Here is a 56404-nt window from a genome sequence, read left to right on the forward strand (position 1 = left end):
GAAAATGCATAGAAGAAGGGGATTGCATGAGAATTTACGAATACGGCGAGCCGAATGCGAAAAACGTGCTGCTGCAGCCGGTTGGGGATCACGACCTGCCAGCCATCGAGAACGAAGTTCGTGAGATCAAGCGGCTGACTGCACAGCCGTTCCGTTTGATTGCCGTCAAGGTTGAAAGCTGGAACGATGACCTGTCTCCGTGGTGCGCACCGGCGGTTTTCGGTCATGAGGACTTCGGAGACGGTGCTGCGGCACTGCTCCGCGAAATGCTGCCGCTGTGTGAGGACGCAGACAGACGATACATCATCGGCGGGTACTCGATGGCAGGGCTGTTTGCCCTGTGGAGTGCATACCGGACCGACCGTTTTTCCGGCATTGCGGCAGCCTCGCCGTCTCTGTGGTTCCCGGAATTTCTGGAGTACATGCAGGCGCATGATCTGCACAGCGCTGCCGTCTATCTCAGCCTGGGCAACCGCGAGGAAAAAACGCGCAATCCGGTGATGTCCACCGTCGGCGACCGCATGCGGGCGGCGTATGCGCTCCTGCAGGAGAAAAACGTAAGCTGCACACTGGAATGGAACAGCGGCGGACACTTTCAGCAGCCGGACCGCCGCACGGCAAAGGCGTTTGCGTGGGTGCTGGAACACTTATTTTATTAAGGGCAATACCGCATAATTGGGCAAGAGCGATTTGCGAGTAGATTTTGCGTACTGACGAGGCGCGGTTTGGCGGTAATACTTGACGTATTACCGTGAAATCTCGGCAGCGCGGACGGAACTCGCGCAAGGAACCGAAGCCAAAGTCAGGGCACAAAATTTCCGCAAAGCGCCGCGGCAGCGCGACCGGAGCCTGCGCAAGGAGCCGCAGCTTTAATTGTGCGGTGTTGCCTAAGGTATAACTTGTACTTGAGAAGTTTGTCGGATTCCTGTATAATATAAATAAATGTTACCGGTTGACTACAACCGGTAACGGAAGTACTTTGGAAAGGGAATAGAAATTATGTTGGAAACGATCAACTCCGTTATCGCAGCAATATCGGGCGTGCTGTATCAGCCATGGTTTGTGCCGTTGTTTCTGGTAGTCAGCGGCATTTACTTCACGTTCCGATGCAAGTTCATCCAGATTCGTCTGTTCAGGGATGCGTGCAGGGTCATCATGGAGAAGCCGGAAAGCGAGGGGAGTATTTCCTCGTTCGGCGCACTCATGATCTCTACCGCGTCGCGTGTCGGCACGGGCAACATCATCGGTGTATCCACGGCAATCTGCCTCGGCGGACCGGGCGCCATCTTCTGGATGTGGGTAACCGCACTGCTCGGCGGTGCAACCGCCTTCATCGAGTCTACGCTCGCGCAGATTTACAAAAAGCGTGCACCGGACGGCAGCTGCTACGGCGGTCCTGCGTACTACATGCGCGATGCACTCGGCAAGCGCTGGTTGGGTGTCATCTTCTCGGTGCTCATCATCCTGATCTACGCAGTCGGCTATAACATGCTGGCGGCGTACAATCTGCAGTCTACGTTCTCTACCATCCGGTTATCACACCGGCGTTCATCGGTGTCATTCTGGCGTTCCTGTTCGGCGTAATGGTACTCGGCGGCGCAAAGCGTCTGGCAAGCATCACCGAAATCCTTGTTCCGTTCATGGGTATCCTGTATGTACTGGTTTCGCTGCTCATTATCTTCCTGAACATCAGGAATGTACCGGGCATGTTTGCGTCCATCTTCCACAACGCATTTGACCTCCAGTCTGTGATGGGCGGCTTCTCCGGCAGCTGCATCATGTACGGCGTAAAGCGCGGTCTGTACTCGAACGAAGCAGGTATGGGTTCTGCGCCGAATGCAGCCGCAACCGCATCTGTTTCTCATCCGGCCAAGCAGGGTCTGGTGCAGATGCTGTCCGTATTCATCGACACGCTGCTCATCTGTACGGCAACGGCGTTCATGTGTCTGTCCACCAACGTTGTTCCGACCGAGGAAATCGCCGGTGCGGTTTATGTGCAGAACGCTATCGCATCCACGCTCGGCGCGGCAGGTCCGGTGTTCCTGGCAGTGGCGATGATGCTGTTCGCGTTCACCACGCTGCTCGGCAACTACTCGTACTGCGAGGGCTGTCTGGAGTTCATCCTGCATCGCAGCATCAAAAAGCATGAGCTGCTCTTCTTCCGCCTGTTTGCTACGGTCATCGTGTTCATCGGTGCGATCGCAAACGCCGGTCTGGTATGGGATACTGCGGATATGCTGCAGGGTATGATCGTCGTAGTCAACGTGCCGACCATCCTGATTCTTGGCGGCACGGCCATCAGGTGCCTGAACGATTACGTCGCAAGCCGCAAGCGCGGTGAGAATCCGGTATTTCATGCGAAGAACATCGGCATCAAGGAAGAAACTGATTTCTGGAAATAAGCGCATAAGCAAAGGACTGCTGCACAAGGATAAAACCTGTGCAGCAGTCCCTTTTTGTTATGCGCTTGTGTCCTCCTGCGGCGGATTTGCCGTTAAATCATGGAAATGCTGCAGGCGTGCCGTCCACAGCGCGGTATCCTGCGTTTCATCCGGTGAGAGCGAGAGATTGTTCTTCGTCCAGTCCGCGAGAAACGCACTGAATTTCTCCGCACCGACACAGTTGTAATGCAGTGAGTCGTAGAAGTCGCTTTCCGGATCTGCGGCAATCTGCGCGGTGTAGTCGCTGCAGTTCAGTGTCGATACACCCTCGCGTCCGTCAAACTGCGCGGTCAGCCTGTTCCAGTCGGCATCGTGCAGACGCTTTGTCGGGGCACGGTACAGCACCAGCTGAATATTGTTCCTGCGGCAGAGCGCGTAAATGTCCTCGAGGGCGTCCATATTGCGCGCCCAGTCCTCCGGGGCAATATCAACCGTTTCGCAGTCGTCCGGACCCTTGTCCGTGCCGCCGGACAGAAAGGTGTAGCCGGCCAGCATATCCTCGGTGTACGGCTGCACGTCCTCACTCTTGAGGGTCGTCCAGCGGTCGTGATAGAAGTACAGCGGAAACAGCAGTCCCTTGCGGACCTCGGGTTCGGCATTAAAAAAGGTCGCGTGCAGACGATTGATGCCCCACGGCATCTGACCGATGTTGGTCTTGGTGAAGCCCATGTATTTATGGAACGCTATACCGGTGCACTCCACGAAAACCGCCTTGGGTGACTGTGTACGCAGGCTTTCCTTTAAGTAATCCAGTGTCAGCGGAAGCGGCTGCTCGGGTCCGGCCTGCACAAAGGCGGTCAGACCGGAATTTTCCCAGTATACGGCAGGTACTACATCGCAGTAGGCGACGGACGAGCCGAAAAACAGCACGTCGATCGAATCCGTCTGCTCCTGCTCGTACATGCCCCAGACCGAGCCGTAATCATGCTGCTGCGGTGTGAGATAATGGGTCGCACCGGCGAGGATACCGCCGAGCACTGCCACAGCGGCAAGGAAGGCCGCCGGTTCTCTCTTGAAAATGTGTTTCACGGCGATTCCTCCTTAAAACTGGAAATAGACGAATTCCTGCGGGTTGAATCCGGTGCCGTACGCGCCGCACACGGCCGTCACCGCCAGCAGGATAACCCAGACCGCATACCGGAGCCAGACCGTCTCCAGCAGCTTTTCCCGCAGCGGGAACCGGTCACCGATGATGTCGGTCAGCACCAGTCCGATGAGGCTCACGGCAAGCACATGCAGTGCACGCTCGGTCAGACCGAGATGCGTCAGGTTAAGCGGGAAGCATGCGCCTGCCGCCGTCACAATGCGTTTGATGATAGCACACGCCTGCAAAGCGGAATCCGCGCGGAAGAATATCCACGCAAACGTGGAAAGACCGAAGGTGATAATCACGCGGATGATCTGCAGCCAGCCTGCGTCCCACGGAATGTGCAGTGCGGCGCACAGGCGCTGCTTTGCCGGTGTCAGCAGGCCGCCGATAACCTGAAAAACGCCGAACAGCAGTCCCCAGAGCACATATTTCATGGCGGCACCGTGCCACAGGCCGCTCAGTGCGAACACGATCAGCACGTTGATGTAGGTGCGCGCTTTGCCCTTGCGGCTGCCGCCGAGCGGGAAATATAAGTAGTCGCGGAACCAGGTGGACAAGGAAATGTGCCATCTGTGCCAGAATTCCTTGGAGCTTTGCGCCATGTACGGTGCGTGGAAGTTTTCCATCAGCGTAATGCCGAACAGCCGCGCGGAGCCGATCGCCATGTCGGAGTAGGCGGAAAAGTCGCAGTAGATCTGCAGGGCATACGCCACCGCGGCAAACGCCAGCTCCAGACCGGAAAACTGCGCCGGATCAGCGTATGCGGTGTTGACCAGAACCGCCAGATTATCCGCAAGCAGCACCTTCTTGACCGTGCCTTCGATCAGCCGTTCGGCGGCAAAGCGCACATCGTCCGCGTTTGCACGGCGCGGCTGCTTGAACTGCGGGAGCAGGCTCTTCGAGCGCTCGATCGGGCCGGACAGGATCGCCGGGAAAAAGGTGGTAAACAGCGCAAAATCGAGGAAATTGCGCTCGGCTTCACGACCGCGGTACACGTCGATCATATAGCCGCAGATGACGAACGTGTAGAACGAAATGCCGATCGGCAGAGCCAGCTGAGGCAGACTGAGCTGCACACCGGTGCAGCCGAGCAGCTCTCCGAAAAAGCCGAGGTATTTGAATAACCCGAGTGCGCCGAGGTTGAGCACAAGCACCAGCGTGAGCAGACCGCGCTTACGCTCGGTGCGTTCCAGCTTTTGCGCCGCAAAGAAGTTGAAGGCAACGGTCAGCGCCAGCAACGGCAGAAATTTTACACCGCCGATGGCGTAAAAACAGATGCTCAGCAGCAGAAGAAACGGTTTCTTGGCCTTCTGTGACAGTGGGTGGTAAATGAGTGCGCCTATCACCAGAAAGACGATATAAGCGAATGAATTTGGTGTCACGTTTATTTCTCTCCGTCCCCAAAATTATTTGTTGTAGCCGGTCACGCCGTTTTTATTCATCCAGGTCAGCTTGACCTGCAGCAAACGGGCGATCGCCGGATTTTCCTGACCGTGCCGGGCTGCATACAGCCGCTGCAGCTCAAGCAGGTCGTTGTAGGTCAAATACGGATAATCCTGACCGGAACAGGTGCCGTCCGGCTTGTAGGAGTAGTTCAGATCACCGTCCGGCTTGTACCACAGCAGTTCGCTCTGCTCAATGCCGCGCACCATGCGGTCAGCGAGAACGGCGTAGCTGTCCTCATTAACTGCGTCTGCCATCCGGTACAGGAATTCGGCTTCGGCGGCATGATGGTTGAGCGAAGCGTGTGTCGGCGAGGACTCTCCGTTCGGGTGCCAGTAATCCTGCACGAGCCATCCCTCGTCATCGCCGGCCCCGAAGGTGAAATGATGCTGCTCGGCAAAGCTGACGAGAAAATCCGCATACTTGCGGGTCTTGTCCAGCCAGCCGGTCACACCGAAGTTTTCGGCTGCGTTGATGTTCGCCAGCCAGAAATCCGTGTTGAAGCGGGTGTCGTAGTAGCCGGGTTCGATGCCGTAATCCGTCTTGAGCCATGTGCTGCCCGCCTGAGAGGGGATAAAGCCGTACTCGTTCTGCTGCTCGCGCATCAGGTCGATCATCGCCAGACCGATCGCGCGGGAGGCCGGCTGATCGGTGTCGTTTGCCATCTTGCCGGCAATATGCGCCGCCGGAAGCGAGTAGAAGTAGTTCTCGTCGAACGGATAGTAGGTCGAAGGTGCGGTATAGTAGTAGCCGTTGTAGCACCAGCGGTTGGTGCCGATCAGGCTGTAGTTCGCCCAGCGGCTGAGCATGGACGGGTCGCTCCAGTCGATGAGCGTCTGCTGAGAAGTCAGCAGCAGATAGTCGCTGTAGGTGCCCTGCGTAAGAGCCGCAACCTGCACGGAGAACCGAAAGCCGGAAGGCGTCCGCTCGATCTTCAGCGAGCCGTTTTTGCCCGGAAAATACTCGATCATGCCGTTGTCTCGCGCGGCATAGGTCATCGGCGTGACGAGAATGCTGTCCACGCCGTCCACCCGCAGGAAGTACATGCCGCTCGGCAGCGTGCCCGCAGTGAGCGGCTGCTGTTTCCACGAGGACGCTGCGGTGTCGTACCAGCGAACGGTGCCGGACGTGCCCTTCATCTCAAACTGCGCGGCTGTGTGCGCGGGTGCGTCCAGTACGGCGGCAGAGTGTCCCATCTCGACCGAGCAGCCCTGACCGTCCGTGTAGCGGCGGGTCGCTCGATGGACTTCGGTCAGGTCCTGTTCGGCCTCGCTGCGCGTCACGTCGCCCAGTTTGGTGGTGAAGGCCGTGTAGGAATGGGTCTGCGGCGGCTTCGGCGCATCGGTTTCCCGCTGCTGGTAGGAGACCATCGGTGCAAAACGCTGCAAAATAGTCGCCAGCTGTGCGCGGGAGACTGTGCGCTGCGGAGACAGTGTGGTCGCGGTCGTGCCGGTGATCAGTCCCTCGGCGTTGGCCCACTGCATGGCGGCCTGCGCATACGGATGAATCGAAGAAGCATCCGTGTAGCCGGAGAGCGCGTTTTGTGCCGTCACATCCAGCTTTTTGTATTCGGCAAAGCGGTACAGCATAACGGCGAACTGCTCGCGCGTAAGTGAGGTGCCGGGGCGAAATACCGTGTCGCTGTAGCCGGTGATGATGCCGTTGGACACACCCCACCGAACCGCGGTCAGGAAGGACGCGTCCTCCGCGACATCCTGAAAGGTAAGCACTGTGTCAGCTGCAGGTGCATGCTCCATACGGTACAGCGCCTGCACCAGACAGGCGCGGGTCGCAGGTGCATCTGCGGCAAAGGTGTATTCCGAAATGCCGTCCATCAGATTGGACTGTACGGCGAATTCCATGGCCTGCTCGGCCCAGTGCGGCTTTAGATCGGAATAATCGGCGGCAGCGGTGCCGGTCAGCATCGAAAGACTGAGCATTACGGCCGCCGCGGTATAGCGATGTTTTTTCAAAAGAGTAAACCTCCGTGATTGTTTTCGCGCAGAAAATCATGCGCGTGGTTTATACACTTTCACAATTTATCATTATAACACCGCGACAGGGCAGGCCGCAATAGCAATTCTTTGCAATATCAGCAGAGAATCACTGCAGATTCTCGATGAGTTTACGGCAGGTATCGGCGGACAGGCTGCTGTACAGGTGATAGACGATGTCATCTTGCGTCCAGAGGAGCGTGACTGTGCCGTTTTTCTCAATCATCGTAACCGGACTGCCATGCAGAGTAAATTCGGTAACAGATGCGTTTTCCGTGTCCACAAACTTGTGTGCCTCTGAAGTATCTGTAATCCGGGTGCAGGTCAGGTCAAGAAAATCGGTAGTGCTTTCGTAGGTGACGGTATAGCCGTTGGGCGTGCTGCGCTCGTCGGTTTTGTGCATGGCATCCGGCAGGCCGGACAGAACCGGCGGCGTGAACGCCTTGTTGCCGGTTTCGGACGGCAGGGCAGACGAAAAACGATAGTCGGTCAGGTCGTTAAACACGCGCACGACAGTATTGATTAGCGATACGCGGTATGCTTCTACGCTCATCGCGCAGCCGAACGAAACCGCAGCGGAAAGCAGCAGAACAGCGGCCGTGCGGCGCGCAAGACGAAGGCTCTGGTTGAACGCCGCAGAGTGCTTTTGCGCACGCATCAGACGGCGCATTTCGCGCCGGAATTTCCGGGAGAAACGGTGCTCAGGCAGCGCATCCGGCGTACAGGCTTGCAGCCACAGCTCGCGCGCTTCGGCGGCCTGCGCGGACAGCATATCGTCAGTGATCTTCATTTACGGTTCCTCCATTCCACTCAGCGCTGCGCTGAGTTTTTCCTTGGCACGCTGGATGAGCTTGCGCACGTTCGGCTCGGTTGTATCCAGAATATTCGCGATCTCCGCGTTGGAATAGCCGCAGTCGTACCGCAGAAGCAGTACCGAGCGGTAACGCGGCGGCAGTGCAGCGATAGCGACCGCCAGAGTGTCGCGCTCGGCGAGACGCTCAATCTCAGCAGCAGGCGCGGCTTCGATATATTCCTCGGCAAGCGGCAGGACATTGCGGCGCTGCTTTTCGCGGTACAGGTCGATCGCTTTGTGCTCGGTAATAGTGACGAGCAGCGCGCGCGTTTTGTGACACCTCGGTGAAGAAATGGTGTCCAGAATTTCGATGACTTTGAGAAAAGCCTGATGCACCACGTCCTCTGCATCTCTGCTGTTGCGCAGAATGCGGTTTGCGGTGTAGTACATCAGATTTTTGTATTCGCTGTAAAGAATCTCGAACTTGGACTTGTCTGCGTCCGAGTCGATCATTGCCAGATAGAGAAACATTTTTACGCCTTCCTGCCTGTTATTTTAGCAGATTATAGCATATTGTGCCTGATTATGCAATCTGAAGAACGGATTTACAGGCGGTTCTTCTCGTGTCGAAAAAATTCAAAAATTTTTGCGGGAGCGTGTCACAAAACCGAAAGGACATTCGTCTATATAGTATGAGCAGGACAGGAGAGCCGGAAAGGAGGGAGTGCATGAACAATCGCAGGATATGGTTTCGATTAGGCGGCGTACTGGCTGCGGCAGCTGTCTGCACAGGCGGTGCGGCCGTTGTCTCCGACCGTGCGCAGGAAGCGAAAAATGTACAGAGGGCGTTCCTCGGCGCGATGGAAACGCAGATGCAGATAGGGTGCTATCCGTCGGAGACCGACTCACCGGCCGACCTGACCGAGCGGGAACGCACGGAACTGCAGACGGCATACACTTCACGGGTGGAGCAGTACTACACCGAGGAAAATCCCTGCAGGAAACGATACATTGCACTGAACGAGGATTTTCTGACGGCTTGCGATTCGGATGTAGAATACAGCGAGTCCGGCGGCGTGGCCGACTGCCGATTTGACAGCGTGCGGCTGTATGCAGACCGAATGACGGCGGTGGTGCAGGCACAGACCGTTGTTTGGGATAAACGATCTCCGGCAATCCGGAGCAGGGATTTTCGGTGGAGCTGCCGGTCAATCGGGATACCATCACTGCGACTATGAAGAAGGAGAACGGCGTGTGGAAACTGGACTCGATTGATTCACAGATCAGTCTGTCGGCTGCCGTACCGGCGGATGATGAGGTTTGCAGAGAACACTATCCGACATTTGAAACGGCAAGGCAGGCGGCAGACAGTATAGATGACCAGGCATACATAAAGGAGGCGCGTTTCGCTTGAACTATTTTGGGCTGCACCGTGTGGCTGCTCCCGCATGAAAAGGATAGAGCGGCAGACTTGTTGTGGGGACAAATCCGCCGTAAAACGGAAGAGAAAAGTGATACAGTCGCAGACTGAGCTTCTGTGACTGTTTTCGCCTGCTTGCAGAATATACAAAAAATTAAAAAAAGTTGTTGACATTTCCGAGGGAATATAATATACTAAACAAGCGCTGTAAAAACGCCTCTGTAGCTCAGTCGGTAGAGCAGGGGACTGAAAATCCCCGTGTCGGTGGTTCGATTCCGCCCGGAGGCACCATTTATTCAAATGAGTGTCTGGACACTCATTTGAATAAATCTTACCTTTCGGTTAAGGAATCGAGGCCGTAGCCCTCTAACCTCTGAATTGTCGCTTTGCGACATTGAAATGAGAGCAGGCGGCTCTTGGAAATATGCCGGTGGCATATTTCAACCAGCGTGGCTTTTTCCGTAGAAAAAGCGATTCCGCCCGGAGATGTAGCGTCGGAGCGACAAGTAACCCATCTTCGAGTTAAAAATCGCGTTAGCGCGAAAAATCAAATATGCGGCTGTAGCTCATCTGGTAGAGCGCCACCTTGCCAAGGTGGAGGTAGCGAGTTCGAGCCTCGTCAGCCGCTCCAAATCAAAGGGCACCGATGTCATTCGGTGCTTTTCTTTTGCCCGCAGCACACTCGCTTCCTCCACCTTCATAAAATCGGAGGTCGGGGTCCCCGTGAAAGCCTGTGGCTTTTGCGGGGTGTGGGTGCGAGTTCGAGCCTCGCCAGCCGCTCCAAATCAAAGGACACCGATGTCATTCGGTGTTTTTCTTTTATCTGCAGCACACTCACTTCCTCTACCTTCATAAAATCAGAGGTCGGGTGTGGATGTGATTCGAGCCTCGTCAGCCGCTCCAATTAGAAGCACCGAGTAAAATCGGTGCTTTTGTTTTACCCAAAACCGCCGGCCGCCGCTAATTCTTTGTCGGTTTACTGCTTCATCATGATAATACAATAACCGCTTTGCATGAAATTCCTCTTATCAGAAAATGAAATTTATGAAAAAATACAAAATTCACGTTTGCAGCAGAGAAACAAACGTAAACTGCGAAAGAACGCTTGTGACACCCCGCCAAATATGCTATAATGAGCCTATATTTATTAGGTTTACAGTTTACAGATAAGGAGCTTTCGACGTGAAAAATCGCGAGCAAATTCGTAATTTCTCCATCATTGCACATATTGACCACGGCAAATCTACGCTGGCAGACCGTCTGCTGGAGCAGTGCAAGGCCGTTTCCGTGCGTGAAATGGAGGAGCAGTTACTCGACAATATGGAGCTTGAGCGTGAGCGCGGCATTACCATCAAGGCGCGCGCTGTCCGCATGGAATATACCGCGGACAACGGCAAGACCTACGAAATGAACCTGATCGACACCCCGGGTCATGTGGACTTCAACTATGAGGTTTCACGTTCTCTGGCGGCGTGTGAGGGTGCGCTTCTGGTCGTTGATGCGGCACAGGGTATTGAGGCGCAGACGCTCGGCAACACCTATCTTGCCATTGACGCCGGTCTGGAGGTCGTGCCGGTCATCAACAAGATCGACCTGCCGGCGGCAGACGCGCCGCGTGTCAAGAAGGAGATCGAGGATATCATCGGCATTCCGGCAGAGGATTCGCCCGAAATTTCCGCAAAAATGAATATCAATATTCATGAGGTGCTCGAGCGTATCGTCACCGATATTCCGTCGCCGGAGGGCGATGCAGATGCGCCGCTGCGCGCACTCGTGTTCGACAGCCAGTACGACCCGTACAAGGGCGTTGTCGTTTACATGCGTCTGCTTGACGGTAAGATCTGCCCGGGCATGAAGGTCAAAATGATGGCCACCGGTGCAGAATTTCAGGTGCTTGAGTGCGGCTACATGCTGCCGCTTGGTCTGTCTCCGCAGCAGGAGCTGTGTGCGGGTGAGGTTGGCTACTTTACCGCCTCTATTAAAAAGGTGTCCGACACCCGCGTGGGCGATACCGTTACCGGTGTGGAAAATCCGACGCCGGAGGCGCTGCCCGGCTATCGTCCGGCACGTCCGATGGTATTCTGCGGTATTTACACCGAGGACGGCTCCAAGTATCCCGATCTGCGTGACGCACTTGAAAAACTGCAGCTCAATGACGCAGCGCTGTCGTTTGAGCCGGAAAGCTCGGTCGCACTCGGCTTCGGCTTCCGCTGCGGCTTTCTTGGTATGCTGCACATGGAGATCATTCAGGAGCGGCTCGAACGCGAGTTCGACCTTGACCTCGTCACCACGCTGCCGAGCGTTATCTACGAGGTCGTCAAGACCGACGGCACGACCCAGCGCTGCGACAATCCGCACGATTATCCGAGTCCGGATGTTATCGAGGAGGCTCGCGAGCCGTATGTCAAGGCGTCCATCATGACGCCGCAGGAGTTCGTCGGCAACATCATGCCGATGTGCCAGGACCGCCGCGGCATTTTTAAGGATATGCAGTATCTGGACTCCAATCTGGTCGAGCTGCACTACGAAATGCCGACCGGTGAGATTATTTATGACTTTTTCGACGCGCTCAAGGCTCGTACCAAGGGTTATGCGTCGCTCGACTATGAATTTATCGACTACCGCAAGAGCGATCTCGTTAAGGTCGATATGCTGCTCAACGGCGATCAGGTGGACGCGCTGTCCTTTATCGCGCACCGCGACAAGGCCTACGGCCGTGCCCGCCGTATCTGTGAAAAGCTGAAGGAAAATATTCCGCGCCAGCTGTTCGAGGTGCCGATCCAGGCAGCCATCGGCGGCAAGGTTATCGCCCGTGAGACGGTCAAGGCGCTCCGCAAGGACGTACTGGCTAAGTGCTACGGCGGCGATATCACGCGTAAGAAGAAGCTGCTCGAAAAGCAGAAGGAAGGCAAGAAGAAGATGCGTGCGCTCGGCACGGTTCAGCTGCCGACCGAGGCTTTTATGGCTGTGCTTAAACTCGATGAGGAAAACTAACGCTGCAACAGGCGGCAAGCTGCTCGGCCTCTACCTGCACATCCCGTTCTGCGTGAAAAAGTGCGCGTACTGCGATTTTTATTCGGTCACGGATGCGTCACTCAAAGCCGATTACACGGCGGCGCTGATTCGTGATATAAAGGAGTACGGCGAACGCTGCTCCGGTTACACGGTCGATACCGTGTATATTGGCGGCGGCACGCCGACCTGCCTTGGTGCAGACTATCTCAGCGAGATTTTACAGGCGGTCGGGGCATGCTTTGCGATTGCGGAAAACGCTGAAATTACGGTGGAATGCAATCCGGAGAGCACGGATCAAGCGGTGCTGGAGGCCATGCATAAGCACGGCGTCAACCGGCTCTCGTTTGGCGTGCAGGCGGCGCACGACACCGAGCTTAAACGCATCGGCCGTATCCACGACTTTGCGCAGGCACAGACAGCAGTGCAGCTGGCGCGGCAGTGTGGCTTTGCCAACATCAGCCTTGATTTGATGTATGGCCTGCCGGACCAGACGCAGGCGCAGTTTCTCGACTCGGTGACACAGTGTTTGACGCTGAACCCGCAGCATTTGTCGTGCTACGGACTCAAACTGGAGCCTGCAACACCGATGGGACGTGAAAATCCGGTTCTGCCGGATGATGATACGCAGGCAGATACCTATCTTGCCATGTGCAGGCTGCTTAGCAGGAACGGCTTCGAGCACTATGAAATATCAAATTTCGCAAAACCGGGTTTTCGTTCCCGGCATAATTTCAAATACTGGGATCTTTCCGACTATCTCGGACTGGGACCGGGTGCCCATTCCTTCCTGAATGGCCGCCGGTTCGCGTTTGTCCGGGATATCAGGGCTTATATCAGCGGTGAGAGCATCCCGCAGGACGAGGAGGAGGTCTCGGACTTCCGGCGGCAGGGCGAATACCTGCTGGTGCGTCTGCGGACCTCGGACGGTGCGGATATGCACGATCTCGAAAACCGATACCATGTCAGTACGGCTCCTTACGAGCAGGTATTCCGCATGCTGGAAAAGCACGGTCTTGCCGCTCACGAGGGTACACGGTGGTATCTCACCGAACAGGGCTTTCTGGTTTCCAACAGTATTATCAATACCGTGGTGGAAGCCGGAGAATAATTGAGAACGACGGATTCTCAATTTTCCATTATTCATTTGTTTGTGATAAATTAACATATACGCAAAAATGGAGGAATCAACATGCGCGCAGTAATCACAGTAACAGGCAAGGACCGCACCGGTATCATCGCCAAGATCTCGAACACGCTCTATGAGCATCAGGTCAACATCATCGACATTTCTCAGAATGTAATGGACGATGTATTTGCAATGGTCATGCTGGTAAACATTGATAAGTGCACCGTAGACTTCAACACGCTCATCGACCTGCTTGACAAGGATGGTGAGGAGCTCGGCATGAAGATTCACACCATGCATGAGGACATCTTTGACGCAATGCACAAAATCTGACAAATTGACGGAATCGAGAGCAGGTAACCGATTCTCAACTCTCAATTTTTCAGGAGGTTTAGTTAAATGTCTATGATCAACACGAAAGATATTCTGGAAACCATTAAGATGATCGAGGAGGAGCACCTCGACATTCGTACCATCACGATGGGCATTTCGCTGCGCGACCTTGCGGCGGACGACATTAATGTGCTGGCGGACAAGGTATACGACAAGGTAACGCGCCGTGCGGAAAAGCTGGTTGCCACCGGCGAGCAGATTGAGCGCGAGCTTGGCATCCCGATCATCAACAAGCGTATTTCGGTAACGCCGATCGCCATGGTCGGTGCGACCTCCTCGGCAAACAGCTATGTACCGCTGGCCAAGGCGCTTGACCGTGCCGCTGCGACCACTGGCGTCAACTTCGTCGGCGGCTTCTCGGCTCTGGTGCAGAAGGGTTTTGCCAAGGGCGATGAAATCCTTATCAACTCCATTCCGGAGGCAATGGCGGAAACCAATCTGGTCTGCTCGTCGGTCAACGTTGCGTCCACCAAGGCGGGCGTCAATCTGGATGCCATCGGTCTGATGGGTCGCATCATCAAGCAGACCGCAGAACTGACCAAGGACAACGATTCCATGGGCTGCTCCAAGCTGGTCGTTTTTGCCAACGCGGTAGACGATAACCCGTTCATGGCCGGTGCGTTCCACGGCATCGGTGAACCGGAGACCGTTATCAACGTTGGCGTTTCCGGTCCGGGCGTTGTGCAGTCCGCAATCCGCCGTGCAGGTGACTGCTCCATCGGTGAGGTTGCCGATGTGATCAAGAAAACTGCGTTCAAAATCACCCGTATGGGTCAGCTGGTTGGCGCACTGGCAAGCCAGCGTCTGGGCGTGCCGTTCGGCATCGTTGACCTGTCGCTCGCGCCGACGCCGGCCATCGGCGACTCGGTTGCGCGCATCCTCGAGGAAGTTGGTCTGGAGGTCTGCGGCGGCTGCGGCACGACCGCAATCCTCGCTATGCTGAACGATGCCGTTAAGAAGGGCGGCGTTATGGCATCCTCGAGTGTCGGCGGTCTGTCCGGCGCATTCATTCCGGTTTCTGAGGACGAGGGCATGATTGCGGCGGCTCAGGCAGGCGCACTGACCCTTGAGAAGCTCGAAGCAATGACTGCGGTATGCTCGGTTGGTATCGACATGGTTGCTGTTCCGGGTGACACCACCGCCGAGGTCATCTCCGGCCTGATCGCGGACGAAATCGCAATCGGCGTTGTCAACACCAAGACCACCGCTGTCCGTGTTATCCCGGCCATCGGCAAGGGAGTCGGCGATATGGTCGAGTTCGGCGGCCTGCTTGGCTCGGCTCCGATCATGCCGATCAAGACCGGTTCTCCTGCGAAGTTCATTAACCGTGGAGGTCGTATTCCGGCTCCGATTCAGAGTCTCAAGAACTAACTGCATAAAGCGCATAAAAACAGCTCAGCAATGTCTGAGCTGTTTTTATGCTATGCCGGTGAGACGAAAAGACGCCCGCTCAAAAATGAGCGGGCGTGAGACTGTCGAAAAACTTCGTTTTTCGAGCAGCCTCTCGCTCGAAACCACGCTTTCGAGCGAATACTGAAGAAAAACCGCGCCCTGCGGGCACCTTTTTTCTTCCCTTGTATAAAAAGTCAGGTACACGCCCCGACTTTTTATGAATTGGCTCCGCAAATTCTATTTTATGCGTGCTGCCGCACGAAGCGTAAAAATTAAAATAATACTTTTTTGACAGACTGACGCCCGCTCAAAAATGAGCGGGCGTTTATTGTTTTTACCGGTTCTCGTTGCCTTTCTGGCACATGGCAGTGAAAATCACGCCTGCACCGGAGACAACCCCTACGCTTATCCACAGCTTGGATGAGCCGCTGGACAGGTACTCCTTGAAGCTGTCAGCCGTTGGAATATCGTTCTCTGCAATATCTGCAGCCGAAGCCTCGTTATCCCAGGTTTCACCGGCCGGAATCGGTCCATCGGGAATGTCGATAATGATCGGCTCGTAGGAAACCTCCGGAACATCGGAATCCGGACGGTTTACAGATAAATCGGTCTCATCGTTTGAGATCTCTGAAACGAAAGCAGCGTCCGTCTCCGGAGAATCTTCTGCTGCAAAAGCGCTGATGCCGAGCATATTCAGACTCAGGCTGGCGGTAGTCAGCAGAACAAGAAAACGCTTGCCTTTTCTCTTCATGAGCTCTCCCTCACTTTCGCATGAAATCAGAAGCATAAATCAATGCCGCTTCTTATTATCGAACATAGTTTATCAGACAGCAGATACAGAAAAAGGGTATATTTTGCGAAATGACAGCATTTTCCTAAAAATATTTTATACAAGGCGCTAAAGCGGACAACGGACACGGAAAAAGCCGTTCTGAGGCATAGAACGGCTTTGGAGAAGTTATTCCCACTGCTCCCAAACATCGGGCTGGTAGCCGACAGTTGCCTGACGGCCGTTGCGGACAATTGGCGTTTTCATCAGCGTGCCGTCCTCGAGCAGCTTTTCCTTCTTGTCCTCGTCGTAGGCGAGGTAGGCAAGCGACGCATAACTCTTGCTTTTCTGGTCGAGCAGGTTGTCCAGTCCGCCGACAGCCTTCAGCACGCTGTCCAGTTCACCCTTGGACATGCCCTTTTGCGCAAGGTCGATCATCTGGAATTTAATGCCGCGTTCTTTAAACCAGCGCTGCGCCTTTTTGGTATCAAAACACTTATTTTTGCCGAAAATCTGTATATTCATGCCGTAATCTCCTTTGCTCTGCTGTTTGCATTATAGCAGAACTGGGAGAGGAAAACAAGGGCAATACCGCATAATTGAACAAGAGCGATTTGCGCAAAGTGCCGCGGCAGCGCGACCGGAGCCTGCGCAAGGAACCGCAGCTTTAATTGTGCGGTGTTGCTCAAATGCTATTGCGGTCGGCGCAGGTGCAAAACGCCGCAGGTGCGTGTGAACGGATACAGCAGCACACAGACAAGTGCGGCGCATCGGCCAACCTCACACAGGAGGAGAGGCACTGCGAAGAATACCTCGCCGTGTCGGGCAAAATTGCCGATGGCAGCCAGTCCGGCGGCAGTGAACGCCGGATAGGGGAGCAGGGCAGCGGTGTTAGCTCCAAGCAGCAGCACTGTGCGCAGCAGCAGGAGTGCGAGCAATGCACCGCCTGCGCTGAGTCCGCGCGACACGCTTGCGGACAGCCTGGTCTCCGGCAGAGAAAACGCCAGTACGACCGATGCCGGCAGCAGGGAGCACAGAATATGCCGGAATTGCGGCAGCAATGCCGCTGTCGGTGCGGAAAAGCTGGCAGGCGTAAGCTGTGTGAATGTCAGCACACCGGAGAGCAGGAGTACCGTACCGGCAAGCCACGCAATCGGCAGTGCCCACATGGCACAGCGGTTGAGTCCCATTGAGGCCGTGAGCAGGATACAGACTGTCAGCAGCACAACTGTGCTGCCGCATGAGCGTCCGGTGAACACGGTCTTCTGCAGGAAAATGCTCATGCGGGCGATGGATGCCAGCAGCGGAAACAGCGAGGTCAGGGCGAGCGCCCATTGTGCAGGAGCTGAATGCCGAACCCGGTCGGACAGCCTTGCCGCTCCGATACCGGCCAGTGCACAGACCGTACACGCGAGTGCAGCGGCGTACACGCTCTGCCCGTCGGTGGGAAGATACAGTAATTCACTCATCGGCAGCAGGGTAAACAGCGCCGTACACCACCGCGGAAACAACTGCTCACGCATAGGCACCACCGCCGATCTCACCGTCTAAAAAGCAGTTCAGCCGTTCGTTTTTGAACACTGCCGTGCCTGCCGGTGCCGTCTGTCCAAACGCATCCACGCGCAAGGCCGGAAGAATGGCTGTGCCGTCTGCGTGCAGCACATCGGTAACGCGGTACAGCGGCATATCCGGCAGAATACCGTCCTGCGCGGAGCGGTCAAGCAGCTCGCTGAGCGCGTACACCTCGTTGTCGTTCTCCAGCAGCTCGGCGGCAGAGCCGTCCCGCACGACGGCTGCCCGCAGGCTGAGCCGCACATCGTTTTCACGGCAAAGATAGTCCGCCAGCGGAAGAATGCTCTCGGAAACCGCATCCTCGCTTAAAAGCAGCACCTGTGCATGGCTCAAATACAGGTCGCCCGGCAGGATACTGCGCAGGTTGCGCAGTGCGTCCGTCACATCGGTTCCGGTGGCGGACAGGTAAGCCGGTGCGGCGGTGTCATCCGGCGAGTCCTGCCGCACAACCTCGGCGGTCAGGCAGTACACACCGTTTTTGCAGTCGAGCGCAAGCGCGGATACCGGCGAAACTTCTCTCGCACAGCCGCACAGCAACAGCAGTAGCGGCAGGAATCTGAGCAGCTTCACGGGCGTTCCTCCTTCGACGGGCGTTTGACGGCAAAGCGGTCGCAGCGCATGAAAAACCATGGATAGCGAAGCCAGGTGTCCTCGTGCTCGGCGGAGATGCGCGGCACCAGATTGAGCAGGTACGGTACCGAGCACGAGTGCATGCGGCACAGTGCCGCGAGCGTTAATCCGAGTGCAAGACCAACGCCGTACAGGCCCCAGGAGGCTGCAGCAGCGAGCAGCACGAAGCGAAGCCACAGGGCAGCGGTCTGCAGTTTGGGTACCATCAGACCGGTGACACCCGCGATAGCGACTACGATAACGGTCGGTGCGGCGGCAAATCGCGCGGAAACTGCCGCGTCACCGAGCACCAGACCGCCGACAATGCTCATCGTCTGTCCCATGGCACCGGGCGTTCGCGCTCCGGCTTCCTTGAGTGCCTCGAGCACGGACAGCATCAGGAGAATCTCCCAGCCGATGGGAAGGGGAACGCCGCGCTGTGCGGCGGAGACAGCGAACAGCAGCCGCGCGGGCACTAATTCTCGGTGATAGAGCATGAGTGCGGCGTACATGGCGGGAAACGTGATCGTGAATACAAATCCGACGACACGCAGGATGCGCGAAAGATTCGCCTGCAGAAAGCTGATATAGTAGTCGTCGTTGGACTGAAAGCACTCCTGAAACAGAAACGGCGCTGTGAGCGCTACCGGACTGCCGTCCACGACGAGGACACACCGACCCTCCAGCATACGGGAAGCGGCAACGTCCGGCCGTTCGGTCGTGCCGAGTGTCGGAAACGGCGACCAGCGATGGTCGCGTATGCGCTCGGCAAGATAGTTGGAGTCGAGCACGCTGTCGATATCGAGCGCGGTCAGACGTGTTTCCAGACGCTTAACCAGACTGTTTTCACACAGTCCGGCAATATAGCACAGGCACACATTGGTGTTCGTGCGGCTGCCGACGCGCATGAACCGGAATTTCAGCCGAGGGTCGTTTACGCGGCGGCGGATGAGCGCCAGATTGGGCATAAAGCACTCGGTGAAGCCCTCCCGCGGGCCGGAAAGGACGCGCTCGTTTTCCGGTTCGGCGGTGCTACGCTTGTCGAAGCCCTTGGTGTTGACGAGCACCGGACGTGCATCGCCGTCGGTCAGCACAATGGCGTCGCCGTAGAGAAAGGCGGAAAACACCTTGTTCATATCGGTTTCCACGCGGCATTCGTCAGCCTGGAGCACGGTGGCGGCGAGCATATCGGCGGAAAGCCGCGCCTGCTCACAGCGCAGGATAGGCCGCACAAGGCTCTGGTTGATGGCAAGGGAATTTACCATGCCGTCAAAGAAAAACAGCGCGCAGCGCAGTCCGTTTTGACCGATGGCACGCCGGATGATAAGTGTATCGTCGTTCCGGAACAGCTCCTGCATTATGCGGATGTTCCGTTCCAGATCGGCGGTAAATGTGATCGTTTCCATAGTTTCACCCCAAGTTAGGGTGCGCACTATGATAAAAATTATTCGGAAAGTTATCTTGTAGGGCGGGGTGACCTCATTCCGCCCTACGGTCAAGTGGTCAATTCGGCCGAAAGAACCTCGCCAAATAATCTGATCCCTTTCAGCGCTTCTGTCATCGTATTGCCTGACGAACCTACCTCCACCAGAAACGCGCTGTGCGTTGCATGCTGATTAAACCGCTGGGTCCGCAGATTAAGCGGACGCATGAGCGTCGGATAGGTGCGGTTGAGCCGGTACTGCAGCGATGCTGCACGATTCAGGTTCTCCTGCCAGTCCGGGTGATACAGGCCGCCGTCATCTGTGCCGACTACAAGCATAAGCTGTGCGGTTTCCTCGCCGTTTATCGTGCAGGAGGTCTTGTAGGCGCGGCCGTCATCGGTCAGGATCGAGTCGCGGTGCACGTCAATGACGGTTGTGATGGATGGATATTTTGCCAGCGTGTCCTCAACCACGGCAAGTGAGCGGTCATACGCACCGGTGTACACGGGCGAATCGAAAATTTCGCGGATATGTACGGCCTCAATGCCGTTGTCCTCGAGCACCTTCTGCAGTTCGTCACCGACACGCACTACATTATAATTGGTATCGGTCGTGCGCTCGGTCTCGGTCGGTGTATACGGAAAAGCGGCATCCGGCGTGTAGCTTTCGCTGCCGTGTGTGTGATAGATAAGCACCTGCGGTCCGTCACCGTCTGCGGAAAGATGCTCGTCTGCGGCAAGACAGTCTGCCGCATCCACGTCATACGAGGTCTCGTTGTTGATGGAGACCGTGGCGGCCTTGTCAGCGGCCGACAGCACCGGATTGTCGTTCTCGGTGCCGGACGAGGGCACATAGGTGCTCTCCGCAAGCGGATTCTCCGCCTGCTCATCCCGCGCTGCGGCAGCCGTGCGCGGCGTGTACACCTCGGCGGTATCATCTGGCGAAACGCCGAATTCGAGCGCCATTGCGCGGGTGACAAAGCCGCTGTTGTGCGCCAGACCGGTCAGTGCCTTTTGCGCGATCGGCTCGCCGCCTGCCCGGGAAAAAATCAGCAGCGACAGTGCCAGACAGAGGGTGATGACGGCAGGCAGGCGGATGCCACCTCTCGATCGGAATTTCTGATGTTTACGCCGCTTCATTGCGCCATCCTCCTTGCTGTTTCATGCTATCTATCATACGCCGTACAGCGTGCGAGTATGCCCGAAACCTGTCACGAGAGGTACAGGTCGATATCGGCAACACTGAGATGCGGATGCAGCGCCATGTTGACCGCATAGCCGATCATGCGGGAGATGTCGGCAACCTCGCGGTCAATGTCGCGTGTGGTGATCATCACCGGCTGAGAGAGGTCGTCCAGCGCTTCGCAGGCAGGCTGCCCAAGCTGGCTGCTGATCTCATGTGCGAGCGTTGCACCGTCCACCACGGTCGGCACGCCAACGGCGATAACCGGCACGCCGAGTGTTTCCTTGTTGAGTGCCGTACGGGCATTTCCCACGCCGGCACCCGGCGTAATGCCGGTATCTGCCAGCTGGACCGTACGCAGCAGCCGCGACAGCCGACCGGCGGCAAGCGCATCCACGGCGATGACAGCGGCAGGGCGCACGCGGTCGAGCACACCGCAGATGACCTCGCCGGTCTCGACGCCGGTCTGTCCGAGCACACCCGGAGCCAGTGCGGAAACGGGCCGCCAGTCCGCGAAAATATCGGGCGACTGCGCGACCAGATGCCGCGTGGCAATCACATGATCGGCGGTCTGCGGACCGATGGCATCGGGGGTTATCATGCGGTTGCCCAGTCCGGCGATGAGCACCGGACCGTCATTCGGACGCGGCAGCAGTTCACGCAGCAGTGTGCTGAGCGCCTTGCAGGCACGCGGAAACGCATCCTCCTCACGGCGGATGAGTGCGTCCAGCTCAAGCGTGAGATAGCGCCCCTGCGGCTTGCCAATCTCGCGGGCGGCATCCTCTGAGAGAATGCGTACCTCGTGTACGGCGAAGCCCTCAAGCATGCGGTCGGACTGCCGGACATGCGGCAGGGCAGCGGCTGTTTTATGGTTTTCGATTGCCTCAACGGCCAGATCGGTGCGGAAAGCCATGCGCAATCCCTCCTTATAAGGATAGTTTTTTCGAGGAAAAAGTTTTTATGCAGAAAATGAAAAAAACACTTGCTTTTTTTGTGAGAAGATGATAGAATAATATCACTGTTGAATAGAAAACGAAGGAGGTGTTTTCAGAATGCCCAATATTAAGTCTGCAAAGAAGCGCGTTAAGGTTAACTCCGTAAAGGCGCTGAACAACCAGATGGCTAAGAGCGAGCTCAAGACCACTCTGAAGAAGTTTGATGCTGCGATTGCTGGCGGCGATAAGGCTGAAGCAACTGCTGCTTACACGACCGCTGTCAAGGCTGTCGATCAGGCGGCTGCCAAGCACCTCCTGCACAAGAACAATGCGTCCAACAAGAAGAGCAAGATGACTACCAAGCTCAACGGCATGGCGTAAGTTCTGGTATAGAACGTCGAAACCGCAAGTTTAACTTGCGGTTTTTCTTTTTGCATCATTTAGATATTTATCAAAATGTATTGACAAACGAAGAAGTTGTGGTATACTGAAAACAATTAGATGGGTATCTAATTAACGGGATGGCGAGAAGGACGGTGAATGTAATGGACATTTCCATTCTGATTTGCGCGATTGCGCTGATTCTGGCGGCTATATTGGTGATCTGGCAGGCAAAAGCGCTTGCAAGATGCGATTTGATTTGTAAATCCTGCGGCACGAAGCAAAACCTGCCGTGGAAGCGGCTGGTTTTCCGCACGCATGTGGGAAATGACTGGCAGCTGTATTGTCCGGTCTGCGGGCGCAAAACGTGGTTTGCCGCACGAAAGAGGGGACAGTAATGGGGTTTCAGCAGAGCTTTAAGGCACTCAGCGATCCGGTGCGGCGCGAAATCCTGTCGCTGCTGCGGCGCGGACCGATGGCGGCGGGCGATATTGCAGCGCACTTCGAGGTGTCGGGCGCAACCATTTCACATCACCTGTCCGTCCTGCGGGATGCGGGTCTGGTGCTGGATGACAAGCAGGGCAAGTACATTTATTATGAGCTGAATATGTCGGTCGTGGATGAGATTCTCGAATGGATCAGCGCCTTGAAAGGAGATGGCAGGAATGAAAAAAATCAGTAGATTGCAGGTGACGGCGTGGGTGCTGTCGCTGCTGCCGGCGGCAATGACAGCGGTGTTTTACAGCAGGCTGCCCGCAGAAATTCCCATGCAGTGGGATCTTGTCGGCCATGTGAGTTACGAAACCAGATGGCATTTGTGGATCGTGGCCGGGATGGCACCGCTGTTTGCAGTTCTGTTCTACTTTCTGCCGCGGTTTGACCCGAAAAGCAAGAACTACGACAAATTTTCCGATGCCTATGTTGGGTTTCAGATCATGATCGACCTGTTCCTGACCGCAATGTGCGGCATCTGCATTGCGGAAGCACTGCGTCCGGGTACGGTCGATGTGCCGACAGTCGTATGTCTGCTCGTCAGCCTGCTGGTGATGTGCCTCGGCAACATTATGCCGAAGTTTCGCATGAACTGGTACTGCGGACTCAAAACGCCGTGGACGCTGTCGAGCGAAACCGTCTGGACGAAAACGCATCGTGCGGCGGGCCGCATGCTGTTTGCGGCGGGTATTATCGGTGCGGCAGGCTCGTTCGTTCCAAACGAAATTGCAAAGTTTGTGCTGGTGCTTGCGCCAATGGCGGCGGCAACGATTATCCCGACTGTGCTGAGCTGGCGATGGTACCGCGCAGAACAGCAGTAATAGACGAAAAATGGACTTTGAAAGCGCGGTTTGCTGGAAAACCGCGCTTTTCTTGTATAAAAAGGTTAAAATTACAGAATGGTTACAACAAATTTAGTCATATTTTAACTTGTCAAGTGGGGAACAGTGTGCTATAATTTTGAAGCAAGTTTACATAGGTGGGGAATACACCCTATCTATCATAACCACTGAGCAAGGAGAATATTATGAAAAGAACGCGAAAGCTGGTGACCGTCGCGGTGCTGGCGGTTGTGGTGGTCGTAAGCGCGATCACAGCAGCCTATGCACTGAGCGCGAACACCACGGAGACGTATGCGTATCTTCCTGAACACTCGGTTTACTTTTATGATACAGCAGGAGAGTACGCGTGGGCTTCCCGCGAGGTTGATACGCTTGCCGTTGCAGGCGTAATCAAGGGCAGCGGAACCCATCTGTTTTATCCGGGCAACGCCATTACCCGAGCGGACTTCATCGTTATGCTCGACCGCGCCTATGGTATGAGTAAAGCGCTCGACAACGGTCAGGTCAATTCAAACGGCTCATTTGTCGATGTGCCGAGCAGCGCCTATTACAGCAAGGCGGTTATCGCGGCGAAAGCCTTCGGCATAGCGGCGGGCACCGCGACCGGTGAGTTTCAGCCGCAGCAGAGCATGACCCGTCAGGATGCAATGGTGTTCCTCAAACGCACGATTGACCGCACGGCGCTCAAGCTGGGCACCGGTTCGGTGAGCAGCTTTTCGGATGCGAGCAGGATTTCCAATTACGCGAAGCCTTCCGTCAGTGCACTGGTCGGTGCTAAGGTGATCGGCGGCTCGAAAGGAAAAATCAATCCGCTTTCCAAGGTAACGCGTGCGGAGATGGCGGTGATGCTCTATCGGGCAACGCATTTGACCGTGCAGAGCAGCGGCGCTGTGTATCAGAGCCGCTGCGATCTGGTCAACCTGTGTATCGGTACGCAGAATTACTGCGATGTTGTGATCGAGAACTATGATCCTTCGGTGACGTATACCGGTCTGATGGAGTATACGGATTTCCAACGAATCGGCGGCGTTACCTACGTTTCGCTGAGCGGCAAACGCGCGATCGACCGCACGGTAACGTACACGAACGGCGTGTTCACCTTCGCAGACGGTGAGGGTACAGTGAGCATTCCGGCGGCCGCCGATTGCGTAGCTATCGATGTCAGCCAGCCATACCATCAGCTGAATGCGCCGACAAGCACCGGCAGTACCTACCGGCATTGCTATCCCTCTATTGAAGACGGTGCGGTTACTGCGATTTATTATTCCAAGGTATAACGAAACCACCCTGCTTTCGCAGGGTGGTTTGAGGCTGTCGAAAAACTCTGTTTTTCGAGCAGCCTCTCGATTGAAACCACGCTTTCAATCGAATCTTGACGAAAAGCCGCGCCCTACGGGCACAATTTTTCGTCCCTTGTATAATTCCCGAGGTACACGCCCCCGGGAATTATGAATTTGCTGTGCAAATTCTATTTTATGCGTGCTGCCGCACGAAAGGTAAAAACGATAGATTGGCTTTATCGACAGACTGAAACCACCCTGCTTTCGCAGGGTGGTTTTTCGTTGTTAAATGCGTGGGCGGAAACTGGAGAAACGTTACGTTCATTTTCCATAAAAAAGACACCTCCGCTATGCAGAGGTGTCTTTTTTATACATTTGGAGATGAATGGATTTTTGGAGAGAATTGCAGGATTTGAGAATCAAAATTACTCAGAAACCAGCGGGGTGGACAGGTAACGGTCGCCGGTATCAGGCAGCAGAGCTACGATAACCTTGCCGGCGTTCTCCGGACGCTTGGACAGCTCAACAGCAGCCCACAGAGCAGCACCGGAGGAAATACCTACGAACAGACCCTCGCTGTGAGCGAACTGGCGAGAGGTTTCAAATGCATCCTCGTTTGCTACACGAATAACTTCGTCGTAAACCTTGGTATCGAGTACATCCGGAACGAAGCCGGCGCCGATACCCTGAATCTTATGCGGGCCGCCCTTGCCGGTGGACAGTACCGGGGAGGTATCCGGCTCAACAGCTACTACCTTGACATTCGGGTCCTGATCCTTCAGGTACTTGCCGGTGCCGGTTACGGTGCCGCCGGTGCCTACGCCTGCAACGAAGATGTCAACCTTGTGACCGGACTGCTCCCAGATCTCGGGGCCGGTGGTTGCGTAGTGTGCAGCCGGGTTTGCCGGGTTTACGAACTGACCGGGGATGAAGCTGTTCGGGGTCTCCTTAGCCAGCTCGTTTGCCTTTGCAATCGCACCGGACATGCCCTTCGTGCCTTCGGTCAGAACCAGCTCAGCGCCGTATGCCTTCAGCATGTTGCGGCGTTCAACGCTCATGGTTTCCGGCATGGTGAGGATGATGCGGTAGCCGCGGGAAGCTGCAACTGCTGCCAGACCGATACCGGTGTTGCCAGAGGTCGGCTCGATAATGGTTGCGCCCGGCTTGAGTGCGCCGGACTTCTCAGCCTCGTTGATCATAGCGTTTGCGATACGATCCTTAACGGAACCGGCCGGATTAAAGTACTCCAGCTTTGCGAGAATCTGTGCGTTAGCGCCAGCCTTAGCTGCAAACTTTTCAGCCGCATACAGCGGGGTATTGCCGATCAGATCGGAGAAGCTCTTTTTAATATCAGACATGGGATAAACCGCCTTTCAAAATTAAGAAAAATTAGAATGTGATGTTAGTAAGGAATGATGGGAAAACTCAGTTGATGCAACATCGACACATTCGCCGGATCGTCATTGAGATCACGCTCCTAAATTCACTTTATTCATATGTGTTTTGTATGAATTAAATATACAACCGAAATCCCCATTTGTCAATAGGAATTTTGAAAAAAGTCAAAAAATTTCCGCACCCGGAAAAATGGTGCGGAAACATACTGTTTAATGGGTAAGATCCCAGTCGATAGGGTCGATGCCGTGTGCTTCGAGGAACGCATTACATTTGGAGAAGTGCTTGCAGCCGAAAAAGCCGTTGTACGCCGACAGAGGAGAGGGATGCACGCTTTCGAGCACAAGGTGCTGCGGTGCAGTGATGAGTTTCTTTTTGCTGCGGGCATTGCCGCCCCAGAGCAGAAAGACGATCGGCTGCTCATGCTCGTTCAGCTTTTCGATTATATGGTCGGTGAAGGTCGTCCAGCCGAGGTTTTTGTGGCTGTTCGCCTGCCCGCGGCGTACGGTCAGAGTCGTGTTCAGCATGAGCACACCGCGCTCCGCCCACTTGGTGAGCGTGCCGTCCTTGGGAGGCACAATGCCAAGATCACTCTGCAGCTCCTTGAAGATGTTCTGCAGGCTCGGAGGCGGCTGAACACCCGGCTGAACCGAAAAGCAAAGTCCGTGCGCCTGGCCGGGACCGTGATATGGGTCCTGCCCGAGGATGACGGCCTTGACCTTGGAATACGGCGTGTACCGCAGAGCGTTAAAGATGTTCTCTGCCGCCGGATAGATGGTCTGCTCGGCGTATTCCTTTTTCAGCCAGTAGCGAATGCGCTTGTAATAATCCTGCTCAAACTCACCGGCAAGGATCTCGTCCCAATCGTTGCCAAGATGTACCATGCGATCACTCCAAAATTGTTTTCTTATCTTTAGTATAGCATAGGAAAGGGGGGGTGTCAAAATTGAGAATGGATAGGGAGCGTCCTATCGCGCAGACAGTTCGTCCTATCCGGGCTGCACTGGTCGCAGGCACGGGTTTTCCGGTGTGCCCAAACTGCGAAGGTGGTTCGCCATTTCCGGGCGAGGATTCCGCCGCTGCGGCGGTGGGGAACGTGCGGCGTCCGCCGCGGGGACAAAAAGGAAGGGACACCCATGGTTTCCCTTCCTCTTTGAACTCCTACCTTTCCTTTGTTTGATAGTACGGCGGTAATGGTAGAGAAGAGACCGCTCCGAAAAGGAGTACGGCAGTCGGGTTACCGTTCCGTAGGGGCGCGCATTGCGCGTCCATTCCTCTACCTATTCGCAGTGCCAGATACCGTACTGCTACACAGGCGGCTTACTCTACGCAGGCGCGGCATACCCGTGCCGCGCAAATTTTTTGCTTGTGCAGATTATCCAAATCCTACGGATATAGGCGATATGCACCCGTAATCGTGTTGCGCGGCACTGTTATGCCGCGCCTGCGTAGACCCAAATTGGATGTAGCAGTACGGTATCCGACACTACGAATAGGCGGATACAACGCGGAACGAAAAATCCTCTGCCGTACTCCTTTTCGAAGCGGTCACATATAGGCAATCTGCGCCAGATTAGGAAGCAAGGGAAAGGTAGGAGTTCAAAGAGGAAGGTCACTCATTTAATCCGCGCACAGCGCGGGAACAATGTTTAGCAGCCTACGGGCAAACCGCAGGTTGTCCTTCCTTTTTGCCCCCGCGGCGGGCGCCGCGACGTTCCCGCCGTCCGCAGACGGCGAATCTCCACCGCTGAATCTCAGCGAAAAACATCCCGCCCGTTAGGGGCGAACCCGCCTGCGGCAGTTCGTGCGCCCCGGTTAACCGGTGCAGAGAAAAGACGGACGTTTGAGCGGCTTGATGACCGTTTTTGAATAAACCATGAATTTTGTAAAGCCCTCTTGATTTTTTCTGACTTTGGGATTATTATATCAATGTTGGCACTCGACGATTGAGAGTGCTAATACCGAACAACAAACACAGAGGTGTATGTAATCATGGCAACCAAGCAGTTTAAGGCAGAATCCAAGCGCCTGCTCGATTTGATGATCAACTCTATTTATACGCACAAGGAGATTTTCCTGCGTGAGCTGATCTCCAACGCATCCGACGCAACGGATAAGCTCTACTATAATGCAATGAAGGAAGGCAAGACCGGTATCACCCGCGACAGTCTGCCGATTGAGCTGACGCTCGACAAGGCAAACCGCCGCTTTATCATCGAGGACCACGGCTGCGGCATGACTGCCGAGGAAATGGAGAACAACCTCGGTACGATCGCGCATTCCGGTTCGCTGGCGTTCAAGAACGAAAATGAAAAGCAAGACGATATCGACATCATCGGCCAGTTCGGCGTTGGCTTCTATGCGGCCTTTATGGTTGCAAAGCATGTTGAGGTCGTATCCCGTGCGGCAGGCAGCGATGAGGCCAACCGCTGGGAGTCCGACGGTGCAGACGGCTACACGGTTGCGCCGTGCGAAAAGGCAGAAAACGGCACGAAGATCGTGCTGACCATCAAGGATAATACGGAGAACGAGAATTACGATGAATTCCTCGAGCCGTACCGCATTCAGGGTCTGGTAAAGAAGTATTCCGATTACATTCGCTACCCGATCAAGATGGATATGACGCGCTCTCGCATGAAGGAGAAGCCGGCAGATGCAGGCGATGACTACAAGCCGGAGTGGGAGGAGTACACCGAGAATGAGACCCTCAATTCCATGGTCCCGATCTGGAAGAAGTCCAAGAAGGAGCTGAAGGACGAGGATTACAACAGCTTCTATACGCAGAAGTTCTACGATTATCAGCCGCCGCTGTGCCACATCCATTCCAGTGTGGAAGGTGCGGTAACGTACACGGCAATGCTGTTCATCCCGTCTCACGCACCGATGGACTACTACACCAAGGACTATGAGAAGGGCCTGCAGCTGTATTCCAACGGCGTGCTCATCATGGACAAGTGCGCGGATCTGCTGCCCGATCATTTCAGCTTTGTACACGGCATGGTCGATACGGCAGACCTGTCGCTCAACATCTCTCGTGAGATGCTGCAGCACGATCGCCATTTGAAGGCCATCGCGCAGAGCCTTGAGAAGAAAATCAAGAGCGAGCTGCTCAAGATGCAGAAGGACAAGCGAGAGGATTATGAGAAGTTCTGGGCAGCGTTCGGCCGTCAGATCAAGTACGGCGCTTATGTTGAGTACGGCGCGCACAAGGAGCTGCTGCAGGATCTGCTGATGTACCATTCCTCCACGGAGGACAAGCTGGTATCGCTCGCGGAGTACGCTTCCCGCATGAAGGAAGACCAGAAGTATATCTACTATGCTTGCGGCGAGACCATCGACAAGATCAAGCTGCTGCCGGTAATGGAAACCCTGTCCGACAAGGGCTACGAGGTGCTGTGCATGGATGACAGCATTGATGAGTTCTGCGTCAAGATGCTCGCTAAGTACAACGATAAGGAATTCAAGTCCATTGCGGATGCAGACCTTGGTCTGGACAGCGAGGACGAGAAGGAAGAGATCAAAAAGCTGAGTGAGGACAACAAGGATGTCCTCGAAGCACTCGGCAAGGCGCTCGAGGGCAAGGTTAAGAAGGTCGAGCTGACCAGCCGCCTCAAGAGCCATCCGTGCTGCCTGCGTGCCGAAGGCCCGGTAACGCTCGAGATGGAGAAGGTGCTCAACCAGCAGGCTGCTGTCAACGGCGGTCAGAGCGTACACGCCGAGCGTGTTCTGGAGCTGAATGCCGAGCACCCGATCTTTAAGAAGCTGTGTGCGCTGCAGGCGGAAGGCTCGGATAAGGTAAGCACCTATGCGGATATCCTGTATACGCAGGCGTTGCTCATCGAGGGTATGCCGGTGGATGATCCGGTGGTTTACGCAAATGCTGTTTGCAATTTGCTCTCCTGAGATATATAATAATATAGTTAGTATATAGATAGTATATACTTGGGATAAAAGAGTGAATGATTGATGGATTGAGAATAGCGATGCGGCGCGGCTGCGTCGATACTACATTTTATTTATGAACAAAACCGGAAGGTGATGAAACATGAAGAGAATGCTGTGGATACTCAATCCGCATGCGGGACGCGGTGCAATGAGCGGAAAGATCATCGACTGTGTGACCGCATTTCAACAGGCAGGATATGATGTGACGATTTATATCACGCAGGGTGCGCAGGATGCAACGCGTGTTGCACGAGAGCGTGCGGGCGAGTTCGATCGCATTGTGTGTGCAGGCGGTGACGGTACGCTGAACGAGGTGATTACCGGTCTTATGCAGGTGGAGAGCCGTCCGGTTCTCGGTTATGTGCCTGCCGGTACAACAAACGACTTCGCGTTCAGTCTGGGCATTTCCAAGGTGCCCGCTGAGGCGGCGGTTATTGCGGCAGGCGACACGCTGCAGGCGCTGGACATCGGCCGCTTCAACGATCGCTATTTTAACTATGTTGCGGCGTTCGGCGCGTTTACCGAGGTCTCTTACGAGACACCGCAGCAGACCAAGAACATTTTCGGGCGTGCTGCGTATATCATCGAGGGCATTAAGGCGCTGACCAACATCAAAACCTACCACATCCGCGTGAACAGCGCGGAAACGCAGATAGAGGACGATTTCATCTACGGTATGGTGACAAACACGGTGTCGGTCGGCGGCTTCAAGACCATCCGGCCGGATGGCGTGGCGCTGGATGACGGACTGTACGAGGTGCTGCTCATTTACCCGGTCGAGAATCCGATGGAGCTGCAGTGGCTGGCGAATGACCTGCTGACGCATAATGTCGAATCTAACCGCTTCGCGTACTTCCGCACGTCAAAAATAAGTTTTTCGTCCGATGACGAGGTGACGTGGACGCTGGACGGCGAGTTCGGCGGAGCATTGCACAATGTGCAGATTACCAACTGCAGCCGTGCGATCACATTTGCCACCGGCAAGGAGCCGGAAGGAAAAGAATCATAAGAAAAGTCCTGCAGAATGCTGGCTTAACCGTGATAAGGAACGAATGCAGCCTTATTACGGATAGCCGATGGATTCAGGTGTGCAAGGACAACAAACGTAAAGGCAACCGCCCATTTCCGAAAGGAAGGGGCGGTTGATTTTTGCTGTTTATCAAAAGTAAACTGATTCAATTTCATGGACGAGGTGGCAATCTCCGTATCGGCAGAGCCCGGGATCATAGAAAAAACGGCGTGACTTTCACGGTCACACCGTTCTTTGCGACACAATAATTACTTGTCACGATTCAGTGTCAGCTCTGCGGGATTTTTATACGTTGGGTGCAAGCAGGATGGGCTGAAGCTGTCTGCCGTTCATGGCCGCGTCAATGGCGGCGGGAATCAGCGTCATGTCTGCGACAAGCGAGCGCGGCTTGTTGTGCGGTGCATCCTGCCGCAGCGGTACGAAATAGTAATGCCGACGATTCAGCAGCGTGCCGAGATTTGCGGCGCTGCCGGACAGACCGTCATTGGTGGAGACCGCCAGCACGACCGGACGTTCTCCGCGCAGATGGCTTTTGACCGCCATGGTCGCGGGCGTGTCCGTCAGACCGTGCGCCAGTCTGGCGAGTGTATTGCCCGTGCACGGCGCAACGATCAGTATATCAAACAGCGCCTTCGGCCCAATCGGCTCGGCGGAAACAATGCTGTCGATAGGGGAGACGCCGGTGAGTGCGGTCAGCTCCTGACGCCAGTGCGCGGCTGTGCCAAAACGGGTGTCGAGTGTGCCGGCGCTGTCGGACAGAATCGGCGTAACGGATTCGCCGCGCTCGATGAGTGCTTGTATAACCGGTATGACCTTGGCAAAGGTACAGAACGAACCGGTCAGTACAAAGCCAATGCGGAGTTTGCTCATAAGATGCCCTCCTCGTGCAGAATCGTGTCCACGGTATCGAATACCGCGCGTGCAGCGCTGAGCGGTGCTACCTTGCCCGGCAGAGACAGCGCGTGCAGCACGCGGCAGCCATCCGGAAGCAGGGTATCGGCGGCAACACCGCCCGGCAGAGATGCAAGATCAATGATGAAACAGGGCGGTTTCATGTCGGATAGTACCTCGGTTGTCAGGATCGGAGCAGGTACGGTGTTGAAAATCAGGTCAAAACCGGCAAGGTGACCGGCGAGCCTGCGTGTATCCAGTGCGTGCAGTCCTGCGGCAGCGATGCGTGCAAAATCACGCGTACAGCGTGCGGAGACCGCAACCTGTGCATCGAGAGCATACAGCTTGCGTGCAAGAAGCATGCCGATCCGTCCGGCACCGATTACCAGACAGCGTGCGTTTTGCAGCGTGAACGCAGTCTGTTCCATCGCAAGCTGAAGTGCTCCCTCGCAGGTAGGGAAGGTGTTAGCGGTTTGGCACATAAGCGGATTGGCCTTCGCATAGACTGTAAGCGAAGGAGGGATAGCCATGAAACTGACCGAACAGGAGCAGGCCGCTGTTTCGCGCGGCATGATCGAGGGTCTGCTCCGCGCTTTGCGCACGGAAGGTATGCTGCCGCCCGAGCGGCTGGAGCTGGTGCTCGAGCTGTTGTGCGCAGGCCGCTGACGTGCTGCGCGTGGCCGCCTATTGCCGCGTTTCCACCTCACAGGAGGACCAGAGAAACTCGCTGGAGAATCAGCGGCGATATTTTTCGGAGTACATCAGCCGTCAGCCGGACTGGGAGCTTGTGGAGGTTTATGCGGACGAGGGTCTGTCCGGCACCTCGTCCGACCGGCCTGCCTTTCGGCGCATGCTGGCAGCGGCAGCAGAAGGAGAAATTGACCTGATTTTAACTAAAGAGGTCTCACGCTTTGCCCGAAATACGGTTGACACGCTCGCGTACACGCGGCTGCTGCGCCGTCAGGGAGTCGGTATTGTATTCATTGGAGATCATATCGACACCCGCCAGAATGACGGTGAATTTCGGCTTACCATAATGGCAAGCGTAGCGCAGGAGGAGAGCCGCAAAATCTCCGAGCGCGTCAAGTGGGGGCAGCAGCGCTCGATGGAGCGCGGTGTGGTGTTCGGATGTGATAATATCTACGGGTTTTCCCTGCAGGGTGGGGAACTGACGGTAAAACCCGAACAGGCGGCAGTCGTCCGCGAGGTGTACCGCCGTTTCTTGATGGACGGCAAAGGCACTTACATCATCGCACGGGAGCTGACCGCCGAGGGCATCCCGCCGCCAAGCGGAAAAGGAAAATCGTGGTCGTCTACGATGGTGCTGCGGCTGCTCCGGGGCGAGAAATACTGCGGCGATCTTCTGCAGCGCAAAAGCTGCACGCCGGATTTTCTCGATCATCGCAAGGTGAAAAATGAGGGGCAGTCACCGCAGGTCTATCTGCGGGATCATCACGAGGCGATTGTGCCGCGCTCGATGTTCGAAGCTGTCCGACGGGAACTCGATCGTCGGCAGGCAACCCGCAAAGCCGGCAGCCGACCCTCTGCACGGTATTGGTGCTCCGGAAGAGTGGTCTGCGGACTGTGCGGCAGTCGGCTTGTGCCGCGCAGGGGCGCACGGGCGGACGGCGGTCTGCGATGGGTGTGCGGAAAACGGGTGCAGCACGGCGTGGCAGCGTGTGCGGCTCCGGCAGTTGGGAATCGAATTTTGCTGGACTGCATGAAGCAAATCACGCAGGATTTGCCAATTGACATAGAGGTGATATTGTGGCAGACCTTACGCGCGATACCTGATCTCACACGCGCTGAAAGACAGCAATTCTGTACAATTTTACGAAAAAAGCTGTACAGTGAAATGGTTTACAGCGCACTGCTCGATCATATCACTGTAACGGGGGAGGGCTTGACTGTATATCTGCACGGCGTGTCCGAACCGCTGTATTTCGACCTTTCGGGCAGAGAAAAGCCGTCCGTGCAGCGCACGGACGGCTGAACGCTATTCGCTTTTCTTTCCGCGTGCGTCATAATCATCGAGGAACGAGTGGAGCACGCCGCCGGACTTGTAACCGGGCATCATGTCCAGATTTACCGAGTGAATACTGTTGAAAATGCTGCGCTCAATATTCGGGTTGTCGCGGCGCAGACGGCGCAGCAGAATCTTGACCTCCTGTCGCTTGGAACCGCCGCCGCCGTTGTCGCACATCGTACAGTTTTCGGTGAAGCGGCACGCGCACTGGATAAATTCGAGGTCGTTATACTGCTTCCACGCGAGGATATCCTCCTCGTGAATGCAGTACAGCGGACGAATCAGCTCCATGCCCGCAAAGTTGGTGCTGTGCAGCTTGGGCAGCATGGCCTGCATCTGCGAGCCATAAAACATGCTCATCACGGTCGTTTCAATGACATCGTTGAAGTGGTGGCCGAGCGCGATCTTGTTGCAGCCGAGCTCCTGCGCCTTGCTGTACAGATAGCCGCGGCGCATGCGCGCACACAGGTAGCACGGGTTTTTCTCGCTGTTGTTGGCAACCGCGAAAACGTCGGTCTCGAACACGGTGACCGGGATATGCAGCAGTGCAGCGTTGCTCTCAATTTTGTTGCGGTTGATTTCGTTGTAGCCGGGGTCCATGACGAGGAAAACCACCTCGAACGGCACCTCGCTGTACCGCTGGAGCAGCTGCATCAGCTTGGCCATCAGCATGGAATCCTTGCCGCCCGAAATGCACACGGCAATCTTGTCGCCCGGCTGAATCAGCTGATACTGACGGACCGCCAGTGTAAACGGGTTCCAGATGGTCTTGCGAAATTTTTTGATGATACTACGCTCGATCAGCTCGTGCGGCTGTAAATCTCGTTTCATAATGATGCTCCCTGTATTACTTGACTAACTCGTGATAGCACGCGTCGAAAACGGACAGAAATTCGTCGATTTCGGCATCTGTGGTGAGGTGGCTCAGGCTGATGCGCCATGAGGACAGTGCATTGCGCCGGTCGCGGCTGACAGCAAACACTGCACGGGACGGCAGACCATCCGCCGAGCAGGCGGATTTGACCGAAACGCACACGCCTTTTTCGGACAGCGCGCGCTGAAATACGGTGCCTTTCACATTCTTGACGCTCAGATTGAGGATGTGCGGCACGGCGTGCTCCGGACTGTTGATATGCACCGCCGGATACGCCGCAAGTGCGCGGCGCAGCTTCTCACTGTGGCGCTGAACGACAGCACAGCGGATCTCACGCTTATCGCATGCCAGCTGCAGTGCCAGTGCGGACGAAGCCGCCAGACTGAGTGCAGGCGTGCCGCTGCGGTACAGCGTTGTGCTGGCGCCGCCGTTCATCTGGGGTTCGAGCGGCATACGGCTGCGCTTGAGCAGCACGCCGCTGCCGCAGATGCCGCCGAACTTGTGCGGCGCAAAGCTCAGTGCGTCGATACCGGCGAAGTTCACCGGGATGCGCCCGATAGCCTGCGTTGCGTCAACGTGCAGACGGCAGTTCGGATGGTCAGCCAGCAGCGCCGCGATTTCGTTTACCGGCTGAATGGTGCCAAGCTCGCTGTCCACCGCGCAGATGGCAACGAGAACGGTATCCGGACGCAGAAGCTCGCGTACTTCCTCCGGGTCAACCGTGCCGTCCCGTCCGATGGAGAGCAGGTCGATCTCCCAGCCGCGCTCCTGCAGGGCGGTCAGGCTGCCGCTGACCGAGGAATGCTCGAGTGGTGTGGAGATGATATGCTTGCCGATATGCCGTGACGCCTGCGCGATGCCCTTGATGGCAAGGTTGTTCGCCTCGGTCGCACCCGAGGTAAAGATGACCTCGGCAGGGGACGCGCCGGTCAGCGCTGCAATCTGCTCGGTGACACGCGCCATTTCCTCGCGGGCGGCTTTGCCTGCCATGTGTATCGAGTTCGGGTTGGCCGGAAACCGGCGTTCTATATCGCAGAATCGCTCCAGCACCGCAGGGTCCGCGGGTGCATGGGCGGCATAATCGAGATAAATCATAGCATGGACTCCTCAAAATAAGGTTAACGGCTATAATCATAGCATTCTTATAGGAAAAAGTCAAGATGGACAGAAAAAGACTGCTGTCTCCGATGAAACAGCAGTCTTTCTTTCACTTCATGGCGGGGTCGGTCACACCGTTCGCCTCAAACGCGCGGATGCGGTCCAGACAGGTGCCGCACTTGCCGCACGGCTTGTCGCCGCCCTCGTAGCAGCTCCACGTCAGCTGATAGGGAACCTGCAGCCGCAGACCTTCGGCAACGATCTGCGCCTTATTCCAACGCACGAACGGAGCCTCGATGCGGACATCACCGCCCGAGCCGAGTACGATGGAGTGGTTCATTGCATTTACGAAATCCTCACTGCAGTCGGGATAGGCATTGCCGGCGGCATCGTCGTGATGCGCACCGTAGTAAATCACGCTGCAGTGCTTGGACAGCGCAACGCTTGCCGCTGCCGACAGGAACAGACCGTTGCGGAACGGCACATAGGTCGTAACCGGCTTGCCGCCGCGCTGCGCCAGCTGCTCGGCGTAGGATTCCTCGGGGATGTCCTCGGTCGAGTGGGAAAGCAGCGAGCAGTCGCTGTACGCGAACACCGGCGTCAGGTCGAGAGATGTGCCCTCGATGCCGTAGTATTCGAGAACCGCCTTCGCAGCCTGGATCTCCTTAACGTGCTTCTGACCGTAGTAAATGGACAGCGCACACACATTCTCCTTGCCGTGCTTCTCGATGGCAAGCGCAAGACAGGTCGTGCTGTCTACGCCGCCGCTGCACAGGACCATTGCCTTTTCGCTCATCGGTTGTCCACCTTCTCCGGGTACAGATCGTGGTGGGTGAGACGCTCGAATGCAACCTCCTCCCAGCGGGTGCCGGGCTTGCCGTAGTTGCAGTACGGATCGATCGAGATGCCGCCGCGCGGCGTGAATTTGCCCCAGACTTCGATGTACTTGGGCTCCATCAGGCGGATGAGGTCCTTCATGATGATGTTCACGCAGTCCTCATGGAAATCGCCGTGGTTGCGGAAGCTGAACAGATACAGCTTGAGCGACTTGCTCTCTACCATGCGCTCGCCGGGCACATAGGAGATATAAATGGTAGCAAAGTCCGGCTGGCCGGTCATCGGGCACAGGCTGGTGAACTCCGGGCAGTTGAACTTGACAAAATAGTCGTTGTCCGGATGCTTGTTCGGGAAAGTCTCCAGCATTTCGGGCGCGTAGTCCGAGGGATACTTGTTCTTCTGGCTGCCGAGCAGCGTGACGCCGTTCAGTTCTTCTTTATTTCTTCCGGTCATGGTTGCATTCTCCTTACATTAACTAGCCTTAGTTGCCTTGGGATACAGTGCGCGCTGCAGTACGTTCACCAGAACGACACCGCAGACCGCAGGTACGGACTGACCGATGCACAGGCTGGTGGCGAGTACAGAATACGGAACGTGCAGCAGATAGCTCAGATAGCTCGGTACGCCGAGACCGGGCACAAGGATGATCGGGAGGATCATCAGCCAGCGGCTCCAGCCCTTGCGGCGGATGAGCACGATGATCGCGGTAACGATGATACCGACGAAGCAGCCTCCGAACCAGTCCAGCAGACCGAGTCCGCCGAACAGAAAGTTGGCAATGAAATTAGCGAAACCAAGCGGCAAAACCAGGAACGGAAACAGGTAAGCGAGCGCATACAGAGCCGTTGCAATGCGGATCTGGTACGCACCGAAAGAGAAGCTCTGCGTAAAGTACAGCACAACAACGTAAAGTGCCATCACCATAGCAGAAACGGTCAGTTTTTGAACCTTGCTCATGTTTTCTTTTACCATATTTCATTCACCTCCAAATAATGCACACAACAACGTTGATTGGAAACCTAAGGCAACACCGCACAATTAAGACTGCGGTGCTTTGCGGAAATTTTGTGACCTGACTTTGGCTTCGGTTCCTTGCGCGAGTTCCGTCCGCGCTGCCGAAGTTTCACGGTAATACATCAAGTATTACCGCAAAACTGCGCCTCGTCAGTACGCAAAATTTACTCGCAAATCACTCTTGTTCAATTATGCGGTATTGCCTTAAAATTTTTCTGTTTCGTTGTCCCTAGTTTTGTTTTACGACAGGATGGTTTCGAACTGTCATTCCATATCCGGAAGCAAAGTGCCGAACGGCACAAACGATAGTATAGCGTATTTTTGCCGTTTATGCAAGTGTAAAAGCAGCAAAACATGGTTTTAATAGAGAGATTATGCGGTTTCACCAAGAAGCGCGAAATCCCTGCCTGACAGAGAGAAAACCGGACATTCGACAGATAAAACGCGTTTTTGTCGAAAATTGTCGATAAATATGCGGGGAAAAGCAGGGATATCCGCTTGCGCGGACGCGCTGAATATGTAAAAATAAGATGTAATCCGTAAATCGGCATAAGATAGAGAAAGCCGGGGGAAAGCAGTAAATGAAGATCAAACAAGGCAAAATGCGTATTTTACTGGCGTGTGCGGACGAGTCTCTGCTGAAACAGACAAAACGGCTTATGCAGGCGAGCAATGAGCTGGAGCTTGTCGGCTGTACGTCGAACGGCACGAAGGCGTGGGAAATGATTCGACAAAAAACGCCGGATATGGTCGTGCTGGATACCGACCTGCCGTATGCGGACGGCTTTGCCGTTGCGTCATGGATGAGACAGAATAAGATGTGGGATACGAGCATTATCCTGCTCAGCTCGTTCATCGGCGGCCAGACCTATGTGGAGTGCAGCCTGCTGCACATTAACGTGCTGCTGCGTAAGCCAATCTGCGCGGATGCACTGTATGAGCGCATCAAGCTGGCGGTCAACTGTACCAGTCGGGGAGATACGGTGGAGCAGCGGCTGGCCCAGATCCTGCGGGAGCTGGGCATGCGCGAGCAGACGATCGGCTATCAGTGTGCATTGCTGACCGTGTGCCTGTATCGGGAGACCGACGGTGCCAGCATCACCAAGATCATTTATCATAGTGTCGCGCAGCAGATGAACAGCGAAGGCAGTAATGTGGAGCGCAACATGCGCTACGCCGTTCACCGCGCATGGGATAAGTGTGATAAAGCCGTGCTTGCCAGGTATTTCGGCGAAGCGCGTGCACAGGATAAGGAGCCGCCGAGCAACCGCGAATTCTGTGCGGCTCTCGTGGAGTATCTCCGGCAGGAAGCCTGCCGCCTGTAACCGGACAACCTGTGCTTTTTGCAAATGCGGCAGGTACCGCGTTGCGGATCGCCAGCTCCTCGCGGGATAAGTAGTCGATGAGTGTCAGTCCGTTCTGCACCGCGCGGGCGTGTACGGAAAAGGGCACGGCACCGGCCAGTGTCAGTGTTCCGGCGGGAATGGCATCGAGCACATCGCCGATGGTGTGCTGTGCATTGGCAAGCGGCGCGTTCAGGCTGCCGTCCCCCGTCTGCACCGGCATAGGCAGAATGACCGCGCGTGCGTCAGCAAGGCACGCCTGCAGGTCACTTACAGCCGTGCAGCCTGCGGCGGGGCGGCGCTCGAGTGCAAATGTGCGAACGGTGTGGCCTGCTTCATGCAGCAGCTCGGCTAAATATGCCTGACGCACGTCGCCGCCGACGACGGCGAGAGTCGTCGATTGATTCATAAGCAAAAACCTCCTTTGCGCCATTCTATGCCGGATGCAAAAGAGGAGTGAAAAGAGAACATCCGCTCTTTGTACAAACAGAGAGCGGATGTTTTTGTATAGATTACTGATTGAGTACCTCGAACAGTGTGTCGCACGCGCCGGTGAGCGACTGCGCAGGACCGTCTGCGGTGATCTCATAGGTGTTTTCGCAGCCGATGAGGCCGACACCCGGAATCGCAATCTTCGGCTCAACGGCAAGCGTCATGCCGGACTTGAGCGGAGCCGAGAAGCCTTTGGCGAGAACCGGTGTTTCGTCCATTGTCAGACCGATGGAGTGGCCGAGGAACTTGCAGCCGTTCATGAAGCCTTCGCGGAACGCAGGATCGACGAGAGAGAGGATCTTCTCGTAAATCTCAGCCGGAACGGCACCGGCACGCAGGAGAGATGCGGTTTCGTTCTCCAATGCAATGCACTGCTCGCGTGCCGCACGGATCACGCCGCTCTGCGGATGCTTGTCCAGCTCGCCGTAGTAGAACGTGATGCTCTTATCGGTATGGTAGCCGCGCAAGCCGCACGGAATGTCCAGCAGGACGGTGTCGCCTTCGTGCAGCTTGCGCTCGGACGAGCCGATGGACTTCATTGCGGTCGAGGTGCCGATACAGCCGGAGGGACTGTCCAGTGCGGTGGGACACAGGCTGTTTTCGCTGAAGCTGGCAATGCCGAGCACGTCCTCAGCTGCCGGCTGATTGTAGCGCGAGATACCCATACCGCCGCGGTCCACGATGGCGGTGCAGATCTCACTGCACAGGCGTGCTTCGCTGACGCCTTCGCGCAGGAACGCCGGAGCAAGTTCCTCGATGACATAACGGTGCAGTCTGCCGGATTCGCGCATGCAGTCCAGTTCATACGCACTCTTGACCGAGCGCAGACCGCTCAGTACGCCATCCACCGGCTTGGGTGAAAACGGCAGATGCTTGTTCAGCATGGAGAGCTTTTGCAGCGTCATGGTCTTTGCGGCAACATAGACGGTCTCCGGAATATCCGGATAGACCTCCTTGATGCCGCGGAAACTGCCCATCGGACGGATGTCTGCAAAGGCGGATTCGTCCTTTGCAACATCAAACGAGCGGCGGACGAACAGCGTAGCCTGATCGGGTGTCACGACAAGTGCGCCATCCTGCATTGTGCCGGTGAAGTAGTACATGTCGAGCGTGTTGTCGAGCAGAAGCATGGACCACGCAGGATCCTTCTCGGTCATGGCACAGCGCAGACGGTCGAGCCGCGTGTTCAGTTCGGCGGCGGGCACGGAAATATGGGGCATGGATGATCCTCCTGTATGATTAACGGTGGTTTACAAAAATGTTACTTTTAGTGTAGCACATATTTAACCGGAGAGCAACGCAGACACGTTGACTTTTTATACCTTGTGCGATATGATTATAGTCTATGGAAGGACTGCGTTTTGCAGGGAAGGGAGAGATTATGATGCGCAGAAAAGTAGGCAAGCTGCTTGGCGACCGACGTGTTGTCGGCGGATTCCTGCTGCTGATGCAGCTGGCAATCGTTATGTTCGGCGTAAGCTGGGCAAGTATGGAATATCACTGGCTGCCACCGGCACTGACCGTGTTGAGCGTTATCATTGTCATCTGGCTGGTGCGTAAGTACGACAACCCGATGTACAAGATTACATGGATACTGGTTATTGTGCTGCTGCCGCTGTTCGGCGGCTTGTTTTATCTGTTCTGGGGCAATACGCCGCTCAATCGGGCGCGTACCCAGCATCAGTACGAGCCGAAACCGCCGGATTTCACCGACTATATGCGTACACCTGCTACAAAGGAGCTGATCGAGCAGCATCCGCGTCATGCAGTACGCGCCCGTTACATCGAGACGCTGGACGGTATGCCGGTGTGGACCAACACGGAGACGAAATATTTCCGTGTCGGCGAGGAAATGTTCGACTCCATGTGCGAGGAGCTGCGCCGCGCACAGAAGTTCATCTTTCTGGAGTATTTCATCATCGAAGAAGGCATCATGTGGGATACTATCCTTGATATCCTGCGGGAGAAGGCGGCCGCCGGACTGGATGTGCGCGTGCTGTACGACGACGTTGGTTCGATCTGCACGCTGCCGAAAGACTACGACCGCTATCTGATGAGCCTCGGCATTCACGCGGTGCGCTTTAACCGCTTTATCCCGACGCTGAACACCTATCTCAACTACCGCAACCATCGCAAGATGATGATCATTGACGGCAATGTCGGTTATATGGGCGGTATCAATCTGGCAGATGAGTATATCAACAAAAAGGTGCGTTTCGGCTACTGGAAGGACACCGGCATCATGCTGCGGGGTGAGGGAACAGCCAATATGACCGCTCTGTTTCTGCAGATGTGGGAGTATGTCACCGGCGAGGACATGCCGCCGCTCGAAAACTATCTGCCGACCGCCAAGCTGCCGGCAGACGGCTATGTGCAGCCGTTTGCGGATTCACCGCTCGACGACATCAATATCGGTGAATCCACCTACCTGCAGATCATCCATAACGCGCGAAAGTACGTTTATATCACCACGCCGTACCTTGTGCTGGACAACGAGATGATTACGGCGCTGACCATTGCGGCACAATCCGGCGTGGACGTGCGCATCCTGACGCCGGGCATCCCGGATAAAAAGCTGGTGTACATGATCACACGTTCGTACTATCAGCAGCTGCACCGAGCGGGTGTCAAGATTTATGAGTACCGACCGGGCTTTCTGCACGCGAAAACCATCGTGTCCGATGATGATACGGCGGTAGTCGGTACGATCAACATGGATTTCCGCTCATTCTTCCTGCACTTCGAGTGCGCGACCTGCTTCTACAACAGCTCGGTCGTTGCCGCTGTTAAGCAGGATATTATAGAGACCATCAATGTCAGTCGCCGGATTGACGATGAATGGCTGCGCCGAATGCCGTGGATTCGGTCGATCATGGCAAGCGTGCTGCGTCTGTTCGCGCCGCTGCTGTAATGAGAGGAGCGTGGTTGAATGGATCGACCGGAGCAGACACTTTCCGCTGTGCTGGATGCGGGAGAGCTGCTGCTGACCTCGGGTGCTGAGGCAGCCCGCGTAGAGGACACCATGCGCCGTCTGGCACGCGCCTACGGTTTTGTACGAGCGGATGTGCTGACCATCACGGCCAGCATGGCAGTAACGGTACGGACGGCAGACGATCAGGTGATCACGCAGACACGCCGCATCCTGCGGCGAGGAACCGATATGCGCTGCATTGAGGCGGTCAACGAGCTGTCGCGCAAGGTATGTGTGAATCCTATCCCGCCGGAGGAATTACACGCACGTCTGGAAGCCATCCGCACCGCACCGGACAAGCTGCGCTGCCGGCTGCCGCTGGCGTATCTGATCACGTCAGGCTCGTTCGCTGTGTTCTTCGGCGGCACCTGGAGAGACGGCGTTGCCGCCATGCTGTGCAGCATGCTGTTGTATGTCATCGGCGTGCTCGGTGATCGGATTTCGCTGCAGCCGCTCGTGCTGACCATGGTCAGCTCGGCGGCGATGTGCGCGGCAGCGACTCTCACGGTAAAAACCGGCATGGGACAGAATCTGGACTATATCATTATCGGCAACATCATGCTGCTGATTCCGGGCATTCCGTTCGTCAACTCCATGCGCGATATTTTCGTGGGTGACACCATCACCGGACTGCTCAGCGCGTTTGAAGCGGTTTTGAGAGCGCTTGCCATCGCGGCAGGCTGCGCGCTCGTGCTCATGCAGACTGGGGGCGGTGCCGTATGACAGGTGAAATCCTCCTGCAGATTGTCATGGCGATGATCGGTGCGCTCGGCTTCGGACTGCTGTTTCATATTTCCGGCAGCCGCCTGATCACGATCATGCTTGGTGCTGCGGTAAACTGGGGTGTATATCTGTTGGCGATGCAGTGGTATGATAACCGCGTGACCGCGTTTTTTGTCTCTACACTGGCAACGGCCGCACTGGCCGAGGTGCTCGCGCGGTTGCTCAAAGCGCCTGTCATCACGCTGCTCGTGCCTATGCTGGTGCCGCTGATTCCGGGCGGCGACCTGTATTACACGACGCTTGCGCTCGTGCAGGGCGATACGGCAGGCTTTGCTCGATACGGTACGCTGTTCATCGAGGAGGCGGGCGCGATGGCGTTCGGCGTCATCCTTGTAGCGTGCCTGGTGCAGACTCTCGGCAAGCTGTGGCTGCTGCACAGTGCAAGAAAATAAAGGCAATACCGCTATGCGGTATTGCCTAAAGAAAGCGTTCTGTAAATCTCATACAGAACGCTTTTGTGCTGTTTACAGCAGGTAAATTGTCAGATATAACGCACAGAGCAGAATGGCAATCCATACAGTGGCGGAAATCACGTTGTACACTACCCGTGCAAGCGGCAGACGCGCCTGCCGCAGAGCCTTTCCCAGCACATCCGGATCACCGAGTGCGCGCAGCACCTGACGCACAGCTTGCTCCTGTGTGAGACTGCCGCGGCAGCGCAGCTCCTCCGCGCGGCTGAGAATATGGTCGGTCAGCTCCCGCCGAACGCGGGCACGGTAAGGCGGCCACAGGAGATGCCGGCACACGCGGTGCAGGTACGGCGCAATCAGCTTATTTGGTGACACAGGCGCCACCTCCGATTGGCTTGCGGCAGGTTTTCCACTGTTCCCGGCAGCAGGTGAGCGTTTTCACGCCCTGACGGGTCAGCCGGTAAAACCGGTGCGTGCCGTCCTCAGTCTGCCGTTCACAGGAGCGGACATCGCCGCGTGCCTCAAGTCCGTGCAGCAGGGGATACAGACGGCTTTCGCGGATGGCAAATGCGCAGTCTGAGCGGCATTCCACCTCATGCAGCAGTTGAAAACCGGTCTTGTCCGCCTCCTCAAGCAGAGAAAGCACAAACAGAGCCGCGCTGTCATAAAAGGCAGCGTCTTTTTGTCCTCGCGGCATGGAGATCCCCTCCTTTATATATTCAGTATAACCGCTCGCAAGGGGTGCGTCAAATTATTTTACACAGATTTTACGATTGCAGCGCTTGCGTTTGTATGCAGAATAGGGTATCATTAACAAGTATATCTGTGTGAATATTCGCTGTTTACCATAGAACACTTGTCAGGAGGAAAAAATCGTGTTTTCATCGTTATTCAACTGGCTGATGGGCGCAGGCCGTGAACTGGCGGTTGTGCTCATCTCCATGGTTCCGCTGGTGGAATTGCGTGGTGCGGTCCCGCTGGGCGCAGTCGCAGGCGTGCCGGCGATCGAGCTGATCCCGCTGGCTGTGATCGGCAATATGATCCCGATCCCATTTTTGCTGTTTTTCGGCGAAAAGCTGCTGGACTGGGTGTGCTCGCTCGGCCCGCTTTCCGGCTTTGCCACCAAGTACCGCGAAAAGCTGCTCGGAAAGACCGGTCAGGTCACCAGATATGAACGGTTGGGTCTGTTCCTTTTTGTGGCGATTCCGCTGCCGGGCACCGGAGCATGGTCGGGTGCATTGATTGCAACGCTGCTCAAAATGCCGAAAACCAAGGCGCTGACTTCAATTCTGTGCGGCGTAATTGTTGCAGGCTTCATTATGCTGCTCGGTTCTCAGGGCGTAATTGGCGTTGCACATTTGTTTTAACAGACGAAAGCCATTCCTGCGGGAATGGCTTTTGAGGCTGTCGAAAAACTATCGTTTTTCGAGCAGCCTCTCGATCGAAACCACGCTTTCGATCGAATGCTGAAGAAAAACCGAGGTACACAAGGTGAATTGCCGCATAGCGGCAAGAGAGGGGGGTCTGGACCACGCCCCCGGTTTTTATGAATTTGCTGCGCAAATTCTATTTTATGCGTGCTGTCGCACGAAGCACAAAATAGAAATCTGACTTTTTCGACAAGCTGGAAAGCCATTCCCACGGGAATGGCTGTTATCTTTTGCAGCAGTGAAAGAAAAATACCCTTTTCGGAAAATTCCTCTTGCCAACCGGTGCGATTTACGATATAATAACTATGTTATGCCGGTGTGATGGAATTGGTAGACGTAGTGGACTCAAAATCCACCGCTGGCGACAGCGTACCGGTTCGAGTCCGGTCACCGGCACCATCAAGCGCCTCGGTTCCTCGGAATACGGGGCGCTCACAATACTATCCGGGTGTAGCGCAGTTGGTAGCGCGCCTGCTTTGGGAGCAGGATGCCGCAGGTTCGAATCCTGTCACTCGGACCAGATGAAACACCGCTTAAACGTCGTTTTGAGCGGTGTTTTTTGTGTTTGCGGAACAGAATGAATTTTCGGGAGGAACAACATGAAACTGACCCATTTGGATGAAAACGGTGCAGCGCACATGGTCAATATCGGCGCAAAGCCGGTCACGCAGCGCGAAGCGGTGGCGCAGTCCGTGCTGACCATGCAGCCGGAGACGCTGCGCATGATCCTTGACGGCACAGCGCCCAAGGGCGATGTGTTCGCGTGCGCGCGCATCGCGGGCATTATGGCGGCCAAGCGGACGGCAGAGCTGATCCCGATGTGTCATCCAATCCCGATCGAGAGCGTGGACATCGCCATTGAGACTGTCTCGGAGACTCAGGTGCGCGTTGTCAGCACGCTGCGCTGCTCGCACAAGACCGGCATTGAGATGGAAGCACTTACGGCGGCCACTGTTGCCGCGCTGACCGTCTACGATATGTGCAAGGCGGTGGACCGCGGGATGCGTATTGATGAGACGCTGCTGCTGCACAAGACCGGCGGCAAAAGCGGCGATTATCACGCGGAAGGAGCGGCGGCACGATGACTTTGCTGGAACAGCTGCAGGCTGCCGCAGAAAATGCGCGCAAGGGACTTCCGGCGGCGCTGACCATCGACGCGGACGGCGTACAGTACACGCGCAATTTCATGCCACAGGAACGCCTGATTCTGCTCGGCGGCGGCACGATCGCGCAGCCGCTTTGCCGCTATGCGGCCGATCTCGGTTTTGAGCTGGTTGTGGCGGACGACCGGCCGTCTTTTGCCAATCATCCGCGTTTTCCGGAAGCAAAGCAGATCGTATGTGATCTGTTTCCGGCAGCAATTGAGAAAATCGGCATTCGAGAGAGCGATTACGTTGCCGTTATCACGCGCGGGCATCGTTATGATGCGGACTGCCTGCGGGAACTTCTGCGCGGCACCATGCCGCGCTATCTCGGTATGATCGGGTCGAAGCGGCGCACGGTCGGTCTGCTGAACATGCTTGAGAAAGAAGGCTTCTCTCGGGCAGATCTCGACCGTATTCACACGCCCATCGGTTTGGACATTGGTGCGCTGACCGTCAAGGAGATTGCGATTTCTATCGTGGCAGAGCTGATCGCGGAACGCCGCCGCACGACCGATCGCCGTTCCAAGAGCAGCATTCTCACCGCAGAGGACATCGACCTGCCGCTGCTGGAAACCGCTGCACGCGGTGATATTCCCAAAACGCTCATGCTCGTGTACGAGACCAGCGGTTCCACGCCGGTAAAATCCGGCTCGTACATGGTGGTCGATGCCAATACGGCTACTGCGGGCACCATCGGCGGCGGCTGCAGTGAGAGCGCCGTTATGCGGCAGGCGTATTACTTGATCGGCACCGGCGAGCACAAGTGCGTCACCATCGACATGAGCAACGACATTGCTGCGCAGGAAGGTATGGTTTGCGGCGGGCAGATGAAGGTGCTGCTGGCAGATTTGGGTACGAAAAAAATCGACATAAAGTGAAAAAGTTGTCGAAAAATACTGGGATAAAATGTCACATTCTCTCTGGCATTCATAGATCTAAAATGGTATAATAAGGATAAAAAAGCAAAGCAGGGGAAGCCATGAGACTCAAAAGACGGATTTTCGGTGTATTTGCGGCAGCGCTGGCGGGTGTGCTGCTGTGCGGATGTACGGCTGCCGAGGATATGCAGGAGCACCAGACGGAAACACCGATAACGATCAAGGTGGGCAGTGACAACTATCCGCCGTTTAATTATACCGATGAAAACGGCAATCCGGCGGGCATAGATGTGGATCTGGCTAAGGAATCCTTCGGACGGCTGGGGTATGCAGTATCCTTCGTCGGCATTGACTGGGAAGAAAAGAAGAAACTGGTTGAACATGGTGATATTGACTGTATATGGGGATGCTTTTCCGTTGATGGGCGCGAGAACGAATACAACTGGACCGAACCGTATATGATCAGCCGCCAGGTGGTTGCGGTCAACCGCAGCAGCGATATTTATCGGCTGAGCGATCTGGAGGGCAGGACTATTGCCGTGCAGTCCACTACCAAGCCGGAAAGTATTTTCCTCGAGCGAACGGACAGCCGCATTCCGCTTGTGCGTGAAGTATACAGTCTGGAAGATCGCGAACTGCTCTACACCTCTCTCGGCAAGGGCTATGTGGATGCGATCGCGGCGCACGAAACCGCTATTCGGCAGTATATGAAGGATTATGATGTGGATTACCGTATTCTGGACGAAAGTATTCTCACGACAGGAATTGGTGTGGCGTTTGCAAAAAATGATGCGCGTGGACTGAACGAACAGCTTTCCCGGGTTTTCGAGGAAATGCGTGCAGACGGTACGACTCGAACGATCATAGGCAGGTATCTGTCCGATCCGGACAAATATTTGGAGGTGGACTGTGCTGCAGGTTAAAAAGGGCAAAGCCACGCGCCGGTACGAACGGATTGCGGCTGCAATCGGCGCCGTGCTGGTCATATTAGTCGGCTTTCGTACGGTGCGTGCGGAGAGCGCGCAGACACGGGAACAGCTCGGCAATACGATAGACTATGTGAAGGAGCAGTGCACGACCTATACACGCTACAATGCTGCGGCTGTTACCAAAAGTCTGATGCGTATCATGGACAACGCACAGCAGGTAAACCGCAATATCGGCTATGAGGGCTCGGCTGTAGATGAAGACCGGCTTCGGTTCTATGCGCAGGAACAGCGGCTGACCGGCATTATTCTGCTGGATACAGATGGAAGAGTGCAGTGCGAGTATAACGGTGATCTGCTGAATTTTCTAACACTGCAGGAGTATATAGAGCGGAATACAGTGCTCGATGTGGTCAGGTATCCGCAGAAGACCTATGCTTCGCGGATTGACCTGCCGGACGGCTCCTATGTGGATATTTCGGCGTACGGCCGTACAGATGTGCCCGGTGTGATCGTTGTATACTATCACACCACTGCGGAGTATGCACGCAATTATACGCTGACCATACAGGGCTTGCTTGCGGGATATAATACCAGGGACGACGGTGTGATTGTGGTGACAAACGGCGACCGCATTATCGCGTCCAACGACGAAGAACTGGCTGATACCAAGGTGGAGGGCAGCCGTATTCTGCAGCAGATCAAGGCGAATCTTTCGTCCGCCGCGGTCGGGCATTTCAAGTGCGATGGCAGCACCTATTTCGGCGGTCTGGACCGCAGCCGCGACTACTATATCTACGCCTATGTATCCGACCGCATGGTAGTGACTGATATGGTCAAAAATATGATGGCGGCGCTGATCATTTATCTGATCATGCTGACCGCGATTCAGATGTTCCGCAGACGTTCCGCGCGGGAATATCTGGCCGAGCGGGATCGGCGCGAGCGGGAATTCCGTGAGCAGCTGATGGAATCCGCTGAAAAGGCCGAGCAGGCCAACCGCGCTAAGACCGAGTTCCTGCAGCGCATGAGCCACGATATCCGCACGCCGATCAACGGCATTCGCGGTATGATTGAGATTGCGAATTACTACAAGGACGATCCGGACAAGCAGACCGAGTGCCGGAAGAAAATCTGGGATGCCTCCGGTCTGCTGCTCGAGCTGGTAAACGAGGTGCTGGACATGGGCAAGCTGGAATCCGGGGAGATCATGCTGGAGGAACGCGAGTTTGACCTCAAGGAACTGCTGGACAGTGTAGGCGTGGTGGTGGATAAGCAGGCGCGGGAGCGGGGCATTACGATAATAACGGATGGCTATCCGGTTGAGCACCGCTGCCTGCTCGGCAGTCCGCTGCACCTGCGGCGGCTGCTGATGAATATCATCAGCAATGCGGTCAAGTACAACCGCGTGGGCGGCGAAATCAGGCTGGGATGCTGCGAAAAGACGAGTGCGGATCCGGAGACTGCACAGATTGAATTCACCTGTGCGGATACCGGTATCGGCATGAGCGAGGAGTTTCAGAAGCACGTATTTGAGCCATTTGCACAGGAACGGAATTTTGCTCGATCGGAATATGGCGGTACCGGTCTGGGTATGCCGATTGCGAAAAGTCTGGCGGAGAAAATGGGCGGCACGCTGTCCTTTGTCAGCAGGCAGGGCGTAGGCACGACGTTTACGCTGTCGCTGTCGTTCCGCATCTGCCATGCACCGGAGAAGCGAAACAAGCCGAAACGTCTGCTGCAGACCAGTTCTATTGCCGGACTGCATGTGCTGGTTGCGGAAGATAACAGGATGAATATGGAGATTGCTGAGTTTGTACTCAATGTGGAAGAAGCCTCCATCATCAAGGCAGTGAATGGCGAGGAGGCGGTACGCATTTTTGCCGATTCCAGGCCCGGAGAAATTGATGCGATTTTAATGGATGTGATGATGCCGGTGATGGACGGTCTGGAAGCGACGCGGCGTATTCGCGCGATGAAGCGTCCGGATGCGAGAACCATTCCAATCATCGCCATGACAGCAAACGCTTTCGCAGAGGACCGTCAGCTTGCCTTTGCTGCGGGCATGGATATGCATATTGCAAAGCCGCTGGAAGGCTCGGAGATGGTGGAAACGCTGGAGCGGCTTGTCAAATCCTCGCGGAAATAGGAGCAGAAGCGCAAGAAGGATAATATGTAAAGGAAAAGTCAGCCGAAAATGGCTGACTTTTCCTTTATAGTGCAGTTCTGCTGCCCGTATTATACACACAGCATAACTATTCGGCAAGATGGGAGTTCACATCAACCTTTCCTTCGCAAGCAGGTGAGCGTAATGCTGTCTGGCGCGGCTTAAGCGCGCACGGCTGGCCTCGTGACTGATATGCAGATATTCGGCAATGTCCACACAGTTCAGATTCAGCTGATACCGCAGATACAGAATCTCCTTATCCGTGCAGGATAATTCGTTCGGCAGCAGGTCGAGCATGGAAAGGAAAATCGGTTCACAGCCAAGATCCTGAACGCTGTCCAGCGGCACCTGCACATACCGGCTCCGCCGTTTGTACTCATCAAGCGCGAGATTGGTCAGCACGGTGTGCAGCCAACCGGGCAGATTCGGGTGCTGGCGCACCTGGTCAAAATGCGTCAGCAGGATGGTAAACGCCTCGTTCGTCAGCTCCTCTGCTGTAAACGGGTTGTGTGCAATGCGGATGGCCGCATACAGCAGCCGCTTGTAATTCCGGTCGTATAATTGGGAAAACAGCTCCTTGTCCTGTGCCGTCATAGATCGTTCACCTGATTTCTATCGGGTTATGTTACGCACGATACCCGTTTTCGAGAGCAAAATCAATAGCGCGTTCCTGATTGGTCACTTTGCGTTCCTGCTCTGCAGCCGAATGTCCATCAATCTGCGGTATAATAGAAGTGGGGCAGCGGGAGACAGACCGCTTTGTGAAATATTGTATGCCGTGCTGCTTTATGGTATAGTTAGTTCAGAACACAACAGGGAGGAGCACTCATGCGCATTATACTGTGCGATGACGATACCGCATTCACGCAGGTCTTTGCAAAACGCCTGCTGACCGTTTTCAAAAAATACGGAATCACATCGGAGATCGTGTCCGCGCACACGGGCGTGGAAGCCTTGCGCGAGATTACACGCAGGCCGACGGATGTGCTGTTTTTAGATATTGATATGCCCGAAAAAGACGGCTTTTCGGTCGCGGAAGAACTGTCAGCCATGCCGTCGAAGCCGCTTATCATTTTTCTGTCCGGCATGGAAAATCTGGTGTATCAATCATTTGCGTTTCAGCCGTTCTGGTTTCTCCGTAAAACGCATCTGGAGGAACTGCCGCGGATAACCGAGAAAATGATGCAGCTTCTCAATAGTCGTCAGATTCACTACACGGTTACGATGAACGGCAGCAGCACCCGCATTCCAATCACGGAGATTGCGTATTTTGAGAGCCAGGGACATTATATCGTTGTACATTGCAACGAGAAATCCCTGCGGTTCAAGGCACGCATGAGCGATATCGAAACGGCACTCAGCAAATACTTTTTCGTGCGCTGCCACGTTGGCTATCTGCTGAACTGCCGGTTTGTTCAAATCTGCAGCCGGACAAGCGTCACCTTGACGGACGGGACGGTCCTGCCGGTCAGCCGCGCCAAAGCAGAGGAAACACAGACCGCCTTCATGGCGTATATGAGGAGTCTGCGCCCATGAATTTCTGGTTTGAAATGGCAATTAACGCCGTAGAGGTAACCCTTATTTTGAGCTTCTTAGTGCAGTATTTCGGATACCGCATGGCCTGCCCGGCGAAATATATATGGACGGCACTCTTTGGTGTGCTGTCCTTCGGCAGTGTAGCCTTTTTCTCATGGGGGCAGCTGTATGAAGGCTATGCAAGCTTGATACAGATGCTGATCAACATTGCGTTTTGCTGTATTTTGCTGCGCGGGTCAATTCTGCAGAAGATATTTGTTTCTGCATTTACAATGGGCCTTGTGGCTATTATTGCAACTTTTACGGCACTGCTTGTTGCAAAGCTATCCGGAAATAATGTTACCCTGCTGCTCAGCCGGTTTAATTCGGTTCGTATTATCTCGATTTTGATAACCAAGCTGCTGTTTTTTGTCATCACGCGGATTATCCTGCGGGTAAAGGAAAACGGTAAGATCAAATGGCTGGATTTTATCCCGCTGGCAGCGATTCCGACATTATCTATTATTACGATTACGCTGATGATGTACGCGGCGATACAGGAACCGCATATTCAAAATATTGTATTTTATGCGGTGTGTATCGTGTTGGCGTTGAATATCCTGATTTATTTCCTGTTTGTTCGATTGGGGCAGGTCAGCAAAATCCAAACCGAAATGGCGCTGCTCGCGCTGCAGAACGAATGTCTGCAGGAAAACGCCAAGGACATTGAGAACATGTATGACACGGTTCGTGCGCTGCGGCATGACCTCAAAAATCATCTGCTCTGCATTTTATCCATGGCGGAAGAACGGGATCTTACGGGCATCGAGCAGTACACAGGGCAGCTTCTGCAGCAGCAGAATACTGTCAACAAGCTGATCATGTTTTCGGGCAACAAGGTGCTTGACGCGATCATCAACGGCAAAAGCGCAGCCGCGGAACGGGCAGGTGTTCGGCTGAGCGCCATTATCACGACACCGCTGTCGGGTATTTCGCCGGAGGATATTACCATCATCCTCGGTAATGCGCTGGACAATGCGATTCGTGCCGCGAAAGGCAGTAAGCGCAAGGTGGTGGATATTCATATTCAGCCGCAGGGAGCATACAGCTCGATTGTGATTGCCAATGATATCGCACATCCGGTGCTGTCGGACAATCCGGCACTGCGTACCACGAAAAATATCCGGTATCGCCACGGCTTCGGCATTCAGAATATGCGGCAGGCGGTGGAACGTAATCAGGGACTGATTCGGTTTTACGAGCAGAACGACCGGTTCATCTGCGATATTTTGCTCCTTAACGTGCAAAGCAGGAACGAATAACGACTAAGCAGGAATAGCCGGTTGCAATTTCGGTGAAAAGCAGTTATCTTACAGATAGACCATGACAAATGCAATGTGCATGGGTTATCTGCTGAGATAACTGCTTTTTTGAGGTGAGTGCGATGGTATGTTGAAATGAAAACCGGTAAGGTGTGGATAGTAATTAGAGAGCAAACAGGGAGGGTTAAATGATGAACAGATTTCGAAAAATACTGAGCGCCGCGCTGGCAAGCTGCATGGCGGTCTCTGCGCTGATGATGAGCGCCGGTGCGGCGAATATCGGCACAGAAGCCGCACGCGAGAAGGTCATTTACGGCAGTCAAGCGTGGACGGTGAACGGTGCGGTAACCATTCAGCACAGCGACGGCACAGTAGAGCCGGTACCGGAGTTCTCGGCGCTGTATCCCGGGTGGACAGTGCCGAAGCAAGCGGCTTCGGTATCGAGTACGGCACTGGCTGAGGTGGCTGATGTCGGTTCGCATTCGATCAGCGGCTATTACCGGAATGTGTATTTGACGCAAGATGTGAAGTACAAGCCGTTTTACAGTTTTCTGGGAAACGGTGAGACGGTCAGTGCGTTTGCGGTGACGATACCGGGCAGCAAATACAATCTGGGCATTTACAACGAGACAGCGCAGCAGGACGCAGGCTGGCTGCCGAATCTCTCTAAGGGCGATCGCGTGCTGCTGCAGACCGCAAATGGTGTATACTACTCGATTCGAGCAAGCGTACCGTTGAATATGCCGATTGGGTATTCGCGTATGAAGGTAGCGGAGGCAGGGGAAAATTGAAAATGTGTGAAAGAGCTGAAACTTTTGGGTTTCAGCTCTTTTGGTGATGCGGAAATTGTGCTTTTGCTGCCGATCGGTAGCATATGTTCTGAAACGATATCCGGTTATCCTAAAACTCGTTAAAAAGGTGCTGAACCTGCACTAAAATCAACATTAAAATGAAGCGCTGCGATTTTGGTAGACACTTGTGGTAGACACCGGTTTTTCACGAATTACATCACAAAACTAAATACCGTAAAAAGTATAGAAAAAGAGCTTCAAACATAAGTTTGAAGCTCTTTAACTTGGTGCGGATGGGGGGACTTGAACCCCCACGTCCTTGCGAACACTAGCACCTGAAGCTAGCGCGTCTGCCATTCCGCCACATCCGCATATTTGGTTGTTGAAAGAAGGTGGTGCGAGTGACGGGACTTGAACCCGTACGTCGATCGACACACGCCCCTCAAACGTGCCTGTCTACCAGTTCCAGCACACTCGCATTCTGTTCTCATCGAGTCGCCTCACTGTCAGCGACAAGAATTATTATATCCATGTGGACGCCAAATGTCAACACCTTTTTTCGAATTTTTTTGAAAAATTTCAAAACGCGAAAAACAGACGATTTCTCTGACACGCGAAACAGTTTGTGTGTTACAATAGAAGCAGTCAGAAAACTCACAGCGAAAAAGGAGGAAGACTTCAGTGCTTTCTAAAAAAAGTAAGGCAATCGGTTTTATCATCATGTCCGCATTCGGTTTTGCGATGATGGCGGCATTCGTGCGTCTGGCGGGTGATCTGCCGTTCACGCAGAAAACATTTTTCCGCAATCTGGTCGCGGTGGCAGTGGCCGCCGTGGTGCTGTGCCGCGAAAAGGTTGGTTTTAAGTGGGAAAAGGGCAACCTGCCGCTGCTCATCATACGCGCAACCTGCGGCACACTCGGCATTTTCTGCAATTACTACGCTATTGACCATCTCGTATTGGCAGATGCAAACATTCTTAATAAAATGTCGCCGTTCTTCGCTATCATCTTCTCGCTCATTCTGCTGAAGGAGCGGGCCAGCGTATTCCAGTACGCGGCGGTGCTTGCGGCATTCGGCAGCAGCATGCTGATTATCAAGCCGGGTTTTTCCTCGGCAACCTTCCCGGCAATTATCGGCCTGCTGGGTGGCATGGGTGCAGGCGCGGCCTACACCTGTGTGCGCGCACTCAGCCGGAAAGGCGAAAAGAGCGCCCGCATTGTGTTCTTTTTCTCGATGTTCTCCACGCTGGTATGCGTACCGTCTATGATCACGGACTACCACCCAATGACATGGGGACAGTTCTTCTGTCTGATCGGCGCAGGTGCGTCAGCCGCTTTGGGACAGTTCGGCGTAACGCTCGCGTATGCCAACGCACCGGCCAAGGAGATTTCGGTGTTCGACTATACGCAGGTCATCTTCTCGGCTGTCCTCGGCTTTTTCCTGTTCGGCCAACTGCCGGACGGTTGGAGCGTCCTCGGCTATCTGCTGATCTGCGGCATTTCGGTCGCGGTGTTCTTCTACAACCGCAATCTGGAGCGCAAGGGATAGTGATATGATCGAATATGAGCTGGTTCGCTCTAAACGCAAGACGCTTGCCGTGCAGGTGACACGCGAAGGCCGTGTAATCGTTCGTGCGCCGCTGCGGCTGGCAAAATACCGCATTAAACGGTTTGTCGCGGAGCATGCGGACTGGATAGCCCGCGCACTTGCCGATCAGCAGTCCCGCCGTGCGGCACATCCGGAGCCGGATGCGGCCAGGCAGGCTGAGCTTATCCGCCGAGCGAAAATAGAGCTGCCGCCCAAGGTACAGCATTATGCAAAGCAGATGAATCTGTACCCGACCGGGCTGAAGATCACCTCAGCGAGAACACGGTTCGGCTCGTGCAGCGGCAAAAACAGTATTTGCTTCTCATGGCGGCTGATGGACTATCCCGAACCCGCTATCGACTATGTGGTGGTGCATGAACTGGCGCACATTGCACATAAAAACCATGGACCGCAGTTCTGGGCGCTGGTGGAGCGCTATTTACCCGATTATCGTGCGCGGCGTGCCATGCTGCGCGAATGAGAACAGGAAACGAGTATGAATATGACGAATCAATACAAAATTCTGGCATTGGATTTAGACGGAACGCTGCTGGATGCGCAGAGCCGCATCACGCCGGAGAACGCCCGTGCGGTACGCATGGCGCAGCAGGCGGGCGTGCAGATCGTGCTGTGCACCGGACGCAACGTGCGCGAGGTACGCCGCTTCAGCGAACAGCTGGAAGCCGCACCGGACTGGCTTGTCACCGCAAACGGCGCGGCGGTGCAGCATCCGGACGACAGGGAACCGGCGTTCTTCGACGGTCTGAGCACAGAAATGGTGGACATTATCCTGGACGAGTGCGCCGCCATTGACACCGACCCATGCCTGTATACCACACAGGATTTGTACTACGGACATGCCTTTCGGCATTTTCTCGAGAATCTGCAGCGGCGCGGACGGGTTGTGATGGATGAGGCCGACGAGGGTTATCACTTTGTCA

The 56404-nt window shown here is 55.2% G+C and carries 58 protein-coding genes, 6 tRNA genes and 1 pseudogene (1 of these 65 cut by a window edge); 37 read left to right on the plus strand and 28 right to left on the minus strand.

Going from position 1 to position 56404, the window contains the following annotated elements; genetic code table 11:
• Positions 1-26: 26 nt before the first annotated feature.
• From DW088_RS00640 to DW088_RS16665, 3 genes are all read left to right on the plus strand, one after another.
• The gene (locus tag DW088_RS00640; RefSeq protein ID WP_118358691.1) at positions 27-659 is read left to right on the plus strand and encodes an alpha/beta hydrolase-fold protein; all 633 of its coding nucleotides are present in this window, start codon (positions 27-29) and stop codon (positions 657-659) included.
• 340 nt (positions 660-999) lie between these two features.
• Positions 1000-1584 carry an alanine:cation symporter family protein gene (locus DW088_RS16660; RefSeq protein WP_442861160.1) on the plus strand — a complete coding sequence of 195 codons (585 nt, stop codon included), beginning with the start codon at positions 1000-1002 and terminating at the stop codon, positions 1582-1584.
• The gene (locus DW088_RS16665; protein ID WP_442861161.1) at positions 1584-2402 is read left to right on the plus strand and encodes an alanine:cation symporter family protein; all 819 of its coding nucleotides are present in this window, start codon (positions 1584-1586) and stop codon (positions 2400-2402) included. The genes DW088_RS16660 and DW088_RS16665 overlap by 1 nt, the downstream gene beginning before the upstream one ends.
• A gap of 57 nt (positions 2403-2459) precedes the next feature.
• Here DW088_RS16665 and DW088_RS00650 read toward each other — a convergent pair whose 3' ends face one another.
• The 5 genes from DW088_RS00650 to DW088_RS00670 form a co-directional block, all read right to left on the minus strand.
• Positions 2460-3470: a hypothetical protein gene (locus DW088_RS00650; protein ID WP_118358693.1), complete on the minus strand. Its 1011-nt coding sequence runs from the start codon at positions 3468-3470 to the stop codon at positions 2460-2462.
• A gap of 12 nt (positions 3471-3482) precedes the next feature.
• Positions 3483-4913, minus strand: coding sequence for an MBOAT family O-acyltransferase (locus tag DW088_RS00655; protein WP_118358695.1), 1431 nt, complete (start codon positions 4911-4913; stop codon positions 3483-3485).
• Between the two features lie 24 nt (positions 4914-4937).
• Positions 4938-6947: an S-layer homology domain-containing protein gene (locus tag DW088_RS00660; RefSeq protein ID WP_118358697.1), complete on the minus strand. Its 2010-nt coding sequence runs from the start codon at positions 6945-6947 to the stop codon at positions 4938-4940.
• A gap of 130 nt (positions 6948-7077) precedes the next feature.
• The gene (locus DW088_RS00665) at positions 7078-7758 is read right to left on the minus strand and encodes a DUF4367 domain-containing protein (RefSeq protein WP_118358699.1); all 681 of its coding nucleotides are present in this window, start codon (positions 7756-7758) and stop codon (positions 7078-7080) included.
• Positions 7759-8292, minus strand: coding sequence for an RNA polymerase sigma factor (locus DW088_RS00670; RefSeq protein WP_118358701.1), 534 nt, complete (start codon positions 8290-8292; stop codon positions 7759-7761). It lies immediately after the preceding gene.
• Positions 8293-8489: 197 nt separating this feature from the next.
• Here DW088_RS00670 and DW088_RS00675 point away from each other — a divergent pair, with 197 nt between their 5' ends.
• From DW088_RS00675 to DW088_RS00710, 8 genes are all read left to right on the plus strand, one after another.
• Positions 8490-8999: a hypothetical protein gene (locus DW088_RS00675; protein WP_118358703.1), complete on the plus strand. Its 510-nt coding sequence runs from the start codon at positions 8490-8492 to the stop codon at positions 8997-8999.
• On the plus strand, positions 8957-9175 hold the full coding sequence (locus DW088_RS00680) for a hypothetical protein (protein ID WP_147356520.1): 219 nt from the start codon (positions 8957-8959) through the stop codon (positions 9173-9175). Before DW088_RS00675 ends, DW088_RS00680 begins: the two co-directional genes overlap by 43 nt.
• Positions 9176-9396: 221 nt before the next feature.
• A tRNA-Phe gene (locus DW088_RS00685) sits at positions 9397-9472 on the plus strand.
• A gap of 264 nt (positions 9473-9736) precedes the next feature.
• Positions 9737-9812, plus strand: a tRNA-Gly gene (locus tag DW088_RS00690).
• 551 nt (positions 9813-10363) lie between these two features.
• The gene (gene lepA / locus DW088_RS00695) at positions 10364-12175 is read left to right on the plus strand and encodes a translation elongation factor 4 (RefSeq protein ID WP_118358707.1); all 1812 of its coding nucleotides are present in this window, start codon (positions 10364-10366) and stop codon (positions 12173-12175) included.
• On the plus strand, positions 12162-13304 hold the full coding sequence (hemW, locus tag DW088_RS00700) for a radical SAM family heme chaperone HemW (RefSeq protein WP_118358709.1): 1143 nt from the start codon (positions 12162-12164) through the stop codon (positions 13302-13304). Before lepA ends, hemW begins: the two co-directional genes overlap by 14 nt.
• 81 nt (positions 13305-13385) lie before the next feature.
• Positions 13386-13655 (plus strand): ACT domain-containing protein, encoded by a 270-nt coding sequence (locus DW088_RS00705; RefSeq protein WP_118285197.1) that lies wholly within the window; start codon positions 13386-13388, stop codon positions 13653-13655.
• A gap of 72 nt (positions 13656-13727) precedes the next feature.
• Complete coding sequence (locus tag DW088_RS00710; RefSeq protein ID WP_110437238.1) at positions 13728-15086, plus strand: PFL family protein; 1359 nt, start codon at positions 13728-13730, stop codon at positions 15084-15086.
• Positions 15087-15441: 355 nt separating this feature from the next.
• On the opposite strand, the gene DW088_RS00715 is transcribed toward DW088_RS00710, so the two are convergent.
• From DW088_RS00715 to gpr, 7 genes are all read right to left on the minus strand, one after another.
• Positions 15442-15858 carry a hypothetical protein gene (locus DW088_RS00715; RefSeq protein ID WP_118358711.1) on the minus strand — a complete coding sequence of 139 codons (417 nt, stop codon included), beginning with the start codon at positions 15856-15858 and terminating at the stop codon, positions 15442-15444.
• Positions 15859-16065: 207 nt separating this feature from the next.
• Positions 16066-16401, minus strand: a complete 336-nt coding sequence (locus tag DW088_RS00720) for an arsenate reductase family protein (RefSeq protein WP_110436962.1) — start codon at positions 16399-16401, stop codon at positions 16066-16068.
• Positions 16402-16568: 167 nt separating this feature from the next.
• Entirely contained in the window at positions 16569-17399 is an 831-nt protein-coding gene (locus DW088_RS00725) for a hypothetical protein (RefSeq protein ID WP_118358713.1), read from the minus strand.
• On the minus strand, positions 17392-18018 hold the full coding sequence (locus DW088_RS00730; protein WP_118358715.1) for a Ger(x)C family spore germination protein: 627 nt from the start codon (positions 18016-18018) through the stop codon (positions 17392-17394). The genes DW088_RS00725 and DW088_RS00730 overlap by 8 nt, the downstream gene beginning before the upstream one ends.
• Positions 18015-19463, minus strand: a complete 1449-nt coding sequence (locus DW088_RS00735) for a spore germination protein (protein ID WP_118358717.1) — start codon at positions 19461-19463, stop codon at positions 18015-18017. The genes DW088_RS00730 and DW088_RS00735 overlap by 4 nt, the downstream gene beginning before the upstream one ends.
• 89 nt (positions 19464-19552) lie before the next feature.
• The gene (spoIIP, locus tag DW088_RS00740) at positions 19553-20620 is read right to left on the minus strand and encodes a stage II sporulation protein P (protein WP_118358719.1); all 1068 of its coding nucleotides are present in this window, start codon (positions 20618-20620) and stop codon (positions 19553-19555) included.
• A 71-nt stretch (positions 20621-20691) separates the two neighbouring features.
• A complete protein-coding gene (gene gpr / locus DW088_RS00745; RefSeq protein WP_118358721.1) occupies positions 20692-21576 on the minus strand; it encodes a GPR endopeptidase in 885 nt (294 codons plus the stop codon).
• A gap of 139 nt (positions 21577-21715) precedes the next feature.
• Here gpr and rpsT point away from each other — a divergent pair, with 139 nt between their 5' ends.
• The 5 genes from rpsT to DW088_RS00770 all read left to right on the plus strand — a co-directional run bounded on the left by rpsT (position 21716) and on the right by DW088_RS00770 (position 24590).
• A complete protein-coding gene (rpsT, locus tag DW088_RS00750; protein ID WP_110436956.1) occupies positions 21716-21979 on the plus strand; it encodes a 30S ribosomal protein S20 in 264 nt (87 codons plus the stop codon).
• Positions 21980-22143: 164 nt separating this feature from the next.
• On the plus strand, positions 22144-22377 hold the full coding sequence (locus tag DW088_RS00755; RefSeq protein ID WP_118358723.1) for a hypothetical protein: 234 nt from the start codon (positions 22144-22146) through the stop codon (positions 22375-22377).
• On the plus strand, positions 22377-22661 hold the full coding sequence (locus DW088_RS00760; protein ID WP_118358725.1) for an autorepressor SdpR family transcription factor: 285 nt from the start codon (positions 22377-22379) through the stop codon (positions 22659-22661). The genes DW088_RS00755 and DW088_RS00760 overlap by 1 nt, the downstream gene beginning before the upstream one ends.
• Entirely contained in the window at positions 22645-23292 is a 648-nt protein-coding gene (locus tag DW088_RS00765) for an SdpI family protein (RefSeq protein ID WP_158574563.1), read from the plus strand. Before DW088_RS00760 ends, DW088_RS00765 begins: the two co-directional genes overlap by 17 nt.
• 206 nt (positions 23293-23498) lie before the next feature.
• A complete protein-coding gene (locus DW088_RS00770; RefSeq protein ID WP_118358729.1) occupies positions 23499-24590 on the plus strand; it encodes an S-layer homology domain-containing protein in 1092 nt (363 codons plus the stop codon).
• Positions 24591-25018: 428 nt separating this feature from the next.
• Here the strand turns inward: DW088_RS00770 and cysK are convergent, their stop codons facing one another.
• Positions 25019-25951, minus strand: coding sequence for a cysteine synthase A (cysK, locus tag DW088_RS00775; RefSeq protein ID WP_118285188.1), 933 nt, complete (start codon positions 25949-25951; stop codon positions 25019-25021).
• Between the two features lie 249 nt (positions 25952-26200).
• Positions 26201-26872 carry a uracil-DNA glycosylase gene (ung, locus tag DW088_RS00780; protein WP_117751594.1) on the minus strand — a complete coding sequence of 224 codons (672 nt, stop codon included), beginning with the start codon at positions 26870-26872 and terminating at the stop codon, positions 26201-26203.
• A gap of 1108 nt (positions 26873-27980) precedes the next feature.
• On the opposite strand from ung, the gene htpG reads away from it, so the two are divergent.
• Together htpG and DW088_RS00790 are read left to right on the plus strand one after the other, a co-directional pair.
• Positions 27981-29891 (plus strand): molecular chaperone HtpG, encoded by a 1911-nt coding sequence (gene htpG / locus DW088_RS00785; protein ID WP_118358731.1) that lies wholly within the window; start codon positions 27981-27983, stop codon positions 29889-29891.
• 142 nt (positions 29892-30033) lie between these two features.
• On the plus strand, positions 30034-30942 hold the full coding sequence (locus DW088_RS00790; protein ID WP_118358733.1) for a diacylglycerol/lipid kinase family protein: 909 nt from the start codon (positions 30034-30036) through the stop codon (positions 30940-30942).
• 306 nt (positions 30943-31248) lie between these two features.
• Here DW088_RS00790 and DW088_RS00795 read toward each other — a convergent pair whose 3' ends face one another.
• Both DW088_RS00795 and DW088_RS00800 read right to left on the minus strand, forming a co-directional pair.
• Positions 31249-31833 carry a dipicolinate synthase subunit B gene (locus DW088_RS00795; RefSeq protein WP_118358735.1) on the minus strand — a complete coding sequence of 195 codons (585 nt, stop codon included), beginning with the start codon at positions 31831-31833 and terminating at the stop codon, positions 31249-31251.
• Entirely contained in the window at positions 31830-32336 is a 507-nt protein-coding gene (locus tag DW088_RS00800) for an NAD(P)-dependent oxidoreductase (RefSeq protein ID WP_158574564.1), read from the minus strand. Before DW088_RS00800 ends, DW088_RS00795 begins: the two co-directional genes overlap by 4 nt.
• Before the next feature lie 46 nt (positions 32337-32382).
• Here DW088_RS00800 and DW088_RS15735 point away from each other — a divergent pair, with 46 nt between their 5' ends.
• Both DW088_RS15735 and DW088_RS00805 read left to right on the plus strand, forming a co-directional pair.
• Positions 32383-32520, plus strand: a complete 138-nt coding sequence (locus DW088_RS15735; RefSeq protein WP_158574565.1) for a hypothetical protein — start codon at positions 32383-32385, stop codon at positions 32518-32520.
• A 1-nt stretch (position 32521) separates the two neighbouring features.
• Positions 32522-33847 (plus strand): recombinase family protein, encoded by a 1326-nt coding sequence (locus DW088_RS00805; RefSeq protein WP_118358739.1) that lies wholly within the window; start codon positions 32522-32524, stop codon positions 33845-33847.
• Positions 33848-33850: 3 nt separating this feature from the next.
• Here DW088_RS00805 and DW088_RS00810 read toward each other — a convergent pair whose 3' ends face one another.
• The 5 genes from DW088_RS00810 to DW088_RS00830 all read right to left on the minus strand — a co-directional run bounded on the left by DW088_RS00810 (position 33851) and on the right by DW088_RS00830 (position 37661).
• Complete coding sequence (locus DW088_RS00810; RefSeq protein WP_118358741.1) at positions 33851-34711, minus strand: tRNA 2-thiocytidine biosynthesis TtcA family protein; 861 nt, start codon at positions 34709-34711, stop codon at positions 33851-33853.
• 16 nt (positions 34712-34727) lie between these two features.
• A complete protein-coding gene (locus DW088_RS00815; protein ID WP_118358743.1) occupies positions 34728-35849 on the minus strand; it encodes a cysteine desulfurase family protein in 1122 nt (373 codons plus the stop codon).
• A 112-nt stretch (positions 35850-35961) separates the two neighbouring features.
• On the minus strand, positions 35962-36648 hold the full coding sequence (gene queC / locus DW088_RS00820; protein ID WP_118358745.1) for a 7-cyano-7-deazaguanine synthase QueC: 687 nt from the start codon (positions 36646-36648) through the stop codon (positions 35962-35964).
• Positions 36645-37142, minus strand: a complete 498-nt coding sequence (gene queF, locus DW088_RS00825) for a preQ(1) synthase (RefSeq protein WP_110436941.1) — start codon at positions 37140-37142, stop codon at positions 36645-36647. Before queF ends, queC begins: the two co-directional genes overlap by 4 nt.
• Before the next feature lie 18 nt (positions 37143-37160).
• The gene (locus DW088_RS00830) at positions 37161-37661 is read right to left on the minus strand and encodes a QueT transporter family protein (protein ID WP_199667405.1); all 501 of its coding nucleotides are present in this window, start codon (positions 37659-37661) and stop codon (positions 37161-37163) included.
• Between the two features lie 623 nt (positions 37662-38284).
• Here DW088_RS00830 and DW088_RS00835 point away from each other — a divergent pair.
• Positions 38285-39028 carry a sporulation initiation factor Spo0A C-terminal domain-containing protein gene (locus tag DW088_RS00835; protein ID WP_118358747.1) on the plus strand — a complete coding sequence of 248 codons (744 nt, stop codon included), beginning with the start codon at positions 38285-38287 and terminating at the stop codon, positions 39026-39028.
• A gap of 127 nt (positions 39029-39155) precedes the next feature.
• On the opposite strand, the pseudogene DW088_RS16670 reads toward DW088_RS00835, so the two are convergent.
• Together DW088_RS16670 and DW088_RS00845 are read right to left on the minus strand one after the other, a co-directional pair.
• A pseudogene (locus DW088_RS16670) lies at positions 39156-39635 on the minus strand (dipicolinate synthase subunit A N-terminal domain-containing protein); the annotation flags it as partial.
• Entirely contained in the window at positions 39559-40758 is a 1200-nt protein-coding gene (locus tag DW088_RS00845) for a M24 family metallopeptidase (protein WP_118358751.1), read from the minus strand. The pseudogene DW088_RS16670 and the gene DW088_RS00845, both read right to left, overlap by 77 nt.
• A gap of 161 nt (positions 40759-40919) precedes the next feature.
• On the opposite strand from DW088_RS00845, the gene cls reads away from it, so the two are divergent.
• From cls to DW088_RS00860, 3 genes are read left to right on the plus strand one after another with little or no spacing between them, the layout of a single operon-like run.
• Entirely contained in the window at positions 40920-42449 is a 1530-nt protein-coding gene (gene cls / locus DW088_RS00850; protein WP_243029714.1) for a cardiolipin synthase, read from the plus strand.
• 18 nt (positions 42450-42467) lie between these two features.
• A complete protein-coding gene (locus tag DW088_RS00855) occupies positions 42468-43232 on the plus strand; it encodes a threonine/serine exporter family protein (protein ID WP_118358755.1) in 765 nt (254 codons plus the stop codon).
• Positions 43229-43684 (plus strand): threonine/serine exporter family protein, encoded by a 456-nt coding sequence (locus DW088_RS00860; protein ID WP_117751581.1) that lies wholly within the window; start codon positions 43229-43231, stop codon positions 43682-43684. The genes DW088_RS00855 and DW088_RS00860 overlap by 4 nt, the downstream gene beginning before the upstream one ends.
• Before the next feature lie 72 nt (positions 43685-43756).
• Here the strand turns inward: DW088_RS00860 and DW088_RS00865 are convergent, their stop codons facing one another.
• Entirely contained in the window at positions 43757-44077 is a 321-nt protein-coding gene (locus DW088_RS00865; RefSeq protein WP_118358757.1) for a permease prefix domain 1-containing protein, read from the minus strand.
• Entirely contained in the window at positions 44064-44399 is a 336-nt protein-coding gene (locus tag DW088_RS00870; protein ID WP_118358759.1) for a PadR family transcriptional regulator, read from the minus strand. The genes DW088_RS00865 and DW088_RS00870 overlap by 14 nt, the downstream gene beginning before the upstream one ends.
• Positions 44400-44577: 178 nt before the next feature.
• Between DW088_RS00870 and DW088_RS00875 the strand changes: the two genes are divergently transcribed.
• From DW088_RS00875 to DW088_RS00905, 7 genes are all read left to right on the plus strand, one after another.
• Complete coding sequence (locus tag DW088_RS00875) at positions 44578-45069, plus strand: COG2426 family protein (protein WP_227109541.1); 492 nt, start codon at positions 44578-44580, stop codon at positions 45067-45069.
• Positions 45070-45444: 375 nt separating this feature from the next.
• Positions 45445-45531, plus strand: a tRNA-Leu gene (locus DW088_RS00880).
• 45 nt (positions 45532-45576) lie between these two features.
• Positions 45577-45652: transfer RNA gene (locus DW088_RS00885), tRNA-Pro, on the plus strand.
• Between the two features lie 79 nt (positions 45653-45731).
• Positions 45732-46217 (plus strand): cyclic pyranopterin monophosphate synthase MoaC, encoded by a 486-nt coding sequence (gene moaC / locus DW088_RS00890; protein WP_118358761.1) that lies wholly within the window; start codon positions 45732-45734, stop codon positions 46215-46217.
• Positions 46214-47155 carry an XdhC family protein gene (locus DW088_RS00895; RefSeq protein ID WP_118358763.1) on the plus strand — a complete coding sequence of 314 codons (942 nt, stop codon included), beginning with the start codon at positions 46214-46216 and terminating at the stop codon, positions 47153-47155. Before moaC ends, DW088_RS00895 begins: the two co-directional genes overlap by 4 nt.
• A 101-nt stretch (positions 47156-47256) precedes the next feature.
• The gene (locus tag DW088_RS00900; protein WP_118358765.1) at positions 47257-48078 is read left to right on the plus strand and encodes a substrate-binding periplasmic protein; all 822 of its coding nucleotides are present in this window, start codon (positions 47257-47259) and stop codon (positions 48076-48078) included.
• Positions 48065-50230, plus strand: coding sequence for a hybrid sensor histidine kinase/response regulator (locus DW088_RS00905; RefSeq protein WP_118358767.1), 2166 nt, complete (start codon positions 48065-48067; stop codon positions 50228-50230). The genes DW088_RS00900 and DW088_RS00905 overlap by 14 nt, the downstream gene beginning before the upstream one ends.
• A gap of 126 nt (positions 50231-50356) precedes the next feature.
• On the opposite strand, the gene DW088_RS00910 is transcribed toward DW088_RS00905, so the two are convergent.
• Positions 50357-50842 (minus strand): RNA polymerase sigma factor, encoded by a 486-nt coding sequence (locus tag DW088_RS00910; RefSeq protein ID WP_118358769.1) that lies wholly within the window; start codon positions 50840-50842, stop codon positions 50357-50359.
• A 234-nt stretch (positions 50843-51076) separates the two neighbouring features.
• On the opposite strand from DW088_RS00910, the gene DW088_RS00915 reads away from it, so the two are divergent.
• From DW088_RS00915 to DW088_RS00925, 3 genes are all read left to right on the plus strand, one after another.
• The gene (locus tag DW088_RS00915) at positions 51077-51784 is read left to right on the plus strand and encodes a LytR/AlgR family response regulator transcription factor (protein WP_118358771.1); all 708 of its coding nucleotides are present in this window, start codon (positions 51077-51079) and stop codon (positions 51782-51784) included.
• On the plus strand, positions 51781-53085 hold the full coding sequence (locus tag DW088_RS00920) for a sensor histidine kinase (protein ID WP_118358773.1): 1305 nt from the start codon (positions 51781-51783) through the stop codon (positions 53083-53085). Before DW088_RS00915 ends, DW088_RS00920 begins: the two co-directional genes overlap by 4 nt.
• Before the next feature lie 188 nt (positions 53086-53273).
• Entirely contained in the window at positions 53274-53876 is a 603-nt protein-coding gene (locus DW088_RS00925) for a hypothetical protein (RefSeq protein WP_147323808.1), read from the plus strand.
• A 285-nt stretch (positions 53877-54161) separates the two neighbouring features.
• Here the strand turns inward: DW088_RS00925 and DW088_RS00930 are convergent.
• Both DW088_RS00930 and DW088_RS00935 read right to left on the minus strand, forming a co-directional pair.
• Positions 54162-54247 (minus strand) — tRNA-Leu (locus tag DW088_RS00930).
• A 22-nt stretch (positions 54248-54269) separates the two neighbouring features.
• A tRNA-Leu gene (locus DW088_RS00935) sits at positions 54270-54354 on the minus strand.
• A gap of 203 nt (positions 54355-54557) precedes the next feature.
• Here DW088_RS00935 and DW088_RS00940 point away from each other — a divergent pair.
• The 3 genes in view from DW088_RS00940 to DW088_RS00950 are tightly spaced (at most 21 nt apart) and all read left to right on the plus strand, a layout consistent with a single transcriptional unit that may run on beyond the window.
• Positions 54558-55424: a DMT family transporter gene (locus DW088_RS00940; RefSeq protein WP_270440640.1), complete on the plus strand. Its 867-nt coding sequence runs from the start codon at positions 54558-54560 to the stop codon at positions 55422-55424.
• A 4-nt stretch (positions 55425-55428) separates the two neighbouring features.
• The gene (locus tag DW088_RS00945) at positions 55429-55944 is read left to right on the plus strand and encodes a M48 family metallopeptidase (RefSeq protein ID WP_118358775.1); all 516 of its coding nucleotides are present in this window, start codon (positions 55429-55431) and stop codon (positions 55942-55944) included.
• 21 nt (positions 55945-55965) lie between these two features.
• Positions 55966-56404: the 5' portion of a Cof-type HAD-IIB family hydrolase gene (locus DW088_RS00950; protein WP_158574567.1), read on the plus strand. 425 nt of this gene lie beyond the right edge of the window; only the first 439 of its 864 coding nucleotides appear in the window; its start codon is at positions 55966-55968; its stop codon lies beyond the right edge, outside the window.

The organism is Butyricicoccus sp. AM05-1 (genome assembly GCF_003474415.1).
GTDB lineage: Bacteria > Bacillota > Clostridia > Oscillospirales > Butyricicoccaceae > Agathobaculum > Agathobaculum butyriciproducens.

Excerpts from the sequence above, each read along its gene's own strand:
- DW088_RS00640 (WP_118358691.1), top strand. The coding sequence starts at position 27 with ATGAGAATTTACGAATACGGCGAGCCGAATGCGAAAAACGTGCTGCTG.
- DW088_RS16660 (WP_442861160.1), top strand. The coding sequence starts at position 1,000 with ATGTTGGAAACGATCAACTCCGTTATCGCAGCAATATCGGGCGTGCTG.
- DW088_RS16665 (WP_442861161.1), top strand. The coding sequence starts at position 1,584 with ATGGTACTCGGCGGCGCAAAGCGTCTGGCAAGCATCACCGAAATCCTT.
- DW088_RS00665 (WP_118358699.1), bottom strand. The coding sequence starts at position 7,758 with ATGAAGATCACTGACGATATGCTGTCCGCGCAGGCCGCCGAAGCGCGC.
- DW088_RS00670 (WP_118358701.1), bottom strand. The coding sequence starts at position 8,292 with ATGTTTCTCTATCTGGCAATGATCGACTCGGACGCAGACAAGTCCAAG.
- DW088_RS00675 (WP_118358703.1), top strand. The coding sequence starts at position 8,490 with ATGAACAATCGCAGGATATGGTTTCGATTAGGCGGCGTACTGGCTGCG.
- hemW (WP_118358709.1), top strand. The coding sequence starts at position 12,162 with ATGAGGAAAACTAACGCTGCAACAGGCGGCAAGCTGCTCGGCCTCTAC.
- DW088_RS00705 (WP_118285197.1), top strand. The coding sequence starts at position 13,386 with ATGCGCGCAGTAATCACAGTAACAGGCAAGGACCGCACCGGTATCATC.
- DW088_RS00710 (WP_110437238.1), top strand. The coding sequence starts at position 13,728 with ATGATCAACACGAAAGATATTCTGGAAACCATTAAGATGATCGAGGAG.
- DW088_RS00715 (WP_118358711.1), bottom strand. The coding sequence starts at position 15,858 with ATGAAGAGAAAAGGCAAGCGTTTTCTTGTTCTGCTGACTACCGCCAGC.
- DW088_RS00720 (WP_110436962.1), bottom strand. The coding sequence starts at position 16,401 with ATGAATATACAGATTTTCGGCAAAAATAAGTGTTTTGATACCAAAAAG.
- DW088_RS00725 (WP_118358713.1), bottom strand. The coding sequence starts at position 17,399 with ATGCGTGAGCAGTTGTTTCCGCGGTGGTGTACGGCGCTGTTTACCCTG.
- DW088_RS00735 (WP_118358717.1), bottom strand. The coding sequence starts at position 19,463 with ATGGAAACGATCACATTTACCGCCGATCTGGAACGGAACATCCGCATA.
- spoIIP (WP_118358719.1), bottom strand. The coding sequence starts at position 20,620 with ATGAAGCGGCGTAAACATCAGAAATTCCGATCGAGAGGTGGCATCCGC.
- gpr (WP_118358721.1), bottom strand. The coding sequence starts at position 21,576 with ATGGCTTTCCGCACCGATCTGGCCGTTGAGGCAATCGAAAACCATAAA.
- rpsT (WP_110436956.1), top strand. The coding sequence starts at position 21,716 with ATGCCCAATATTAAGTCTGCAAAGAAGCGCGTTAAGGTTAACTCCGTA.
- DW088_RS00755 (WP_118358723.1), top strand. The coding sequence starts at position 22,144 with ATGGACATTTCCATTCTGATTTGCGCGATTGCGCTGATTCTGGCGGCT.
- DW088_RS00760 (WP_118358725.1), top strand. The coding sequence starts at position 22,377 with ATGGGGTTTCAGCAGAGCTTTAAGGCACTCAGCGATCCGGTGCGGCGC.
- DW088_RS00765 (WP_158574563.1), top strand. The coding sequence starts at position 22,645 with ATGAAAAAAATCAGTAGATTGCAGGTGACGGCGTGGGTGCTGTCGCTG.
- DW088_RS00770 (WP_118358729.1), top strand. The coding sequence starts at position 23,499 with ATGAAAAGAACGCGAAAGCTGGTGACCGTCGCGGTGCTGGCGGTTGTG.
- cysK (WP_118285188.1), bottom strand. The coding sequence starts at position 25,951 with ATGTCTGATATTAAAAAGAGCTTCTCCGATCTGATCGGCAATACCCCG.
- ung (WP_117751594.1), bottom strand. The coding sequence starts at position 26,872 with ATGGTACATCTTGGCAACGATTGGGACGAGATCCTTGCCGGTGAGTTT.
- htpG (WP_118358731.1), top strand. The coding sequence starts at position 27,981 with ATGGCAACCAAGCAGTTTAAGGCAGAATCCAAGCGCCTGCTCGATTTG.
- DW088_RS00790 (WP_118358733.1), top strand. The coding sequence starts at position 30,034 with ATGAAGAGAATGCTGTGGATACTCAATCCGCATGCGGGACGCGGTGCA.
- DW088_RS00795 (WP_118358735.1), bottom strand. The coding sequence starts at position 31,833 with ATGAGCAAACTCCGCATTGGCTTTGTACTGACCGGTTCGTTCTGTACC.
- DW088_RS00800 (WP_158574564.1), bottom strand. The coding sequence starts at position 32,336 with ATGTGCCAAACCGCTAACACCTTCCCTACCTGCGAGGGAGCACTTCAG.
- DW088_RS15735 (WP_158574565.1), top strand. The coding sequence starts at position 32,383 with ATGAAACTGACCGAACAGGAGCAGGCCGCTGTTTCGCGCGGCATGATC.
- DW088_RS00810 (WP_118358741.1), bottom strand. The coding sequence starts at position 34,711 with ATGAAACGAGATTTACAGCCGCACGAGCTGATCGAGCGTAGTATCATC.
- DW088_RS00815 (WP_118358743.1), bottom strand. The coding sequence starts at position 35,849 with ATGATTTATCTCGATTATGCCGCCCATGCACCCGCGGACCCTGCGGTG.
- queC (WP_118358745.1), bottom strand. The coding sequence starts at position 36,648 with ATGAGCGAAAAGGCAATGGTCCTGTGCAGCGGCGGCGTAGACAGCACG.
- queF (WP_110436941.1), bottom strand. The coding sequence starts at position 37,142 with ATGACCGGAAGAAATAAAGAAGAACTGAACGGCGTCACGCTGCTCGGC.
- DW088_RS00830 (WP_199667405.1), bottom strand. The coding sequence starts at position 37,661 with ATGGTAAAAGAAAACATGAGCAAGGTTCAAAAACTGACCGTTTCTGCT.
- DW088_RS00835 (WP_118358747.1), top strand. The coding sequence starts at position 38,285 with ATGAAGATCAAACAAGGCAAAATGCGTATTTTACTGGCGTGTGCGGAC.
- DW088_RS00845 (WP_118358751.1), bottom strand. The coding sequence starts at position 40,758 with ATGCCCCATATTTCCGTGCCCGCCGCCGAACTGAACACGCGGCTCGAC.
- cls (WP_243029714.1), top strand. The coding sequence starts at position 40,920 with ATGATGCGCAGAAAAGTAGGCAAGCTGCTTGGCGACCGACGTGTTGTC.
- DW088_RS00855 (WP_118358755.1), top strand. The coding sequence starts at position 42,468 with ATGGATCGACCGGAGCAGACACTTTCCGCTGTGCTGGATGCGGGAGAG.
- DW088_RS00860 (WP_117751581.1), top strand. The coding sequence starts at position 43,229 with ATGACAGGTGAAATCCTCCTGCAGATTGTCATGGCGATGATCGGTGCG.
- DW088_RS00870 (WP_118358759.1), bottom strand. The coding sequence starts at position 44,399 with ATGCCGCGAGGACAAAAAGACGCTGCCTTTTATGACAGCGCGGCTCTG.
- moaC (WP_118358761.1), top strand. The coding sequence starts at position 45,732 with ATGAAACTGACCCATTTGGATGAAAACGGTGCAGCGCACATGGTCAAT.
- DW088_RS00895 (WP_118358763.1), top strand. The coding sequence starts at position 46,214 with ATGACTTTGCTGGAACAGCTGCAGGCTGCCGCAGAAAATGCGCGCAAG.
- DW088_RS00900 (WP_118358765.1), top strand. The coding sequence starts at position 47,257 with ATGAGACTCAAAAGACGGATTTTCGGTGTATTTGCGGCAGCGCTGGCG.
- DW088_RS00910 (WP_118358769.1), bottom strand. The coding sequence starts at position 50,842 with ATGACGGCACAGGACAAGGAGCTGTTTTCCCAATTATACGACCGGAAT.
- DW088_RS00915 (WP_118358771.1), top strand. The coding sequence starts at position 51,077 with ATGCGCATTATACTGTGCGATGACGATACCGCATTCACGCAGGTCTTT.
- DW088_RS00920 (WP_118358773.1), top strand. The coding sequence starts at position 51,781 with ATGAATTTCTGGTTTGAAATGGCAATTAACGCCGTAGAGGTAACCCTT.
- DW088_RS00925 (WP_147323808.1), top strand. The coding sequence starts at position 53,274 with ATGATGAACAGATTTCGAAAAATACTGAGCGCCGCGCTGGCAAGCTGC.
- DW088_RS00945 (WP_118358775.1), top strand. The coding sequence starts at position 55,429 with ATGATCGAATATGAGCTGGTTCGCTCTAAACGCAAGACGCTTGCCGTG.